This window comes from Pseudomonas sp. GW822-FHT06D10 (assembly GCF_058799535.1).
The window spans coordinates 55895-111145 of record NZ_JBXALN010000006.1; the positions used below are offsets into that span (position 1 = coordinate 55895).

The following is a 55251-nucleotide window of genomic DNA, read 5'->3' on the forward strand; positions in this document are numbered from 1 at the left end:
CACAGTGTAGAGCATGAGTCGTGCCAGACCCATTGATCATCGTCAAACCCTTGATTTTCAAGCCTATAGAATATTTATGACCTGGGGATTTCAGCGGCTGTATCCGGTTATCCGAACCCCTGTGGCTTTGCCATTCGGAAAACCGAACGTGCCCCTGCCATTGTAGGAGCCGGCTTGCCGGCGAAACGTTCAATCCTGCGGGCCCACAAAAAAGCCCCTGGACCTTCCGGCGCAGGGGCTTTGCTTGCCTATGTGGCTCAGGCAGCCTTGATCTTGCCGCGATTGTGCTCGACTTTCTGCAGATAATCCTGCAGTTGCTGCTGCTGCGCCTCGGTGGTGAACAGCCCGAGCTTGCTCCGGCGCCAGAGAATGTCCTGGGCTTTCACTGCCCATTCCTCGCTGCACAGGTAATCCACTTCGCGGGTATAGAGGCCGCCGCCCAGGTGTTCGCCCAGGTCGCTGAGGCTGTGCACGCCTTCCAGCAGGCGCCAGGTACGGCTGCCGTAGCTGGTGGCCCAGCGCTGGGCGATCTGGCTGGGTACCCAGTCGAACTTCTTGCGGATGGCTTCTGCCAGCGCCTGTGGCGTGCTCATGTTCTCGCCACCGGGCAGGGTGGCCTGGGCTGTCCAGCTCGGCTTGGCCTGCTTGAAGTACGGCGCCAGCTGCGCCATCGCCGATTCCGCCAGTTTGCGGTAGGTGGTCAGCTTGCCGCCGAACACCGACAGCAGGGGGGGCTCCTCGCCATGGCCGGAAAGGGCCAGGGTGTAGTCGCGGGTGACGGCCGAAGGGTTGTCGGATTCGTCATTGCACAGCGGGCGAACGCCGGAATAGCTGTGCAGGATATCGCTGCGGCTCAGCTGTTTCTTGAAGTGCGCATTGACCACTTGCAGCAGGTAATCGGTTTCACCTTCAGTGATCGCCACCTTGGCCGGGTCACCGGTGTATTCGCGGTCGGTGGTACCGATCAGGGTGAACTGGTTGAGGTAGGGAATGGTGAAGACGATGCGCTGGTCCTCGTTCTGCAGGATGTGCGCGTGCTCGCCCTCGTACAGCTTGGGTACGATCAGGTGGCTGCCCTGGATCAGGCGGATACCGTACGGCGACTCCAGCTTGAGGTCGTCCTTGATGAACTTGGCGACCCAGGGGCCCGCGGCGTTCACCAGGGCCTTGGCGCTGATGGAGAACAGGCTGCCATCGGCGCGCTCCAGCTCCAGTTGCCACAGGCCCTTGCTGCGGCGGGCGCTGATGCAGCGGGTCTGGGTATGAACGTGGGCGCCGTGTTCGCGGGCGGCCATGGCATTGAGCACCACCAGGCGCGCATCGTCGACCCAGCAATCGGAGTATTCGAAGCCCTTGGTGATCTCGGCTTTCAGGGCGCTGTCGGCACCGAACTTCAGGCTGCGCGAGCCGGCGAGTTTTTCCCGCTTGCCCAGGTGGTCATACAGGAACAGGCCGGCGCGAATCATCCAGGCCGGGCGCAGGTGTGGCCGGTGCGGCAGGACGAAACGCATGGGCTTGACGATATGCGGGGCCTTGGCCAGCAGCACTTCACGTTCGGCCAGGGCTTCGCGCACCAGGCGGAACTCGTAATGTTCGAGGTAGCGCAGGCCGCCGTGGATCAGCTTGCTGCTGGCCGAGGAGGTATGGCTGGCCAGGTCGTCCTTTTCGCAAAGGAACACGGACAGGCCGCGACCTGCCGCATCGGCGGCAATTCCAACACCATTGATCCCACCGCCAATGACGGCGATATCGTAAACCTCGGAAAGAGGGCGCGCGGGCAAGGTAGAAGTGGGCATCGACAGGCCTCGTGTTACTTTGATATTTGAATTCGAACATTAATGTTCATTTTCGAAAATACTAGCGCATAAAGATGCACGCATCCAGCGTGCTTCGATTGAAAAAACTGATCGAAGCAGCGCTAAAGGAAAGTTTTCGAACATTGTCGACGGGTAACTGTAGCCGCTGCTGTTGCCTTGGGCTGGATGGCGGGATCGGCCGCGGCGATTTCGAAAGCGATGAAGCGTCGAGGCTCGTCGTTCGAGCGCGGCCGGATCCGCAGAAGGGAGAGCAGTCAGACCACTTCGAGGCGGATCTTGTGCTGGTTGAGCAGTTGGGTCAGGGCCGGTACCGGTTGCTGGTCGGTGACCAGGCAATCGATCAGGCTGATGGGCCCCAGGCGGATCATGGCGTTGCGCCCGAACTTGCTGGAGTCGGCAGCCAGGATCACCTGCCGGGCATTGGCGATGATCGCCTGGGATACCCGCACTTCCTGGTAGTCGAAGTCCAGCAGGCTGCCGTCCTCGTCGATGCCACTGATGCCCACCAGGGCGAAGTCGACCTTGAACTGGTTGATGAAGTCGACACTGGCCTGGCCCACCACGCCGCCGTCACGGCGCACATTGCCGCCGGTGAGCAGCACGTCGAAATCATCCTTGGCACTGAGCATCGAGGCCACGTGCAGGTTGTTGGTGATGATCTTCAGGTGGCTGTGATTGAGCAGGGCCCGGGCGATGGATTCGGTGGTGGTGCCGATATTGATGAACAGCGAGGCGTGATCGGGGATCTGCGCGGCAACGGCTTCGCCGATACGCTGCTTTTCGTCGCGCATCTGGTCGGCGCGCATGGCGTAGGCGGTGTTTTCTACGCTGGAGTCATAGGCTGCGCCACCGTGGTAGCGGCGCAGCAGATTGGCTTCCGCCAGCTGGTTGATATCGCGGCGGATGGTTTGCGGGGTTACGACGAACAGCTGGGCCAATTCCTCGATGCTGACGTAGCCGCGTTCGCGAACCAGATCGAGGATTTGCTGCTGACGGGGAGGCAGATTCATGGGGCTTCCTTTGGGCTGCCGTGCAAAATTTGCCCATGATGCCGCAGGAATCCCCTCCCTACCAGTTACAAGCGGTTACCAATCCACGGCTTGGCTTATTTGGCCTCGTCGTGGGGTTCCCAGTCGCGGGTGCGGCTGACGGCCTTCTTCCAGCCTGCGTACAGGCCTTCTTTTTCCGCTTCCGCCAGTTGTGGTTCGAACTCGCGCTCGATCACCGCCTTGCCTCGCAGTTCTTCCAGGCTGCCCCAGAAACCGCAGGCCAGGCCCGCCAGGTAGGCAGCGCCCAGGGCGGTGGTTTCACGCATTTGCGGGCGTTCCACCTGGGTGCCGAGGATGTCGGCCTGGAACTGCATGAGGAAGTTGTTGGCCACGGCGCCGCCGTCCACCCGCAGGGCTTTGAGGCGTTCGCCGGAGTCCTGCTGCATGGCGTCGAGCACGTCGCGGGTCTGGTAGGCGATGGACTCCAGGGCGGCACGGATGATGTGGTCCACGCGCACGCCGCGGGTCAGGCCGAACAGCGCGCCACGGGCATAGGGGTCCCAGTAGGGAGCACCCAGGCCGGTGAAGGCCGGCACCAGATACACGCCGTTGCTGTCCTTGACCTTGCCGGCGAAGTATTCGGTGTCGTGGGCGTCGTTGATGATCTTCAGTTCATCACGCAGCCACTGCACGGTGGAACCGCCGTTGAATACTGCACCTTCCAGGGCGTAGGCCACTTCGCCACGGGGGCCGCAGGCGATAGTGGTGAGCATGCCGTGCTGGGATTTAACCGCCTTGTCGCCGGTGTTCATCAGCAGGAAGCAGCCGGTGCCGTAGGTGTTCTTGGCCTGGCCCGGCTCGACGCACATCTGGCCGAACAGCGCGGCCTGCTGGTCGCCGGCGATACCGCCGATGGCGATGCCGCTCTTGGTGCGGCCGTAGATTTCCGACGAGGACTTCACCTGCGGAAGCATTTCCCGCGGGATGTCCAGCACCTCCAGCATCTTCGCGTCCCACTCCAGGGTGTGGATGTTGAAGAGCATGGTGCGCGAGGCGTTGGTGTAGTCGGTGACGTGGGTCTTGCCGCCGGTGAATTTCCAGATCAGCCAGCTGTCGATGGTGCCGAACAGCAGCTCGCCGTTGCGCGCACGCTCGCGGCTGCCTTCGACGTTGTCGAGGATCCACTTGAGCTTGGTGCCGGAGAAGTAGGGGTCGGTCACCAGGCCGGTGGTTTCGCGGATGTAGTCTTCCAGGCCGTCGCGCTTGAGCTGCTGGCAGATCTCGGTGCTACGGCGGCACTGCCAGACGATGGCGTTGTAGATCGGCCGGCCGGTGTTCTTGTCCCAGACCACAGTGGTTTCACGCTGGTTGGTGATACCGATGGCGGCCACCTGGTCGTGATGCAGGCCGGCTTGTGCCAGGGCCTCGACCATCACCGCGCTCTGGGTGGCGAAGATTTCCATCGGGTCATGTTCGACCCAGCCGGCCTGAGGGTAATGCTGGGCGAATTCGCGCTGGGCGGTGCAGACCACGTTGGCGTCGCGATCGAAAATGATCGCCCGGGAACTGGTCGTACCCTGATCGAGGGCAATGATGTAGTTCTTATTCTGAATGTCGGTCATGTCGATTGCCTTGGACGAAATAAGGGAGTGAGAACAGGCGCGCGATCGATTTGGGCAGGATCACGCGCCACTGGATTCAGGAAGCTTTGACTTTGCCTTCGGTGACCTGTTCGGCCTCCAGGGCGACAGCAGCGCTGGGCAAATGGCGGGCAATCAAGCCGCGATAGGCCGCAGCACCCAGGCAGGCGCCGAGGATCGGAGCGAAGATTGGCACCAGGAAATACGGAATATCACGGCCGCCGGTGAAGGAAATTTCACCCCAGCCGGTCACGAACGTCATCAGTTTAGGCCCGAAGTCCCGCGCTGGGTTCATCGCAAACCCGGTCAGCGGGCCCATGGCACTGCCGATCACGGCAATCAGCAGGCCGATCAGCAGCGGAGCCATCGGGCCGCGCGGCAGGCCATTGTTGTCATCGGTCAGGGACATGATCACTCCCATCAGGATGGCGGTGATCACCAGCTCCACAAGGAACGCCTGGGCAGTGGACAGCGCCGGGTTGGGGAAGGTGGAGAACACCGAGGCCAGTTCCAGGCTGGCCTGGGAACCACGGACCATCTGGTGGGTTTGTTCGAAATCGAAGAACAGGTTGCTGTACAGCGTGTAAACCAACAACGCCGCGCAGAAGGCGCCAGCGATCTGGGCGAGGATGTAGAACGGCAGTTTGCGCTTTTCAAAATCGGCGAACAGGCACAGGGCGATGCTCACGGCCGGGTTCAGGTGCGCGCCGGAAACTCCGGCGGTCAGGTAGATCGCCATGCTCACGCCGATCCCCCAGATGATGCTGATTTCCCATAGGCCGAAGCTGGCCCCCGCGACCTTGAGCGCGGCGACACAACCGGTGCCGAAGAAGATCAACAGCGCAGTACCCAGAAACTCGGCGATGCATTGGCCCGATAGCGACGGTTGTTGCAGAGCAGTTGTCATGTGAACCTCGATTTTTGTTGTTGTCTGGCGCTGCTGCAAAAGGCATGGAGCGCGACTTTAAACGAAGGCGGAATCCCCATTCCGACCTCGCCTTGCTACTGGGTACAACCTTGGATCTACCGCATGATATTCAGAAACGAAAAAATATAGACAAGAAACACCGCTGTCAAAGGTCGAAAGTGAACGGATGGTCATTTTATAGATATCAATCAAATGAATGATTCCGGGGCATAGTCGCGGGAACGACAGGCATGGTTGCTTTCGTAGGCACACGGGCCGGTTATCAAGGCTTGGAATAGAGCCTTTTACTGGTGAATGACCTAAAATTCCCGCGCTTGGTTTTGCCTTTTCATTCCTCGCCTGGAGCTGCCATGACCCCTGCACTGGACCTGCTGAAAAAAGTTCGCGCCGAACATCGCATCCACAGTTACGAACATGACCCTAAGGCCGCCTCCTATGGCCTGGAGGCCGCGGAGAAGCTTGATCTTGATCCTGCGCAGGTGTTCAAGACCTTGCTTGCCAGCAGTGAAAAGGGTGAGCTGCTGGTGGCGGTGGTGCCGGTCGTCGGAAGTCTTGACCTGAAGGCCCTGGCTCACGCAGCGGGCGTGAAGAAGGCTGAAATGGCCGACCCGGCTGCCGCCCAGCGCGCCACGGGGTACCTGCTGGGAGGCATCAGCCCGCTGGGGCAGAAGAAGCGCCTGCGGACCTTCATTGATAACAGTGCGCAGCCGTTCGCCAGCATCTTTGTCAGCGCCGGGCGCCGTGGCCTGGAAGTCGAGCTGGCGCCGACGGTGCTGGCCGAGCATACCCAGGCCAGGTTCGCTGATATCGGTCGTCCTTGAGTCGCAGCGGCTGCGGCCAGGGTCGCTGCTGTATGCAGGAAAATCCCGTCTTCTGTGTCTGTCGCCCGTTGGGGGCCAGGGCCCATGCTGGGGGCCAGTTATTCACGGAGAAGGGATATGCAGCTTGAGTTTCATCAGGTCGATGCGTTCAGCGAGCGCCCGTTCGCGGGTAATCCGGCCATGGTTTACCGGCTTGAGTCCTGGCTCGATGACAGGCTGATGCAGCAGATTGCTGCCGAGCACAATCTGGCAGAAACCGCTTTCGTGGTGCGTGAGGCCCAGGGCTGGCGGATTCGCTGGTTCACCCCGGTGACTGAAGTGCCGTTGTGCGGGCATGCAACCTTGGCCACTGCCTATGTGTTGTTCGAGGTTTATGGCCAGGCCGCGCAGCGTATCGACTTTCTCAGCCAGTCCGGGCCCCTGAGTGTCACCCGTGAAGAGGGCCTGTTGTGGCTGGATTTCCCGCTGCGCAGCCCGAGCAGCCAGGCAGGGCAGGAGGCGGTGGCGCAAGCGCTGGGGGTTGAGGTCGTCGAATTGCTGGGGGCCAACGAGCTATTGGCCGTGCTGGAGTCGGAGCAGGCGGTGCGTGAGTGCCGGCCGGATATGACGGCGCTGGCGAAACTGCCCTGGCCCGGGGTGATCGTGACTGCGCGTGGGGAGCAGCACGACTTTGTCTCGCGCTATTTTGCCCCCGCCATCGGTATCGATGAGGACCCGGTGACCGGATCCACCCATTGCTGCCTGGCGCCTTACTGGGCGCAGCGGTTGGATAAGCCGCAGTTGAGCGCCTACCAGTGCTCTGCCCGAGGTGGCGCGTTGTTTTGTCGTCTGGAAGGTGAGCGGGTGAAGATCGGTGGGCATGCCCGGCTGATTGCCAGTGGGCAGTTGCATCTGCAATGACTGTGCTGGGTGTTTCGCCGGCAAGCCGGCTCCTACAGTGCGCTGTCGTAGGAGCTGGCTTGCCAGCGAAAACGGCTCAATGCGCGCTGCTGTAGCGGCGCACCCCTGAGTCGCTTTGCGGGATCTGCGCTGCGGTACTGCCCGAAGCCTGGAACAGCACCAGGTGTTCCGCCGCGACCCGGATACCCACGTCGGCGCCGACCTGATGATCGGCGTGGCTCGGAAAGATCGATTCCAGCTGGCTGCCGGTGGGCAGTTGCAGGCGATACAGGGTCGAGGCGCCGAGGAACGTCTTGCCCACGACGCGGGCTTTCAAGGCGCTGTCGGGGGCGTGGACGATGTCGTCCGGACGCAACAGCACATCCACCGCACCGCCGGTTGGCCAGGTGTAGGCACGGTTGCCCTGCAGCAAGCCGAGTTCGGTCTGTACCGATTCCGGGCTGCTCAACTGGCCGCGAATGAAGTAGCCCTGACCGATGAAGCTGGCGACGAAGGGCGTCTGGGGTTCGTGGTAGAGGTTGTACGGTGTGTCCCACTGTTCCAGGCGGCCTTCCTTGAATACCCCTACCTGATCGCTCACGGCAAAGGCTTCCTCCTGGTCGTGGGTGACCAGGATCGCACTGGTGCCACGGGCCTTGAGGATGTCACGCACCTCGTGGCTGAGCTTGCGCCGCAGTTCGCCGTCGAGGTTGGAGAAGGGCTCGTCGAGCAGCAGCAGTTGTGGTTCGGGAGCCAGGGCACGAGCCAGGGCCACACGTTGTTGCTGGCCGCCGGACAGTTCGTGGGGGAAGCGCTGGCCGAGGTTCTTCAGGTTCACCAGCTCCAGCAGTTCGGCCACCACCCGCTCTTTCTGCGGGTGTTTGCGAATGCCGAAGGCAATGTTGTCGGCCACGCTCAGGTGCGGGAACAGGGCGTAGTCCTGGAACACCATGCCGATCCGGCGTTTCTCCGGCGCCAGGGTGAAACCGGCGCTGGAGATGGTCTCGCCCGCCAGCTGGATTTCCCCCTCATGCACCGGCTCGAACCCGGCGATGGCGCGCAGGGTGGTGGTCTTGCCGCAGCCGGATGAGCCCAGCAGGCAGCCGATATCCCCGGCATTGAGGTGCAGGTTGAGGTTCTGCACCACGCGTTGGTCCTGGTAGCCGCAAGCGAGGTTGCGCAGGTTCAGTAGCAAGGGCTGGCTCATGCGTGGTGGTACGCCGGCTCGACGAGGAATTCGAGCAGGGCCTTTTGTGCGTGGAGGCGGTTTTCCGCCTGGTCCCAGGCCACCGAACGCGGGTCGTCCAGCAGGTCGAGGCTGATTTCTTCACCGCGGTGGGCGGGCAGGCAATGCATGAACAGAACGTCCTCGGCGGCCAGGTCCAGCAGTGCACGGTTGACCTGGAAGGGGGCGAACAGTTGCAGGCGCTTGGCAGTCTCCTCTTCCTGGCCCATGGAGGTCCAGACATCGGTGCTCACCAGGTGGGCACCACGCACGGCTTCGCGAGGATCACGGACGATGGTCACGCGGTCGCCGGCCTGGGCTACGAAATCCGCGTTGGGCTCGTACCCTTCGGGGCAGGCGATGCGCAGTTGGAAGTCGAACTGGATGGCCGCTTCTATATAGCTATTGCACATGTTGTTGCCGTCGCCGATCCAGGCCACGGTCTTGCCCTGGATCGAGCCGCGATGCTCGAGGAACGTCTGCATGTCAGCCAGCAGTTGGCAGGGGTGCAGGTCATCGGACAGGCCGTTGATCACCGGTACGCGGGAGTTGGCCGCAAACTCGGTCAGGGTGCTGTGGGCAAAGGTGCGGATCATCACCGCATCGAGCATGCGCGACATGACGATGGCGCAGTCGCCGATGGGCTCGCCGCGCCCCAGTTGAGTGTCCCGTGGCGAAAGGAAGATGGCCTGGCCGCCCAGTTGGATCATGCCGGCTTCGAAGGACAGTCGGGTTCGGGTCGACGACTTCTCGAAAATCATGCCAAGCACACGATTTTTCAAGGGCTCGAAGAGTACGCCGCGGTTACGCAGGTCCTTCAGCTCGATGCCTCGACGAATCACACTGACCAGCTCTTCGGGCGTGCAATCCATCAGGGAGAGAAAGTGCCTTGCGCTCATCATTAACTACCTTTTTGCAACGGACCGCAGATTCTCAAAGCCTTGTTTAGTCGAACAACGGGCTGGACCTGCGGCGAAAGCCGCACGGGGCGACGAAATAGGGGAAGGCGCGATCTTATAATTAAATGTCGCGTCTTACCAATAGTAGTGCTACGGCGATTATGGGCATGAGAGGCCAGGACGCGAATGCGCTGGCACTTTTGAGACCAGTTTCCAGACAGCAGCCGGGCATTTGTACACTGCCCTGGCGCGCCTTGGCAATCGAGCGCGGCGCGGGTGATGCCCATGCAGTCGTTTTCTGACCTGGAGGGCGGGGGCTGCGTCCCGGATAATCCGCGGGCTGGCAGCCTGAAACATTTCCTAATGCAAAGTGCTGAGGTTATAAAGGCGAATCAGTGGCAGGGACGGGTGAACGATGGAATCCAGGGAGCAACAACTGATGACGCTCTTGGGGCTCACGGCCCGGGCACTCACCGACATGACAGCTTCGGTGACGGCGTTTTCCTTCGAGCTGCTGCGCAGTGAAGATCCGGTGACCCGAGCGGCCGCGCGCAAGATGATCGACCGGATGATGAGCCTCAGTGCAGGCCTGGACGAGCATTGGCGATTGCTCGCACAACTCTCGGGTGGCTATGGAGAGCGGGAGGCCGTGGATGCAACCACCCACGTCTCAGCGGATGGGCCGCCACGGTTGCCCTCCAACTGAAGGCGCCGATCATGGCCGGGGCTGATGGTCGTGAATTCATGGGACGAACGTCACTGGTGTCCTGTCAGGGGAGCGCCCATAGTTTTTGCTTCCGGCAAGCGAATACGCTGCGCTCTCAAACAATAGAGACTGGCCATGACCAAGACTCTCCATCACCGTGCCTGCCACCTGTGTGAGGCCATCTGTGGCCTGACCCTGGAAATCACCGAAGAAGACGGCAGTGCTCCGCGCATCAGCTCGATCAAGGGCGATCCTCAGGACAGTTTCAGCCGCGGTCATATCTGCCCCAAGGCCGTGGCCTTGCAGGATATCCAGAATGACCCGGACCGCCTGCGCCAGCCGGTGCGCCGGGTTGGCAATGAGTGGCAACCGATCGAATGGGACGAGGCCTTTGCCCTGGTGGCCGAGCGGCTGGCGAGTATTCAGCAGCGTCATGGCAACAACGCGGTGGCGACCTACCAGGGCAATCCCAGCGTGCACAACTATGGGCTGATGACCCACAGCAACTACTTTCTCGGCCAGCTCAAGACGCGCAATCGCTTCTCGGCTACCTCGGTCGACCAATTGCCTCAGCACCTGACCAGCTACCTGATGTATGGCCACGGCTTGCTGTTGCCGATTCCGGATATCGATCACACCGATTTCATGTTGATTCTTGGCGGCAATCCCCTGGCGTCCAACGGCAGCATCATGACCGTTCCGGATGTGGAAAAGCGCTTGAAAGCGATCCAGGCCCGTGGCGGCAAGGTAGTGGTGGTCGATCCGCGGCGCAGCGAAACCGCGGCCATGGCCGACCAGCATCTGTTTGTTCGCCCGGGGGGCGATGTCGCGCTGCTGTTTGGCCTGCTCAACAGCATCTTCGAAGAGGGGCCGACCCGCGACAGCCACTTGCAGGTGGATGGGCTGGCCGAGGTGCGCCAGGCCATATCCCGGTTCACGGCGGAGGCCATGAGCCCCCTGTGCGCCATTGCGGCGCCACAGATCCGCCAACTGGCCAGGGATTTCGCCTCGGCCGACAGAGCGGTCTGCTACGGGCGCATGGGCGTCTCGACCCAGGCCTTCGGCACGCTGTGCCATTGGTTGCTGCAATTGCTCAACCTGGTCACCGGTAACCTCGACCGCGTGGGTGGCGCCTTGTGTACCAGCCCCGCGGTGGATCTGGTAGCGGCGACTTCGGGCGGCCACTTCAATGCCTGGCAGAGCCGGGTTTCCGGGCTTCCGGAATACGGCGGCGAGTTGCCGGTGTCGGCCCTGGCAGAAGAGATACTCACCGAAGGGGAGGGGCAGGTACGGGCGCTGATCACGGTGGCGGGCAACCCGGTGCTGTCCACGCCCAATGGCCGGCAGCTGGAGCAGGCGCTGGATGGCTTGGAGTTCATGCTCAGCATCGACCTGTACATCAACGAAACCACCCGCTATGCCGACTTGATCCTGCCGTCCACCTCCGCCCTGGAAAATGATCACTACGACACCACGTTCAATCTGTTCGCGGTGCGCAACGTCAGCCGTTTCAACCGGGCGATCCTGCCTAAGCCCGAAGGTGCACTGCACGACTGGGAGATCTTCGTCGGCCTGGCCAAGGTCTTTGCCGAGCGCACCGAAAGCTCGCTCAAGCCGACCATCGCGCCGGCGCAAATGATTGATATGGGGCTGCGTGCCGGGCCTTATGGCGACGCCTCGCCGTTCAAGCTGTCATTGGCGACGCTGGCCGAGTATCCCCATGGCATCGATCTGGGGCCGCTGCAGCCGAATCTGGCCGGGCGCCTGAAAACCGAAAACCGGCGGATCCAGGCTGCGCCGCCGGCGATCATGGCCGACCTGGAGCGCTTTGCTGCCCTGAAGGCGCCGCAGGAGGGGGAACTGTTGTTGATCGGCCGCAGGCATGTGCGCAGTAACAACTCCTGGATGCACAACTATCACCGCCTGGTGAAGGGCAAGCCTCGTCACCAACTGCTGATGCATCCGCAGGATCTGGCTCACCGGGGTTTGCAGGACGGTCAACGGGTACGCATCAGTTCACGGGTCGGCGCGGTGGAAGTAGAAGTGCTGGCCAGCGCCGAGATGATGCCGGGGGTGGTGAGCCTGCCCCATGGCTGGGGGCATGGGCGTCCGGGCGTGCAGATGAACATAGCCACGGAGCAGCCGGGTTGCAGCGCCAATGACCTGACCGACGAGCGCCAGCTCGATGTGCTGTCGGGAAATGCGGCGTTGAACGGGGTGCCGGTCAGGGTGCAGGCGGCCTGAGATGTCTGTCGGAGAGGCCGAGCAGGGTGCTCAGGATTCCGTTACAATGCGCCACCGTGCCGACAACAGAGTCGGAAAGTTCAGCCGAGGTGTTCCATGGATATCATCGAAACTATTAAAGAGCAGATTGCCAACAACACCATTCTGCTTTACATGAAAGGCTCGCCGAATGCCCCGCAGTGCGGCTTCTCTGCCAAAGCCGCTCAGGCCGTAATGGGCTGTGGTGAGAAGTTCGCTTACGTGGACATCCTGCAGAACCCGGAAATTCGCGCCAACCTGCCCAAGTACGCCAATTGGCCAACCTTCCCACAACTGTGGGTGGCCGGTGAGCTGGTCGGCGGCAGCGACATCATGGCTGAAATGTTCGCCAACGGTGAATTGCAGAGCCTGATCAAGGCCGCTGCCGAAAAAGCCGCTGCCAAGACCGAAGCGTAAAGCGCGCCTGCTCGCGAGGGTTTCCGGGAATCGACATGCTACTCGTGTGATTCTCGGAAACTTGCGGCAAGCACTCTGCTTCGGTTTGTTACGCGAACATATCCGCGTAATAAAAAAAGCCCCGCTCTCATAAGAGAAGCGGGGCTTTTTTATTCTTCGGGTATTACGAGTTGAGTTACTCGTCACCCATTTGCGATTGCAGATAGTTCTCGATACCCACTTTATCGATCAGGCCCAATTGGGTTTCCAGCCAGTCGATATGCTCTTCTTCGGATTCCAGAATATCTTCCAGCAGTTCACGGCTGCCGAAGTCACCAACCGATTCGCAATGGGCGATCGCGGCCTTGAGGTCAGCATGGCCGGTGCGCTCGATACGCAGGTCGCATTCGAGCATTTCCTTGGTGTGCTCACCGATATGCAGCTTGCCCAGGTCCTGGACGTTGGGCAGGCCTTCGAGGAAGAGGATGCGCTTGATCAGCTTGTCCGCATGCTTCATCTCGTCGATGGACTCGTGGTACTCGTGCTTGCCCAGCTTGTTCAGGCCCCAATCTTCATACATGCGCGCATGCAGGAAGTACTGATTGATCGCGACCAGTTCATTGGCAAGGATTTTATTGAGATGCTGGATGACTGTAATGTCGCCTTTCATGATGGGGTCCTGCCCTGTATTTAGTGGAACATGGGCAGAGTCTGAGCTGCATGAACATTACTGTCAAACCTAAGTTATTGAATAATATATGAAAATTAATCGGAATAAGAATGTTTGTGTTCCGCGTTTTGTCTCTAAGCGATTGAATTACAGGCATAAAAAAACCGGACGCCAGGTCCGGTTGTTTGTAACGCCGCTAATTATTGATTAAATCAGGCGACATTAAATTCCACAGGGTAGGGGATTGCCGCTTGGCTGCTCTGCAATTCGGTCAGGGTTTCGCGAACCACTTGCTTGGCCAGGCAGGCACATTTGCCGCACTGGCTGGCGACGCCGGTGGCCTGGCGTACTTCGCGGTAGCTGCAGCAACCTTCGTAGATCGCTTCGCGAATTTGTCCGTCGGTGACACCGGTGCAGAGGCAGACATACATAAGATGAGAACCGTCGCTGGTTAGGGCTCAATTGCGATGGATCTTAATGTTAACGAGAATGATTGTCAAAGTGGTTTCGGCGCCCTTTGTTGCTGATTCTTGCTTGAGTGACGAACGGCTTTTCTTGGCATTAATGACAGATCATTCGCATTTTTCGCGTTGGAGGCCGGCCAGAGGAAAAACCACTAAGGACAGCTTAAAAACGCCGTGTATGATGGTCGGTCCTTGCGAAGAGGGCGCACGTCACGGGGCTGTCGTATCAGCATGGCAGGCTCGGGGCCAACCCTTCTTCTTCATTACTACGTCCACACCAGGAGATATCCAATGAGCGTACTCGTAGGCAAACAAGCCCCTGACTTCACCGTTCCGGCCGTTCTCGGCAATGGCGAAATCGTCGACAGCTTCACCCTGTCCTCGGCCATCAAAGGCAAATACGGCCTGGTGTTCTTCTACCCACTGGACTTCACCTTCGTGTGCCCGTCCGAGCTGATCGCTCTGGACCACCGCATGGCCGACTTCAAGGCACGCAACGTTGAAGTGATCGCTGTGTCCATCGACTCGCACTTCACTCACAACGCCTGGCGTAACACCCCGATCAATGCCGGCGGCATCGGTCAGGTTCAATACATCATGGCTGCTGACATGAAGCACGAAATCGCCAAGGCCTACGACGTTGAGTCCGAAGGCGGCGTGGCTTTCCGTGGCGCGTTCCTGATCGACGACAAAGGCGTTGTCCGCTCGCAGATCGTCAACGACCTGCCACTGGGCCGCAACATGGAAGAGCTGATCCGTCTGGTCGACGCTCTGCAGTTCCACGAAGAGCACGGCGAAGTCTGCCCTGCCAACTGGAAGAAAGGCGACAAGGGCATGACCGCTTCGCCAGAAGGCGTTGCTGCTTACCTGAGCGAGAACGCCGGCAAGCTGTAAGGCTTGGCGTCACGCATAAAAAAACCGGCCTTAGGGCCGGTTTTTTTATGGGGCAAAGAAAAGCGACTATTCAGTCGTCGAAATCCTGCCAGCCGCCCATCTGTTTCCAGCGGTTGACGATGCCGCAGAACAGCTCGGCGGTCTTCTCGGTGTCGTAGCGAGCCGAGTGGGCCTCGCGACCGTCGAAGTCGATGTCTGCGCTCTGACAGGCCTTGGCCAGCACGGTCTGGCCGTATGCCAGGCCAGCCAGAGTGGCGGTATCGAAGCTGGAGAACGGGTGGAACGGATTGCGCTTCATGTCCAGGCGCGCCACGGCGGCATTCAGGAAGCCCAGGTCGAAGCTGCTGTTGTGGCCTACCAGGATGGCGCGCTTGCAGCCATTGGCCTTCAGCGCCTTACGCACCCCGCGGAAAATATCGGTGAGGGCGGTTTCTTCGCTCACAGCCATGCGCAGGGGATGGTCAAGCTTGATCCCGGTGAATTCCAGGGCTGCAGCTTCGATGTTCGCGCCTTCGAAAGGCTCGACCCGGAAGAAGTAGGTGTGTTCGGGGAACACGAAGCCTTTTTCGTCCATGCCGATGGTGGTTGCGGCAATTTCCAGCAGGGCGTCGGTGGCCGAGTTGAAGCCACCGGTTTCAACATCGACGACTACCGGCAGGTAACCGCGAAAGCGTGCCGCCATCGGATGGCGAGGACCGCCGCTGCTACCTTCTTGTTCGTCGTCGAAATGGTCGTCACTCACGAGTGATCCTCCAGCAGGCGCCAGCGCAGTTTTTCACCGGCGCGCAGCGGAATGACAGTCAGCTCGCCAAACGGCAGGCTGGCAGGAGCGGTCCATTCTTCACGGACCAGGGTGATGCTGTCGGTGTTGGCCGGCAGGCCGTAGAAGCGCGGGCCGTTGAGGCTGGCGAAAGCTTCCAGCTGATCCAGGGCATTGCGTTGTTCGAACGCTTCGGCGTACAGCTCGATGGCGGCGTAGGCGCTGTAGCAGCCGGCGCAACCGCAAGCGGCTTCCTTGGCGTGCTGGGCGTGAGGTGCCGAGTCGGTGCCGAGGAAGAACTTCGCGTTGCCGCTGGTGGCCGCATCCAGCAGGGCTTCCTGGTGGGTGTTGCGCTTGAGGATCGGCAGGCAATAGAAGTGCGGACGTATACCGCCCACCAGCATGTGGTTGCGGTTGTACAGCAGGTGGTGCGCGGTGATGGTTGCGCCAACGTTGGCCGAAGCCTCCTTGACGAACTGCACGGCTTCAGCGGTGGTGATGTGTTCGAACACCACTTTCAGGCTGGGGAAGCGTTCAACCACACGCCGCATGTGCTCGTCGATGAAGATTTTCTCGCGGTCGAAGACGTCGACGTCGCCGCGGGTTACCTCGCCGTGGATCAACAGCGGCAGGCCGACTTCGGCCATGGCTTCAAGCACCGGGAAAATCTTGTCGATGCTGGTCACGCCCGAATCCGAGTTGGTGGTCGCGCCGGCCGGGTACAGCTTGGCGGCGTGGACGAAACCGCAGGCCTTGGCCGCGCGGATTTCCTCCGGCTGGGTACGGTCGGTCAGGTAGAGCACCATCAGTGGCTCGAAGCGGCTGCCGGCCGGGCGCGCAGCTAGAATGCGCTGGCGATAGGCGTCGGCTTCCGCGGCGTTGCGCACCGGAGGTACCAGGTTGGGCATGATGATGGCGCGGCCAAAGGTGCGCGCGACATCTGCGACTGTATTGGGCAACACGGCCCCATCGCGAAGATGAATATGCCAGTCGTCGGGACGCAGCAGGGTCAGGCGGTCGGACATTGGAGGTTCCAGGCGGGTAAAACTCGGGGGAATGCTACCGGAAAAGACTCTTCCAGGCACTCGCTATCAAGTTTTGCGACGAGCAACCGATATCCCGAAGGTATGGCGTATTAACGCCTGTCGATTTTTCTGTTGTACACGTCAGTGGAGCCTCCCGTGCGCCAGCGTTATCTAGCCTTGCTCAGTGTGTTTGCCAGCCTGCCTGCGATGGCTCTCACTTTCCAGACTCGCCTGGAGAGCATTGAGTGGACGGTCGAAGGTGACAAGTTCGAGTGCCGCCTGATCCAACCGGTTACCGATTTCGGTTCCGGCGAATTCGTTCGTCGCGCCGGCGAGCAGGCGATTTTCCGCCTCAAGAGTTTCAACCCCATGCAGGCCGGTGGTTCCGCGACCCTGCTTGCGGCCGCCGCCCCCTGGCAGCCGGGGCGTGGCGACATCAACCTCGGGGCGGTCAAGGCCGGTACCGATGGGGTGCTGTTCAACAGCAACCAGATGCAGGCCGGACGTCTGATCGTCGGTTTGCTGGAGGGGCGCAGCCCGGTGGTCCGGCACTTCTCCCGCGAAGGCGGAGTGTCCGAGGTACGCCTGTTGCCGGTGAAGTTCAGCAAGGCCTATGGCGACTATCAAAGCTGCATGGCCAAGCTGTTGCCGATGAACTATGAACAGGTCAAGCAGGCCGAGATCGGTTTCCCCGGGGGGGGCATCGACCTGGACGCCCGGGCCAAGGCCAAGCTGCAAGTGATGGTGGACTTCATCAAGGCCGACCCCACGGTCAATCATGTCGAATTGGACGGGCACTCTGATAACAGTGGCAACCGCCTGACCAACCGTGACCTGTCGCGCCGTCGTGCGCTGGCGGTCATGGAGTTCTTCAAGGCCAATGGCCTGGCGGAAAACCAGATCGTGGTGCGCTTCCATGGCGAGCGCTATCCCCTGGCCCCCAACACCAATGCGGCCAACCGGGCGAAGAACCGGCGGGTCAATGTGCATCTGGAGCGGGTCGCTCCTGTCGAAAAGCCGGCCCCAGCGCCTCAGGCGGCTTCCGGATCCAGCGCAGCGGCGACTTCCTGATACGGCTGTCGTCGTCGCTCGCTCGACATAATCTGTCGCTTGGTCGTCATAAGCTGTCGCGCCTCTGTAAATTATCCGCGTGGATCGGTAGACTTGGCGGCTTTCCGTACAACCCCGTGGAGTGATGGCATGGCGGACGTTAACAAGGTCGTTCTGGCGTATTCGGGCGGCCTGGACACTTCGGTGATCCTCAAGTGGCTGCAGGATACTTACAACTGTGAAGTAGTGACTTTCACTGCTGACCTGGGCCAAGGCGAAGAGGTCGAGCCGGCCCGCGCCAAGGCGCAAGCCATGGGCGTCAAAGAGATCTACATCGACGATCTGCGCGAAGAGTTCGTGCGTGATTTCGTCTTCCCGATGTTCCGCGCCAATACCGTCTACGAAGGCGAGTACCTGCTGGGTACTTCCATCGCTCGTCCGTTGATCGCCAAGCGCCTGATCGAAATCGCCAACGAAACCGGCGCCGACGCCATTTCCCATGGCGCCACCGGCAAGGGCAACGATCAGGTGCGTTTCGAACTGGGCGCCTACGCCCTCAAGCCGGGTGTGAAGGTGATTGCCCCTTGGCGCGAGTGGGACCTGCTGTCCCGCGAGAAGCTGATGGACTACGCCGAGAAGCACGGGATCCCGATCGAGCGTCACGGCAAGAAGAAATCCCCGTACTCGATGGATGCCAACCTGCTGCACATCTCCTATGAAGGTGGCGTGCTGGAAGACACCTGGACCGAGCACGAAGAAGACATGTGGCGCTGGACTGTCTCCCCGGAGAAGGCCCCAGATACCCCGCAATACCTGGAACTGACCTACCGCAACGGCGATATCGTGGCACTGGACGGCGTCGAGATGACCCCGGCCACCGTGCTGGCGACCCTGAACCGCATCGGTGGCGAACACGGTATCGGTCGTCTGGACATCGTCGAGAACCGTTACGTGGGCATGAAGTCCCGCGGCTGCTACGAGACACCTGGCGGCACCATCATGCTGCGTGCTCACCGCGCCATCGAGTCCATCACCCTGGACCGCGAAGTGGCTCACCTCAAAGACGAGCTGATGCCCAAGTACGCCAGCCTGATCTACACCGGCTACTGGTGGAGCCCTGAGCGTCTGATGCTGCAACAGATGATCGACGCCTCCCAGGCCCACGTGAATGGCGTGGTACGCCTGAAGCTGTACAAGGGCAATGTGATCGTGACCGGTCGCAAGTCTGACGAGTCGCTGTTCGACGCCAACATCGCTACCTTCGAAGAGGACGGCGGTGCCTACAACCAGGCGGACGCAGCTGGCTTCATCAAGCTCAACGCCCTGCGCATGCGCATTGCCGCGAACAAGGGTCGGACCCTGGTCTGATGCTTTGAGTGGTTGAAGAAAGCCCCGCTATAAGCGGGGCTTTTTTTTGCCCGGGCTAATTGCAGTGAGCGTCGGGGCCTAATTCAGATCAGCAAATGTCTGTTGGGCAAGGTGAGCCACTTCTTGATGGGCGAAGTACCAAGTACCGCTACTGAGAGTGCTTGTAGGTTGGAGTTTTATTAGTACGAAAAGTAGCTGATTTGACGATTGATCCTAGGCGGTTTGGATATTGAACCACTTTTATCTAGGTCGTTTTGTAAGGCAATTCGGTATTGTTTGTAAGGATCGTCCTCGTAAGGTCGTAGCCCTCTGTAGCACGGTGTCAGAGTCAATTCTCTGGGGTATTGTGCGGGCTCTAAAAAAACTCTCAGGACTGAGATGGACCTATGAAAAGAGTATTGATCGTGGATGATCACCCTGTTGTCCGTTTGGCTGTGCGCATGTTGATGGAGCGCCATGGCCTTGAAGTAGTAGCGGAAGCAGATAACGGCACGGATGCATTGAAGTTGGCTCTTGAATATGTTCCAGACATCTTGATTCTGGATATTGGAATTCCGCAACTTGATGGGCTCGAAGTTATAAACCGGCTGATGTCCAGAGGTATGTCGATCAAGATTCTGGTATTGACCCTGCAAGTTCCGGGGCCTTTCTCCATGCGCTGCATGCAGGCCGGTGCTGCCGGTTATGTGTGCAAGCAGCAGGACATCACCGAGTTGTTGAGTGCCGTGCGTGCGGTGCTGGCGGGATACAGCTACTTCCCCAACGAGGCCTTGCATACTTTTCGCTCAAGCCAGGGCATCAGCAGTGAGCAGCAGATGATCGAGCTGCTTTCAGGGCGCGAATTGATCGTATTGAAACAACTCACCAACGGCATGAGTAACAAGGAAATTGCCGAGGGGTTGTGCTTGAGCAACAAGACCATCAGTACCTACAAGCGCCGGCTACTGGCCAAGCTCAATGCTCGTTCACTGGTTGATCTGATCGAGTTCGCTCAACGGCATCGGTTGATATGAGCCTTTAGAGCACATGCGCATTGAGACGGTGTTGCTGGATGGGTTCGCTTGAGTGCCGACGCAGCCGGTCAGTCGGGGAGGCTGACCGGCCAGATTAGCGGCTGGGCACAGGTACAAAAAAACCTCCATGGGGAGGTTCTTTTGTGACTAGAGGTCAAAGTCGTAATCGGCCAACTGTTTTTGCAGGCGTCGTTCTTCAAGGAGGTTGTCGATGGTCCGGCGCTTGCTCAGATTGGTTTTCGCCACTTCGACCACCGGTTCTGCGTCATCTGTTTCAGCTGCGACGAAATCGTCTTCTACGTCCAGTTGTTCTTTGCCAGTACTCATAAGGTCGACTCCAGGCTAGGACTGCCATTGGCGCTCCTTATATCGATATTCTCCTGGCGGGTAAAAAAGATTTTTTCAATCGATCTATCGGCAAAATCAATGCTTGCTCAATCGTCGGAAGTCTTTTGCTTGTATTCGCACAGGTCTTCGATTCGACAGCTGCCACAGCGTGGCTTGCGTGCCAGGCAAACGTAGCGGCCGTGGAGGATCAGCCAGTGATGGGAGTCCAGCAGAAACTCCTTGGGCACGAACTTCATGAGTTTCTTTTCGACCTCGACCACGTTCTTTCCCGGGGCCAGCCCGGTTCGGTTGCTGACCCGGAAGATATGGGTGTCCACCGCCATGGTCAGTTGCCGGAAAGCGGTGTTGAGGACCACGTTGGCGGTCTTGCGGCCCACCCCGGGCAGAGCCTCCAGCTCTTCCCGGGTCTGTGGCACTTCGCTGTTATGGCGTTCCACCAGCAGGCGGCAGGTCTCGATGACGTTCTTGGCCTTGCTGTTGTACAGGCCGATGGTCTTGATGTATTCGGACAGGCCTTCGACACCCAGGGCGTAGATTGCCGCTGGGGTATTGGCTACGGGGAAGAGCCTGGCAGTCGCCTTGTTGACCCCGACGTCGGTCGATTGCGCCGAGAGAATCACCGCGATCAGCAGCTCGAACGGCGAGGAATAGGCCAGCTCGGTTTTCGGTTCGGGGTTGTCTTCGTGTAGCCGGCGAAAGATTTCCAGGCGTTTGGCGGCATTCATGGGTGATTCATTTCCTCGAAGGCGGTCGGTTTAAGGTCCAGGAGCCGGCCCAGGCTCGTTTTGCGGCCAGCAGCGCACCCAGCAGGATAAAACCGCCGGGGGCGAGGGTCAGCAGGCGTAGCCCCCCATGTGGCAGCACGACCCAGCCGTTGCCTGCATCCGACTGGCCGACAAGCCAGCCCAGATGGCTGCCCAGCGTACCAGCGCCCAGCAGCTCGCGCAGGGCACCCAGGCCGATCAGGGCCACACAGAAAGCGCCGGCCAGGCGCAGTCGGTTGCGGTGCTGGAAGAAGCCCGCCTGTTCCAGTACCACGCATTGCAGGGGCAGCAGGCCCAGGTACAGGCTCAATTGCTGGTGCAGCTCATAACTCCAGGCCTGCAGCGCCAGCCACAGGCAACTGCCGAGGCTGGCGCTGAGCAGCAGGCTGGCCAGCCAGTGGTGGCGGGCCTCGATGGGCGGACGCAGCAAGCGCATGCCGGCGCCGTAGAGGCCGATCAGCAATACCCAGGCCAGGGCCAGGCCGATTGCCTTGACCCAGGAGTCCGTAGCCCCGATCAGGGGTGGCAGCATCAGCAGCCCCGGCAATGACAACGGCTTATTCATGAGGCGTTCCAGGGAGCAGTTGTCCGCGGTGTTCGTCGAAGTAGCGCAAGGCATCATGCAAGGCACTGATCACCGCACGGGAAGTGATGGTGGCGCCGGCAATCTGATCGAACTGCCCGTTGTCCTTTTTCAAGGCCCAGGCGCTGTCGCCCGGATCATTGCGGGATTTTCCTGAAAACCCCTGGAGCCAGGCATTGGGCCAGCTGGCGATACGTGCTCCCAGCCCCGGAGTCTCATCCTGCCGGAGGGTCTTGCTGCCCAGCAGGCGCCCCTGGCTGTCGATAGCGATCAGCAACTCGATGGGGCCGGCGTAGCCTGTGACCTGGCTGCGCAGCAGTACGGCGCTGGGCCGGCCATTGCGGGTGGCCAGGTAGCCATCGAGCAGGCGACTGTTGCTCAGTTGCCCATCGGCCAAGGGCAATGGCTGGTCCAGAGGCTGGTTGTCATAGCTGCCGGCGGGCAGCACATCCAACAGCTTGCGTGCCTGGAAGGCCCGTTGTTCGGCTTCTATGCGTGGAGTGGCGGCATATTGCAGCCACAGGGTGGCACCGATGCCCAGGGAGCCGAGCAGCATCAGCAGCAACAGGCTGCGAGCCCCTTTCATGATGGGCGCTCCAGCGGTTTTTCGGAGCTCAGGCGCTCCAGGGCCGGTACCGCCAGGTTCATCAGCAGCACGGCGAATGCGAGCCCGTCGGGGTAGCCACCCCAGGTGCGGATCAGGTAGGTGAGCAGGCCAACGCCAACGCCAAACAGCAGGCGCGCCTTGGCGGCCTTGGGGCCGGACACCGGCTCGGTGACGATAAAGAACGCACCGAGCATGCTGGCGCCGCTGAACAAATGGAACAGCGGCGAACCGTGGGAGTCGGAGCCGCTGCCGTTCCAGCACAGCAGGCTGATCAGCAGCAGGCTGCCAAGCATGCCCACGGGCGCCTGCCAGCCGATGACCCGCTGTTGCAGCAGAAACAGGCCGCCAGCAAGAAATCCGAGGTTGACCCATTCGGTACCACGGCCGCCGAAGTGACCGAAGGCGGGGTTGCCGGCAAAGAGTTCATCGACGGTCAGGCTCTTGTTGATCCGCAGGCTGTCCAGCGCCGTGGCCTGGGCCCAGGCGTCCGGGGGCGAGTTGCCTCCCAGGCCGAATACCTGTTGCAGCCCGCCGAGCAGGTCCAGGGCATGGGGCGCGGGCCAGTGAGTCATGGATGGCGGGAAGCACAGTAGGGCCAGCGCATAGCCCAGCATGGCCGGGTTGAAGGGGTTCTGGCCGACACCGCCGTACACCTGCTTGCCCAAGAGCACGGCGCTGGCGGCAGCGCTCAGCGGCAGCCACCAGGGGCAATAGGGTGGCAGGGCCAGGGCCAGCAAGGTGGCACTGACCAGCGCACTGCCATCGCTGAGGGCAGGTTGCAGCGGACGCCGCCGCAGGAACAGCACCAAGGCTTCCATGGCCAGGGCCCCACTGGCTGCCAGCAGTAGATTCAGCAGCGGCCCCCAGGCATACAACCACAGCAGTACCAGCAGCCCTGGCAGCGTGGCCAGCAGCACGCGCTGCATGGCCTGGCGCAGGCGCGGGTCGACTGTTTCAGGGCACGTCATGGGCGTTTACCTGGCGCTCGGCTTCGCTCAGGCGGGATTGGGCCTGGGCCAGTTGTTCGCTGCTGGTATCGGTCTGGCGTTGCAGTTTGCTCAGTTCGGCTCGGGCGTAGGCCAGTTCGGTCTTCAGTTGTCGCAGTTGTGGGGCGATCGGGCGTTTCTCGATCCGCTCCAGTACTGGAGCCGGTTTGCCACTGGCGTCTTCCGCGGCGTGCAGCGCCTGTTCGGCCGCCGCCAGGGCCGCGGCCAGGGTTTGCAGTTCGGCTTCGGGGGCTGCTGCGGCCTGGGCCTTTTTCAGTTCGGCGCGGCGCATCGCCAACTGGATCTTGGCTCGCTTTAGGTCGGCATCCCGGGCCACCGGCGCGGTCGGTGTAGGCGCCTGGGCTTCCAGTTGGGCCAGTGCCTGCTCGGCCACTTCGAACTGGCGCTGCAGGACGATCAACTGCGATTGCTGCTCGAAGGTCGGCGGATGACCGAAGGCCTTGAGGGATTTGTGCAATTGGGCGCGACTCATGGCCAGCTCGATCTTGGCCTTTTTCAAGGCGGCATCGGCCGCCGCGGCTTTCTGTGCGCGGACCCGCTCGATAGCCGACTGAACCGGATCCTGGCTGGCGTCGCTGGCCTGGGTGGCGCGCTGGGCCCTGGCCTGACGTTCGGCCAGGCGCCGGGCCTCTTCGCGCTGCAAGCGATCATTGCGCTGCTCGAAGCGGCGCCGGGCGTGATCGCGTTTGGCGGTGCGAGCCTGCAACTGCTCGGGGCTGCTGGCCAGGCCGCCGACAATGGGCAGCACTCGGGCCATGGGCAACGGCAGCATGTCGATGCAATCCACCGGGCAGGGCGCCACACAGAGGTCGCAGCCGGTGCATTCGTCGATCAATACGCTGTGCATGAGCTTCGCCGCGCCGACGATGGCGTCCACCGGGCAGGCCTGGATGCACTTGGTGCAGCCGATGCATTCGGCCTCGCGGATATGGGCGATCTGCGCCGGGGCTTCGCCACGGCTGTGGTCCAGTTCTACCACCGGCAGCTGGAGCAGTTGTGCCAGGCCGGCGATGGTTTCCTGGCCCCCTGGCGGACACTTGTTGATGGCCTCGCCACTGGCGATGCCCTGGGCGTAGGGTTTGCATCCGGCGTGGCCGCACTTGCCGCATTGGGTCTGGGGCAAAAGGGCGTCGATGCGTTGAATCAGACTCATGTCTTGAGCAGTCCGTTGAAGCCGAAAAACGCCACTGCCAGTAGGCCGGCGCTGATCAGGTCGATCGGCAGGCCTTGCCAGGGCAGGGGAATATCGTTGGTGGAAATACGCTGGCGCAGGTCATTGAACAGGCACAGTACCAACCAGAAGCCCAGCCCGGCACCCAGGCTCATGGCGCCGAGGGTCGCCAGCCCGAGGTTTTCCCCGCTGGCGATCAACAGCAGGCCGAGCATCCCGGCATTGGCCAGCAACAAGGGCCAGAGGCCATCGAATGGCAAGCCGGGCAGGGCCCGGGGCAGCCAGTGTAGCGTCGGCCTGATCAGCAGCACACTCAGGGACAGCCAGGTAAACAGCTGCAAGGACTGCAGCCCCCAGGGCACCAGCACGCCACGATAGAGGACATGGCCGAGTACGCAACTGACCAGCATCAAGACCGTCGTTGCCAGGCCCAGCGCATGGATCCGAAGCCGAGCTCCATCGGCTGGGGCCTGCAGCAGCGGGTCGACGCCCAGCGGCCACTGCAACACGAAGTTGTTGATCAGGGCAGTGCTGACAAGGGCGAGGAGGAAGTCGGTCATGGTCGGGGCCGGTACGGGCAGGCTGTCCTTCAAGAGTAGGCAAACTCCAGCGTCGGCGCAGGGCCCGCCAGATATGCAAATCCCCCCGTTGCGCCGGGCGCAACGGGGGGATGGGGTCCAGCCTGCAGCCTTACTTGATCCGCTGGCCGGGCTTGGCGCCGCTGTCCGGGCTCAGCAGGTAGATTTCTTCACCGCCAGGGCCGGCAGCCATCACCATGCCTTCGGAGATGCCGAACTTCATTTTCCGTGGCTTGAGGTTGGCGATCATCATGGTCAGGCGGCCATCGAGCTTGGACGGATCAGGGTAGGCGCTCTTGATGCCGGAGAACACGTTGCGCTGTTCGTCGCCGATATCCAGGGTCAGGCGCAGCAGCTTGTCGGCACCTTCCACGGCTTCGGCCTTGACGATCAGGGCGACACGCAGGTCGATGGCAGCAAAGGCATCGAAGTCGATTTCCGCGGACAGCGGGTCCTTCACCAGTTCACCGTTGCCTTTAGGGCCACCGGTGTCGGTCTGGCTGGCGGCCAGGTCTTCCTTGGAGGCATCGGTCATGGCTTGCACTTTTACCGGGTCGATCCGCGTCATCAGCGGCTTGAATTCGTTGAGCTGATGGTTGGCCAGCAGTTGCTGGTGGTCGTTCCAGGTCAGCGGGGCCACGTTGAGGAAGGCCTCGGCATCGGCAGCCAGCAGTGGCAGCACCGGTTTGAGGAAGATCACCAACTGGCGGAACAGGTTGATGCCAGTGGCGCAGATGGCCTGGACTTCATCCTGCTTGCCTTCCTGCTTGTTCAGCGACCATGGAGCCTTGTCGGCGATCCAGGCGTTGGCGCGGTCGGCCAGGCCCATGATCTCGCGCATGGCACGGGCGAAGTCACGGGCTTCATAGGCGTCGGCGATGCTTGGCGCCGCGGCCAGGAAAGCCTCGGTCAGCTCGGGGGCGGCATTGCTGTCCACCATCATCCCGGCATTGCCCTTGTGGATGAAGCCGGCGCAACGGCTGGCGATGTTCACCACCTTGCCCACCAGGTCGGAGTTGACCTTCTGCACGAAGTCTTCGAGGTTCAGGTCCAGGTCGTCGACACCACGGCCCAGCTTGGACGCGTAGTAGTAGCGCAGGTATTCCGGCGACAGGTGCTCCAGGTAGGTACGGGCCTTGATGAAGGTGCCACGGGACTTGGACATCTTCTGGCCATTGACCGTCAGGTAGCCGTGGACGTTGATGCCGGTCGGCTTGCGATAGCCGGCGCCTTCGAGCATGGCGGGCCAGAACAGGGCGTGGAAGTTGACGATGTCCTTGCCGATGAAGTGATACAGCTCGGCGGTGGAGTCCTTGCCCCAGAAGGCGTCGAAATCCAGTTCCGGACGACGGCTGCAGAGGTTCTTGAAGCTGGCCATGTAGCCGATCGGCGCGTCCAGCCACACATAGAAGTACTTGCCCGGCTCATCCGGGATCTCGAAGCCGAAGTACGGTGCATCGCGGGAGATGTCCCACTGCTGCAGGCCGGCGTCCAGCCACTCGGCGATCTTGTTGGCCACGGCGTCCTGCAGGGTGCCGCTGCGGGTCCAGCTCTGCAGCATCTGCTGGAAGTCCGGCAGCTTGAAGAAGAAGTGCTGGGAGTCCTTGAGCACCGGAGTGGCGCCGGAGATCGCCGACTTAGGATCCTTCAGGTCGGTCGGGGCATAGGTGGCACCGCATTTTTCGCAGTTGTCGCCGTACTGGTCCTCGGTGCCGCATTTCGGGCAGGTGCCCTTGATGAAGCGGTCGGCCAGGAACATTTTCTTTTCCGGGTCGAAATACTGGGTGATGGAGCGCGTGGCGATGTGCCCGGCGTCCCGCAGCTTGAGGTAGATCTGGCTCGACAGCTCACGGTTTTCTTCAGCGTGAGTGGAGTGGAAGTTGTCGAAATCCACCAGGAACTCGGCAAAGTCGGCGCAGTGTTCAGCCTGCACGTTGGCGATCAACTGCTCCGGGGTGATGCCTTCCTTCTCCGCGCGCAACATGATGGCCGAGCCGTGTGCGTCGTCCGCGCAGACATAGATGCATTGGTTGCCGCGTAGCTTCTGGAAGCGCACCCACATGTCGGTCTGGATGTACTCAAGCATGTGGCCAAGGTGGATGGAACCATTGGCATAGGGCAGGGCGCTGGTGACGAGGATCTTGCGTGGCTCGGACATGGGGCTCGGCTACTTGATGAAACGGAGGTCGGCCACTATAAAGCGCCGGAGCGGAATTTTCACCCTTCCAGGCACATTGTGCGCAGCAAGCTTTCTCGCCACGAAGGAGTCGGCGGCGTAGGATAGCCGGCTGATTTTCCTGTCTTGTTATCGGAGTTGCCCATGAGCGCCGTCAATCGCGCAGCGGTGGAAGCCGTCCTTCGTCAATACACCGACCCTTACCTGAACCAGGACCCGGTCAGCGCCGGCTGCGTACGGGACATCGAGGTCCAGGGCGACCGGGTCACGGTCCGCATGGAACTGGGTTATGCCGCCGGCCTGTTCAAGAGTGGCTGGGCGCAGATGCTGCAACTGGCCATCGAGGGCCTGGACGGCGTGAGCTCGGCCAAGGTCGAGATCAGCAGCGTCATTGCCGCGCACAAGGCCCAGGCGCAGATCCCGGGCCTGGCCAACGTCAAGAACGTGGTGGCGGTGGCTTCCGGCAAGGGCGGTGTGGGCAAGTCCACCACCGCGGCCAACCTGGCCCTGGCCCTGGCCCGCGAAGGCGCCAAGGTGGGGATTCTCGACGCCGACATCTATGGCCCGAGCCAGGGCATCATGTTCGGCATCGCCGAAGGCACCCGGCCGAAGATCAAGGACCAGAAGTGGTTCGTGCCGATCGAGTCCCACGGCGTGGAGGTCATGTCCATGGCCTTCCTCACCGATGACAACACGCCGATGGTCTGGCGCGGCCCTATGGTCTCCGGGGCCTTGCTGCAACTGGTGACCCAGACCGACTGGGGCAACCTGGACTACCTGGTGATCGACATGCCGCCAGGCACCGGCGACATCCAGCTGACCCTGGCGCAGAAAGTCCCGGTGGCCGGTGCGGTGATCGTCACCACGCCCCAGGACCTGGCTCTGCTGGATGCTCGCAAGGGCGTGGAGATGTTCCGCAAGGTCAATATCCCGGTGCTGGGCGTGGTGGAGAACATGGCGGTGCACATCTGCTCCAACTGTGGCCATGCCGAGCACCTGTTTGGCGAAGGCGGCGGCGAGAAGCTGGCCAGCCAGTACGACGTCGAGCTGCTGGCCTCGCTACCGCTGTCGATGCTGATCCGCGAGCAGGCCGACGGCGGCAAGCCGACGGTGATCGCCGAGCCGGAAAGCCAGATCGCCATGGTCTACCAGGAGTTGGCGCGGCATGTGGGCGCGCGCATTGTCTTGCAAGAAGCGGCCGCCCCGGCGATGCCCAACATCACCATCAGCGACGACTGAAGCCCCAGGCGGGTGAGTCATGTAGGAGCCGGCTTGCCGGCGAAGGCGTCCTCAAGATCGCTTTCGCCAGCAAGCCGGCTCCTACCGTTGCGACGGCAGGGTCAGACCCGCAGGCCGCCGTCCATTTCCAGGATGCGCCCGGTGTAGTAGTCGTTCTCGAAGATATAGGCCGCCGAGTGGGCGATCTCTTCCGGCTTGCCCATGCGCTTGAGGGGAATACCGGCGGTCATTTTTTCCAGGGCCTCGGGTTTCATGCCCAGGGTCATCTCGGTTTCGATAAAGCCCGGGGCAATGCCCGCCACGCGGATACCGTAACGCGCGAGCTCCTTGGCCCAGGTGACCGTGGCTGCCGCGACCCCGGCCTTGGCCGCGGAATAGTTGGTCTGGCCGATATTGCCGGCGCGGGAGATCGAAGAAATGTTGATGATCGCGCCGTTGTTTCCGAGCTCGATCATCTTCGCCGCCACTTCCCGGGTACAGAGGAAGACCCCGGTCAGGTTGACGTCGATCACCGCCTGCCACTGGGCCAGGCTCATCTTGGTCATCTGGCCGTCCTTGACCTTGACCAGCAGGCCGTCGCGCAGGATCCCGGCGTTGTTGATCAGGCCGTGGATGGCGCCAAAGTCCTCGGCGACCTGGGCCACCATGTGGTTCACCTGCTCTTCATCGGCGACGTTGCACAGATAGGCACGGGCTTCGACGCCGTGGGTCTTGCACGCCGCGACAGCCTGGTCGAGCTTTTCCTGGTTCAGATCGACCAATGCCAGCCGCGCGCCCCTGGCTGCGAAATACTCGGCCATGGAGCGGCCCAGACCTTGGCAACCGCCGGTGATAATGATTACTTTGTCAGTGAGTTGCATTCGCATGTCCCGCTAGCTGGTCTTGAGGGGAGTCCTTTTCGGGAACCCTCGTTCGGCGGCCGGACCTGGCCTGGCTGCAGATGAGAATTGCCCTGTTGGCGTAGCTGGAACAATGCTCCAGGCGCCCGTCCGTTTTCGACGGATTCTACATAAGGAGTCATAAAGTGAGCGTTGAAGCTGCCAAGAATGCACGAGAACTGCTGCTCAAGGAATATCGCGGGGTGCTGTCCACTCACTCCAAGGCCATGCCGGGATTTCCCTTCGGGTCCGTGGTGCCCTATTGCCTGGACGCCGAGGGCCGGCCGCTGATCCTGATCAGCCGTATCGCCCAGCACACCCACAACCTGCAGAAGGATCCCAAGTGCTCGCTGCTGGTGGGTGAGCGCGATGCCGATGACGTGCAGGCAGTCGGTCGCCTGACCTACCTGGCCGAGGCTGAGAAGCTCGAGGATGAGGCCGCCATCGAAGCCGCAGCCGAGCGTTACTACCGTTACTTTCCCGAGTCACAGAACTACCACAAGGCCCATGACTTCGATTTCTGGGTGCTCAAGCCGGTACGCCACCGCTACATCGGCGGCTTCGGGGCGATCCACTGGGTCGACCAACTGACCCTGGCCAACCCCTTCGCCGGAAAGGCCGAACTGAGCATGGTGGAACACATGAACAGCGACCATGCCAAGGCCATTGCCCACTATGTCCAGTTGACCGGGTTGCCGGACAACGCGCCTGCGCAGATGGCCGGGATCGATACCGAAGGCATGCACCTGCGCATCGGCCAGGCGTTGTATTGGCTGCCCTTCCAGGCGCCTTGCAATACGCCGACACAAGTACGCGAGGCCCTGGTTTTCCTGGCCCGAGCTGATCAATGGCCGAAAAATCCGCCCCTAGGTGCTTGAATTCACGAATTGGCGACGTCATTTACGGTCTACTGGAAGGCATTCTTCCGCAGAGGAAACCATTTGATGCGCCCTTTTCTGTTGCTCTTTTTACTTTTCCCGGTGCTCGAGCTGTTCGTCTTCGTCAAGGTCAGCGCGGCCATCGGGTTTTTCCCGGCGCTGCTGCTGATCATTCTCGGTTCGATGCTCGGTGTGCTGGTGTTGCGCGTGGCCGGTCTGGCCACGGCACTGCGTGCCCGTGAAAGCCTTAATCGTGGTGAGCTGCCGGCCCAGCAAATGCTCGAGGGCCTGATGCTGGCCCTGGGTGGTGGTTTGCTGATCCTGCCGGGTTTCATCAGCGATGTGTTCGGCCTGCTGATGCTGTTGCCGATCAGCCGTCGCCTGCTGGCCAATAAAATGCGCCAGCGTGCCGAGGAGCAGGCCCTGCGCCAGCGCGCCTTTGCCGACGACATGCGTGCCGCCCGTGGCGGCCCTGCGCCCCAGCAGCCGCTGGGCCGCGAGCCCAACGTGATCGAAGGCGAATTCGAGCACCGCGACTCCTGAGTCAGAAGCTCACGTCTCACGGCACCTTCGGGTGCCGTGTTCGTTTTGGCGCCAGCGATGTAAAAAATTTCATCGGCCAGCCCTTGTAATAACCTTATGCGCCCTTATGTAACGGTCACCGCAAGGTTTCTGGTGCTGACACCAGACAGACTTCCGCGGCTCGCTTGTCGAGCCGCACCCGGCAAAGCCGGATTTGCTAACCCGCCGGTATCGACACCGGCCGTTGAAAACCACAATTAGGAGAGATCGACAATGAAGCTTCGTCCTCTGCATGACCGCGTCGTCATCCGTCGCAGCGAAGAAGAATCGAAAACTGCCGGCGGTATCGTTCTGCCTGGTTCGGCTGCTGAAAAACCTAACCGTGGCGAAATCGTCGCTGTAGGTACCGGCCGTGTGCTGGACAACGGTGAAGTACGTGCGCTGGCCGTGAAAGTGGGTGACAAAGTGGTGTTTGGCCCGTACTCCGGCAGCAACACCGTGAAAGTCGATGGCGAAGATCTGCTGGTAATGGCCGAGAACGAGATTCTCGCTGTTATCGAAGGCTGATTTCCCGCGTATTTTCCCGCTACTACACAGTATTTAAGGAATATCGATCATGGCTGCTAAAGAAGTTAAATTCGGCGATTCCGCCCGCAAGAAAATGCTCACTGGTGTCAACGTTCTGGCTGACGCAGTAAAAGCGACCCTGGGCCCGAAAGGCCGTAACGTGATCATCGAGAAGAGCTTCGGCGCTCCGACCATCACCAAGGACGGCGTTTCCGTTGCCAAAGAAATCGAGCTGAAAGATCGCTTCGAAAACATGGGCGCGCAGCTGGTCAAAGACGTTGCCTCCCGTGCCAACGATGACGCTGGCGACGGCACCACCACCGCTACCGTTCTGGCTCAGTCGATCGTCAACGAAGGCCTGAAAGCCGTCGCTGCCGGCATGAACCCGATGGACCTGAAACGCGGTATCGACAAGGCGACCATCGCCATCGTCAAAGAACTGAAGGGTCTGTCCAAGCCATGCGCTGACTCCAAAGCCATCGCTCAGGTCGGCACCATCTCCGCCAACTCCGACAACTCCATCGGCGACATCATTGCCGAAGCCATGGAAAAAGTCGGTAAAGAAGGCGTGATCACCGTTGAAGAAGGCTCGGGCCTGGAAAACGAACTGTCTGTCGTAGAAGGCATGCAATTCGACCGCGGCTACCTGTCCCCTTACTTCATCAACAAGCCGGACACCATGGTCGCCGAACTCGACGGCCCGCTGATCCTGCTGGTGGACAAGAAGATCTCCAACATCCGCGAAATGCTGCCAGTGCTGGAAGCCGTTGCCAAAGCCGGCCGCCCACTGCTGATCGTGGCTGAAGACGTTGAAGGCGAAGCCCTGGCGACTCTGGTTGTGAACAACATGCGCGGCATCGTCAAAGTCGCTGCCGTCAAGGCACCTGGCTTCGGCGACCGTCGCAAGGCCATGCTGCAGGACATCGCCGTTCTGACCGGCGGTACCGTCATCTCCGAAGAGATCGGCCTGAGCCTGGAAAGCACCACCCTGGAGCACCTGGGTAACGCCAAGCGCGTGATCCTGTCCAAAGAAAACACCACCATCATCGACGGTGCTGGCGTTGAAGCGGACATCCAGGCTCGTGTGACTCAGATCCGTCAACAAGTCGCCGACACTTCGTCCGACTACGACCGTGAAAAACTGCAAGAGCGTCTGGCCAAGCTGTCCGGCGGCGTTGCAGTGATCAAGGTTGGCGCTGGTTCCGAAGTTGAAATGAAAGAGAAGAAGGCCCGCGTTGAAGACGCCCTGCACGCTACCCGTGCAGCCGTTGAAGAAGGCGTGGTACCTGGCGGCGGCGTAGCCCTGATCCGTGCTCTGCAAGGCATCAACGACCTGAAAGGCGACAACGCCGACCAGGACGTGGGTATCGCTGTACTGCGTCGCGCTATCGAAGCTCCACTGCGCCAGATCGTTGCCAACTCCGGTGACGAGCCAAGCGTTGTCGTGGACAAGGTCAAGCAGGGTGCCGGCAACTTCGGCTACAACGCTGCTACCAGCGAATACGGCGACATGATCGAAATGGGCATCCTGGATCCAACCAAGGTAACCCGTTCCGCGCTGCAAGCAGCTTCGTCCATCGGCGGTCTGATCCTGACCACCGAAGCCGCTGTTGCTGAAATCGTGGAAGACAAGCCTGCAGCTGGCGGCATGCCAGACATGGGCGGCATGGGTGGCATGGGCGGCATGATGTAAGCCAGCCTTACCCCTGTACTGAAAAAGCCCCGCCGGTGAAAGCCGGCGGGGCTTTTTTATGCCCCGGATATGGGGGGCGCCTGGATCTTCGCGGGCAAGCCTGCCCCACTTCTGTAGGAGCGGGCTTGCCCGCGAACGACTTCAGCGCTGGCTCAGTTCATCCGCCGCTGCCTTGGGCGCCTTCCAGCCCAGCAATTGCTGCTTGAAGCCATAACTGGCGCTCTGGTAGTAGCTGATGCCGCGCTGGATCAACGGATCGCTGTCCGCTACCCGGGATTCCTGGCTGGCGCCCAGGGCCTGGTCATGCCGGCGCAACCCCTGGCGCGGGCTGAGAATCGCCAGGTCCTGGCCGTCGAACAGGCCCAGGTGCTGATAGTTGCCCACCAGCACCCGGGGAGGCAGGGGGTTGTCCTGCAGCAGGTTGCGTCCGAAGAAGGTCGACTCGTAGTCCAGGTTCAACAGGCCCAGCAGGGTTGGCGCCAGGTCGATCTGGCTGGCCAGCTGTGCATTTTCCTGCGCCGGAATCAGCTTGGGCGCATAGATGAACAACGGAATCTGATAGTTGCTGATGGGCAGGTCTTCCTTGCCCGCGCTGCCTGCGGTGTGGTCGGCGACAAACACGAAAATGGTGTTGTCGAACCAGGGCTTCTGGCGGGCGGCCTTGAGGAACTCGCCAATGGCGTAGTCGGTGTATTTCACCGCGCCGTCCCGGCCCTTGCCGGACTTGATGTCGATCCGGCCATCGGGATAGGTGTAAGGGCGATGGTTGGAGGTGGTCATCAGTTGCAACAGGAAGGGCCGCTGCTGTGCGTAGTCGGCGTCCGCCAGCTTCAGGGTCTGGGTGTAAAGGTCTTCGTCGGCCATGCCCCAGGCGTTCTTGAAGTGGATCTCGGACTCCTCGACGCTGCTCTGGTCCACCACGCGGTAGCCGTTGCCGCTGAAGAAGGCGTTCATGTTGTCGAAGTAACCCCGGCCGCCATAGACAAACACACTGTCGTAACCCACCGACCGCAGTTGCTGGCCAAGGCTGGCGAAACCACTTTCACGACCGATGCGCTTGACGATGGAGCGCCCCGGGGTGGGGGGAATCGCCAGGGTGATGGCTTCCAGGCCGCGGTCGGTGCGGGTGCCGGTGGCGTAGAAGTTGTTGAAGTACAGGCTCTGTGCGCGCAACGCATCCAGGTTCGGGGTCAGGTTGCGGTCGTCGCCGTTGCTGCCCATGTATTTCGCGCTGAAGCTTTCTATGGTCACCAGGACGATGTTGGGGGTGCGTGGAGCCCCCGGGTTGTCGATGGCGCGCCGGATATCCAGCGGGTCCTTGCCGATGAAGCGAGCATTGGGTTCATTCAGTTCGGCGCGCATCTGGCGGGCCACCACATCGGCGGGCAGGCTGCGATAGAACTGCTGGTAGTCCAGCTCGTTGTTACGAAAGGCGGCAAAGAACTGATAGGGGCCGTTGCTCGCCAGTTCGTTCTGATAGGCGTTGCCGCCCTGGCTGCGCGGGCTGTCCTGGCTGAGCAGTTGCAGGCTGGCGCCGGCCACCAGCAGCAGGCCGAGGGCACTGAGCAGGCGGCCACGCAGAGGCGGCAAGGGCGCATCCAGCGCAGCTGTCAGGGGCTTGCGTAGGGCCAGGCTCAGGGCGATTGCCGCCAGGGCCAGCAGGCTCATGTACAGGCCGATCGGGTAGGACTCGAGAATGTTGTTGAGAACCTCGTCGGAGTACACCAGGTAATCGACGGCGATGAAGTTGAAGCGCACGCCGAATTCATCCCAGAACAGCCACTCCGCCACGGCCGTGAACAGCATGGCGAACAGGCTCAGACTGAATAGGCCTTGCAACAGCCAGCGGTGGCCGCGCCGACGCCACAGGGCGGGTGGGCAGAGCACCAGGTACAGGCCCAGGGGCAGGGCGGCATAGGCCAGGAAACCCAGGTCGTAGAGCAGGCCGACGCCAAACAGCGGCAGCCAGCCGCTACCGGCTTCGTCGAGGTGGGTGAGCAGCAAAATGCCGCGGGTCAGCAGGAAAATCGCCAGCCAGGTGCTGGTCAGCAGCAGCACGAAACGCGCCGGAGCTGTCTTGAGAAGATCCATCAGAGGGTGTTCCTTGGGGGCAAATGGCCCGCAGTCTGAGGTTGTCCCTGTAGTCAGCTTGTGAACCGCTGGTGAAAATATTGTTAAGCCCCCAGGCCCGGGAAAACTCTGCCAGGCACCGGCCGACAAGGCTGGCGGCGAGCCGGACTTGGCCTTAAGCTGCGCGAGCCAAGATGGCCGTAACCCTGCACGGAGAGAGTGCCGATGCGAATTCTACTGGTTGAAGATAACCGCGATATTCTCGCCAACCTGGCTGACTACCTGGGGCTCAAGGGCTATACCGTGGATTGCGCCCAGGATGGCCTGTCCGGGTTGCACCTGGCGGCCACCGAGCATTACGACCTGATCGTGCTCGATATCATGCTGCCGGGAATCGATGGCTATACCCTGTGCAAGCGCCTGCGCGAAGACGCCCGGCGTGATACTCCGGTGATCATGCTCACCGCCCGCGATCAGCTCGACGACCGCCTTCAGGGCTTCAAGTCCGGGGCGGATGACTACCTGCTCAAACCCTTCGCTCTCTCGGAACTGGCGGCGCGTATCGAGGCGGTGATGCGCCGTTCCCAGGGTGGTGGCCGTCGGTCGCTGCAGGTTGGCGACCTGAGCTACGACCTCGATACCCTGGAGGTCACCCGCGAAGGCCGCTTGCTCAAGCTCAACCCCGTGGGCCTCAAGCTGCTGGCGGTGCTGATGCAGAAAAGCCCCCATGTGCTGCGTCGGGAGATCCTCGAAGAAGCCCTGTGGGGCGACGATTGCCCGGACAGCGACAGCCTGCGCAGCCACGTTCACCAATTGCGCCAGGTGATCGACAAGCCGTTCGCCAAGCCGCTGCTGCACACCGTGCACGGTGTCGGGTATCGCCTGGCCGAGGGCCGAGATGGAGTTTAAGCAGAGCCTTGCCCAGCGCATCATCATCGCCTTTGCGTTGATGAGCGCACTGGTGGCGGGGGCGTTCGCCATGGGCATCGTGGCGACGGTGCACCTGGTGGAGGAGAAGCTCATCTCCGCAGGCCTGGGCGGTGACCTGCAACGCCTGTTGCTGATGGATAACGTCGGCGACTGGAGCCACCGTCCCGAGCCCGACCAGTTGTTCTACTACAGTGGCGGGCGCGGTGACTTCGAGCTGCCCAAGGATTTGCGCCATCTGGATCCGGGGTTCCACGAGGTGTTCCGCGAGGAGTTGTCCTATCACGCCATGGTCGAGGTGGTGGACGGTCGGCGCTATGTGCTGCTGCAGGACCAGAGCGATTTCGAAGAGCGTGAGCGGGTGCTGTTCGCCGTGGTGCTGGTAGGTTTTGTCCTGAGCCTGGCGCTGGCGGTGTTTCTCGGCTGGGTCCTGGCTCGCCGGGTGATGGCGCCGGTGGTGCGTCTTGCCCGGCAGGTGCGCCACCGGGATCAACTGCTGGGCCTGGCTCCGCCTCTGGCGCCGGACTACGCGGCGGACGAGGTGGGAGAGCTGGCCATTGCCTTCGATGCAACCCTGGGCCGCTTGCGCCAGGCCTTGAGCCGCGAGCGGCTGTTCACCAGCGACGTCAGTCACGAACTGCGCACGCCATTGATGGTTCTGGCCACCTCCTGCGAGCTGCTGCTGGAGAATCCACGGCTGGACCCTCGTGGGCGAGCCCAGGTCGAACGCATCGCTCGCGCTTGCGACGAGATGCGCGAGCTGGTGCAGACCTTCCTAATGCTGGCCCGAGCCCAGCGTGAAGATGCCAGCATGTCGCCGCAGCTGAGCCTGAGCCAGGCGGCCAGTGACTTGACCGGTATCTGGCGAGAAGCCATCGAGGCCAAGGGGCTCGAGCTGATCTTCGAGCCCGGAACCCCAGGTGACAATCGCTACAACGCCACCTTCCTGCATGCGGTGATGGGCAATCTGCTGCGCAATGCCTTGCACTACACCGAACAGGGTTTCATCCGCCTGAGCCTGGTGCCCGATGGATTCGTGGTGGAGGACAGCGGCGTGGGCATTCCCGAGGAGAAGCGCGAGGCGATGTTCCAGCCGTTTGTGCGGGGCGATGAAAAGCGTGGGGAAGGGCTGGGGCTGGGACTGTCCCTGGTACAGCGGATCTGCGAGAACCAGGGCTGGACCGTCAGCCTCACTACCATGACGCCCAGTGGCTGTCGTTTTTTCGTTCAACTGAACTCGGCCAAGACCTGATTGTTCTTTCCCGGCCCTGTTTTACGGGGCCGGTCACTTGTCGTTTTCTCCTCTTAAGTGGCCCCAGGCCACTGTCCTCAGCCTGTAAAACCCTGAAATATTTCCTCGTTGGACGGTACGAAGTTTTCACAAAGGGATGACCTGTCGCTGACACGTCGCTGCTTAAGGTGGCGCCATCAGTTGCAGGAGACTTTGATGATGGCTACGCCGATCAAGCTGGAATTTTCCGAAAAATACGATGCCCAACACGCCCAGGAATACCTGCTCAAGCACCAGGATGGTCTGGCGCGGCAGTTGTCCCACAGGCGTGACGAACAATTGGCCCGTACTGCGCTGGCCCTGGCGGGAGAACCCGGGCTGGTACTGGACCTGCCCTGCGGTGCCGGTCGTTTCTGGCCGCTGCTGGCAGAAAAAACCAATCGAGTGATCATTGGCGCTGACAATTCAGCGGCTATGCTGAGTACCGCCACGGTGGCCCAGCCGGCCGACGTGGTAAAACGGGTACGGCCCTTGCAGACCTCTGCGTTTGCCATTGATTTGCCGGACAACGCTGTGGACTGCATTTTCTCCATGCGTTTATTGCACCACATAGGCCAGGCGGAGCACCGCATGGCGCTGCTACGGGAGTTTCAGCGGGTCAGCCGTGACAGCGTGATCATCTCGTTGTGGGTCGATGGCAACTTCAAGGCCTGGAAACGCAAGCGCATGGAGCGCAAGCGTCAGGCTGAAGTTGGGCAGGAGGGTTACCAGAATCGTTTTGTGTTACCGGTGGCCACGGTCGAAGAAGAATTCAGGCAAGCCGGCTTTCGTGTCCAGGAACACCTGGACTTCTTTCCGCTCTACGCCATGTGGCGGGTCTACGTATTACGCAAGAGGTAAGAGGATGGCTGTTGAATGTGCTTCGGAACTGGATGCCGCGCCCACAGATTGCTTCGAATACTTCTGGAACAAACAGGGTGAATGGGTCGAGGAACCCAATCAGCGTCGAGGCGGCGAGAGCGGCGTCCAACGCATTCAAAGCAGTAATGGCGGCCTGCTCTATGCCAAGCGGCAGATCGGGCACATTCATCGCAGTTGGTTGCACCCTTTCGGGCGACCGACGGTCCTGCGTGAGCGCGAGGCTCTGCAAGGCCTGCGCCTGCTGGACGTAGAGGTCCCGGAACTGGTGTTCTGCGGGGCCCGGCGTGGCCCGGAGCGACAATGGCAGGCGTTGCTGGTCACCGCAGCGCTAGAGGGCTTCATGGAGGTCGACAACTGGTATGCCGCCGGTGGGCGTGAGCGCCATGGTGAAGCCTTTCATGATCGTTTGTTGCAGGCGGTGGCTGCGACCCTGGCGCGCATGCACAAGGGGCGTTGGCAACATGGTTGCCTGTACGCCAAGCACGTTTTCGTACGGGTGGACGGCGAGGGCGAGCAGGCTCAGGTGCGAGTCGCACTGCTGGACTTCGAGAAATGTCGCCAGCGCTTGAGCAGCCGCCGGGCTGCGGCCCATGACCTCAAGCAACTACGTCGCCATTCGTCGTGGAATGACACGGACTGGCAAAAGCTCTACTACTTTTACAAGACGGTGTTTGGCAGCCCCATCAAAGGTTTATAGCGATGAAGCTAGAAATTGCACGAGGTTTGTTCCTGGCAGGAGCCTTGGCAGTCGCTTCTTTGGCCGTAGCTGCCTGGGAGCAGCCGCGCACGCAGGTCCTGAGCGCCCAGGGAGACGCCCATTGCCCGTTGCCGCGGGTGGCCAAAGCCTCTGTGGCGGTCAAGCCCGATCATGACCTGTTGTTGTTCATGTTCGGCATGGCTCAAGGATTGAAACCCCAGAGTTGAAGCTTGTTCAGCCCCTAGAAAAAGGCCTCGCAATGCGAGGCCTTTTGTTTGCCCGGAAATGATCAGATCAGATGCAGGTGGTTGTCCCACAGGCCCGCTGGAAGGTCCAGGGGCTTGGCCACGATCTGCGTCTGGCGGCAGTCGTAGAAGCGGCAGCGACCTTGTCCCGAGGTCACCACGAAGCCATCGGCTACCGCTCCGACACCGGCGCAATCGGGCAGTGGGGCGTCGACCCGCACGGCACCGCTGTCCAGGTCCCAGATAAAGAAGCGGTTGCCGCGGGGAGCGGTCAGGGCCACCAGCCGCAGGTCGCTGTGCACTGCCACGCTGGCGGTGTAGTGCCCCATGGCCTGCAATTGTTCCTGGGCTACCGGGAAGGGGGCGAAAGGCTGGCCGGGACGCTTGATCGCCAACAGTTCCGAGGATTCGTGGGCGGCGCCCATGAACTGCTGGCCGGTGACTATGGTGCCGTCGCCGGCAATGCCCATGTGGCGCACGCTGTTCATCTGCTGGGCCAGGGTTTCCTTGCTCAGCAGGGTGCCATCGCGCTGCATCAGGACCAGGCTCGGTTCCATGGCGTCGAGGTTCATTTCCACCCGGCTTTCGGCTTCGGTACGGATACCGCCGTTGGCCACCACCAGGGTTTCCCCGTCGGGCATCCATGACACCTGGTGAGGGCCGATGCCATGGGTGGACAGCTCGCCGCTGTGCACCAGGCGCTCACCCTCGAAGCGGTAGACACCCAGCAGGCCCCGGCCCGGGTCCCGGGTATCGTTCTCGGTGGCGTACAGCCATTCGCCGCTCTTGTGGATCACCGCATGTCCGTAGAAATGCCGGTCCGGTTGCGCGGTCAGGGTCTGCAGGAGCGCGCCGTTGCGCAGGTCGATCAGGTAGCTTTCGGTGCCCGGGCGCCGCGCCACGAACAGGGCGATGGGCAGTTGTGGGTGGTTGATGATGTCATGGCAACGTTGGCCGACCTGGGTGGCAAACACCTGTTTACCGTCCAGTTGATAACCGACGGCGTAATGCTTGCCGTCACCATCGTCCCTGGCCGAAAGCAGCAGGGGCTGCTTGCCCTTTTGCTTGAACAGCGTCCAGCCGCCCAAGGTCACCGCACTGAGCAGCAGGCTGCCCAGCGCCAAAGCCTGACGTCGCAGCATCATCAGTCACCGTCGTTGGCGTTGAAGCCCAGTTGGATCCCCAGCGCCTTGGCCAATTCGCCTTCATGCAGGCGGTGGACCACGTTGAGGCTGTCATACAGGTCGTTGAGTTGCTGGCGGCCAGCGTCGTCACTGAGCATTTCGGTCAGCGAGCGCTGGGTGCTGGCGAAGAGTTTCAGCGAGGCGGCGTAGGCGGCGTCGATCTTGTCGGCCAGAGGCTTCTGATCGGCAGGCAACAGGCCGCGCAAGCCCTTGTTGTCGACCCCGGCCCAGACCGTCTGGGCAGCGCTGAGGCTGGCTTCCAGGCCCTGCAGGGACGACTGGCTGCGCCAGGCATCGGCCTGGAACGGCTGCGGGATGCCCTTGGTCTGACGGCCCATCGGCGTGCCGAGCTTCTTCTTCAGAGTATCCAGAGCCGTGACCTGGACCCGCAGCAGGTCGGCGATGGCCTCGTGGGAATCGGCGTACCGCTGGTTGGGGAACTTGCTCATCTGCGCGAGCATGCCGTCGTTGGTGTTCCAGCTCGACAGGATTTCTTCGGCCAGTTGTTTCTGGCGCTCACCGATGGCAGTCAGCAGCGGGCAGTAGCGGGCTTTCTGCGCGCTGTCGGCCATGTCGATCTTGCTGTCGAAGAGGATGTATTCGTAGGCCGACAGCCCCTGCACCACGACGCTGGACTTGGCCAGGGCGGCGGCATCGATCTGCGGGTTGGCGGTGACCAGTTGCTCCACCTGACGGCCCACCAGGTTCTTCTTGTCCGGCCAGAACTGGACCTGCCAGGAGCGGTTGCCCTCGGCCAGTGGGCCGATCAGCAACGGCTGGAGCTCGGCCCAGGCTTTTTGCGCATGGAGGAAGTCGGCCCGGGCGGTGTCCAGGCTTTCCTTGCCTTCACAGAAGGCCAGGGCACTAATGGCCAGCTGGCGGTCGGCGTCGACCCAGCGACTGTAGGTCGGCAGGATGACCTGCTTGGCGATGGCCGCCGAGGTCACGGCTTGTGGGTCCTGGGGCGAGCAGGCGCCCAGGGCGAGTGCGGCAAGGCTGGTGAACAGCAGTTTGGGGCGGAACATGTTCGGGCTCCCTTTATTGTGGAGAAAACGTGTGAGTCGAGCGTTACAGAGAATTCAGGAATGCCAGCAACGCGGCGCGCTGCTGGGCATTGAAGGTCAAGACCTGTTGTTTCGCGCCTTCGGCTTCGCCGCCGTGCCAGAGCACCGCCTCCATCAGGTTGCGGGCGCGGCCGTCATGCAGAAACTGGGTGTGGCCGCTGACGGTTTCGGTAAGGCCGATGCCCCACAGCGGCGCGGTGCGCCAGTCGCGGCCACTGGCCTTGAACTCCGTGCGGTGGTCCGCCAGGCCTTCGCCCATGTCATGCAGCAGCAGGTCGCTGTAGGGGCGTATCACCTGGTTGGCCAGCTCGGGTTCGGCGGCGTTGGTCGCGGTGGTGAAACTTGGGGTATGGCAGGACTGGCAGCCGGCCTGGAAGAACAGGTTCTTGCCGGCCAGGACTTGGGGCGAGTCGACATCGCGACGTGCCGGCACCGCCAGGTTGCGGGTATAGAACAGCACCAGGCGCAGGATGTTGTCGCTGACCTCCGGCTCGCCATCCGGGCCGTTGCCATTGGGGGCCTGCTTGCAGGCGGTTTGCGCGTCGGTGCAGTCATCGAAGGGTCTCAGGCGGGTGGTCAGGCCCATATCACCAGAAAACGCGTGAACATTTTGTTGATTGAGGTTGGGTTGCCCGGCTTTCCAGCCAAAACGCCCGAGTACGGTCTTTTGCAGGGCGTCATCCCAGACCCAGTTGGGCCGGCCGGCGATGGCATTTTTATTCGCCGGCCTGGCATTGGCCAGGATCGCCTCTTCGGGAATGGCTTCCAGCAGCCCCAGGCCGATCATCGGTGGCGCCACCCGGGCGGAAAAACGCGTGTCCGGGTGCATAGGTCCGTAGCCCAGGTCGGTGATCTGCAGCTTGGGTTTGCGCAGCTCCACTTGAGTGCCGTCCTGGAAACGTACCGGCAGGGGATCGTAGTCCACCCGTACCCGGCCTTCGGGAGCGACCCCGGGAATGGCCATGTCCTGCAACTGGCCGCCGTACACCGGTTCCGGAACGATGCCTGCCTGTTCGATGAGCCTGGCAAAGGCCGGATCGTCGGGGATCGACAAGCGCACCAGCATCGACACCGCGTTCAGCGCATTCGGCGCCGGGGGATGGCCGCGCCCGTCCTTGACGTGGCAGTTCTGGCAGGCGTTGGTGTTGAACAACGGGCCGAGGCCGTCGCGGGCGGTGGTGGTGGAGGGGGCGATGACCCAGGGGCTGCGGAAGAAACTGTTGCCGACGCTGAAGTCCAGGCGCCGGGTGGGTGGCAGGTTGGCCGACGGCAGGGAGAAGGCATTGCGATCGCTCTTGTTGACCGTGGTCGCGCCGCCCGCCCGGGCTTCTCCAGGTTCGGCCTGGGTAAAGCGCGGCGCGTCATCGCAGGCACTCAGGCTCAGGGCCATGAACAGAGCGGACCAGCGAAGCGGCAACGAGGGCATCGGACATCCTGCAAGACGAGCAAAACAAGGGCGCAAAGTCTAACAGGGCGGCCTGGATTGAATAAGAGGAATTATCGTTTGGTTTGACCCAGGACAAGCTGGCCGGGGCGCAGGCAACGATGTTGCAGGTTGTGCAAACGGCTGCGGCGGGCACAAAAAAGGCGACCCGAGGGTCGCCTTTCTGCCTGGCGCAATGCGGATCAGAATTCGTGATCGGCGTTGTCCGGGTTCAGGTCGCTGATGCCCAGCTTGCCGGCGGCCTGCTCGATCGAGCCGGTCTGCTTGACCAGGGCGGCGATGGCGTCACGCACGATCTGGTTGCCGGACTCGTTGCCCGCCGCAATCAGCTGGTCGTAGTGCTCGCCCTTGTTGGCGTGGTCGACCATGACCTGGATCTTGGCTTCGGTGGCCGCCAGGTCGGCTTTCAGGGCCGCGTCGGCGGCCGGGTCGGCCTTGGCCACCAGGGACGACAGGCTGGCGCCGCTCATCTTGGTGCCGTCGGTACGGGTGTACTCGCCCAGGTAGACGTTGCGGATGCCCTTGGCGTCGTAGAAGTGCGAGTTGTGGGTGTTGTCGCTGAAGCAGTCCTGCTCGTCTTCAGGGGAGTTGGCTTCCAGGGAAACCTTCATCCGCTCGCCAGCCAGTTCACCCAGGGACAGGCTGCCCATGCCGAACAGCATCTTGCGCAGGCCGGTCTCGGCCGGCTCGGCTTCCAGGGTGGCGCGGTAGTTGTCGGCCACGTCCGGCTTCCAGTTGCCGACCATTTCCTCCAGGTCGTTGACCAGCAGTTGGGTCACGGCCTTCAGGTAGGCACGACGACGGTCGTTATGGCCGCCGGTGGCACCGGCACCTTCCAGGTAGTCCGAAGCAGGGCGGGCGCCGGCGCCAGGGCCGGTGCCGTTGAGGTCCTGGCCCCAGAGCAGGAATTCGATGGCGTGGTAGCCGGTGGCGACGTTGGCCTCGGCACCGCCCAGCTCGTTCAGGCTGGCGAGTTTTTCCGGGGTGATGTCTTTCACGTCGACCTTGTCTTCGCCGACCTGGATCTCGGTGTTGGCGATGATGTTGGCGGTGGCACCCGGGTTGCCCAGTGCGTGCTCGTAGCTCTTGTCGACGTAGTCGATCAGGCCTTCGTCCAGGGGCCAGGCGTTTACCTGACCTTCCCAGTCATCGATGATGGTGTTGCCGAAGCGGAACACTTCGCTCTGCAGGTAAGGCACGCGAGCGGCGACCCAGGCAGCCTTGGCGGCTTTCAGAGTGTCGTCGTTGGGCTTGGCGAGGAAGGCATCGATGGCGGTCTGCAGGGTTTTCGCGGTGGATTCGGAGTCGCTGTACACGGCGAAGACCATGTCGGCGTAATGCGCGACCACGGCCTTGGCAGCCGCTTCGTCGACCTTGCCGGCTGCATCGGCCGCTGGGGTTGCAGTGCTGGTGGCCGGGGTCGGCGCTTGGGCGGCAGCCTTGTCGTCTTTGCCTTCGCCGCAGCCGGCGAGGGAAATTGCGATGGCCAACAGACTGGCGGTAGCCAGAGGCATACGAATCATGGCGAACATCCTGCTTCGAGAGGGGAGTGGACGGCGCGGGGGCGCGCAAAAGCTGCGACATAATGCGAAAGATTTGCATTATGTGTAAAGGGTTGTGCCTGGAAATATTTCTTATTCAACAGGGGATTGCGCTGGGTCAGGTTCGCCAGCGCCGTGCCTGGCTCAGAGGATTGCCGCATTGCTGCGCTGGGCCTGTTTCAGGTAGGCCCCCAGCTCCCGGGCGGGCAGGGGTTTGCTGTAGTGGTAGCCCTGACCTTCGTGGCAGCCTTCGGAGATGATGTAGGCCTCCTGCTCGGCAGTTTCCACGCCCTCGGCGATCACCTGCATGCCCAGGCTCTTACCCAGCTGGATGATCGCGCGCACGATGGTGGCATCGTCATCGTCATCCAGCAGGTCCTGGACGAAGCTCTTGTCGATCTTGATCTTGTCCAGGGGCAGGCTCTTGAGGTAGCTCAGGGACGAGTAGCCAGTACCGAAGTCGTCGATGGCAATCAGGGCGCCGGAGCGGCGCAGGCTCAGCAGGTGCTGGGCGGCGGTGCTGATGTCTTCCATCAGGCCGGTTTCGGTGACTTCCAGCTCCAGGCTGCGGGGGGGCAGGCGGTAGATCTGCAACAGATTGTTGACCACCCGTGGCAACTCGGCGTGGTGCAGTTGCACGGTGGACAGGTTGACCGCCATGCGCAGGTCGCTGAAGCCCATGTCGTGCCATTCCCGCAGCTGGCGGCAGGCCTGGTCCAGCACCCATTCGCCGATGGCGATGATGGTGCCGTTCTGTTCCGCCAGGGGAATGAACAGGTCTGGCGGCACCAGGCCATGCTCGGGGTGCTGCCAGCGGATCAGCGCTTCGACGCCCACCACACGGTGGTCGCGATAGCTGATCTGCGGTTGGTAGACGAGGAAGAACTGATCCCGGGCCAGGGCCTCGCGCAGGTCTTTTTCCAGCTCGCGGCGGCGACGCATCTCGCTGTCGACGCTGGCGATATAGAACTGATACCGATTGCGTGACCGGGTCTTGGCCAGGGTCATGGTCTGTTCGGCTTTTTGCAGGAGCTTTTCCGTGCTGTCGCCGTCCTCCGGGAACAGGGTGATACCGATGGTGGCACGCAGGCGGATTTCCTGGTGATCCAGGGCGAAGGTGGCCTCCAGGTCATCGAGGATGCTCTGGGCCAGTTCCGCAGCTTCGTAAGGCTGTTCGATATCGGCCTGGACCAGGGCGAACTGATCGCCCCCCAGGCGCGCCAGGGCGCCAAGCCGGCCGCTGTGGCCGCGCAGGCGGTCGGCCAGGGCCAGCAATAGTTGGTCGCCGGTCTGGTAGCTGAACTGTTCGTTGATGCCCTTGAAATCATCCAGGCCGACACAGAGCACCGCCACCCGGCGTTGCAGGCGCCCGGCGTCCACCAGGATCTTGTCCAGTTGCTGTTGCAGCTGCTGGCGGTTTGGCAAGCCGGTGAGGAAGTCGTACTGGGCCATGCGCAACAGGCTGTTTTCCGCCTCGTGACGCAAGTGGGTGTTGCGCTCGATGGAGGCCAGCAACTGGTTGGCGGTATTGATCCAGATCCCCAGCTCGTTCTTCTCGTGGCCCTTGAGCAGGGGCAACTGGTGTTCGCTGGGGCGGTCGGGGTTGATGGTGGTCAGGTGCTCGATGATTCGCGACAGCGGCTTGGTCAGCAGCCAGTGATAGACCAGGTACAGCACCAGGCCCATGGCCAGGGCCCGCAGGACTCCGGAAATGAAGATGATCACCGAACTGACGATGAAACCCTGGCCATAAGTGGCGGTGTCGAGGGTGATGCTCAGGTCGCCGTAATATTCGCTGTAGGGGCCACGGCCCACCAATTGCGTAGTGAAGGTGCGTTCCTGACCGAGGATCAGGTCGGTCAGCCAGCGGCTGGAGGATTTCTGCAGGTCGCGGGATTTCTCCGCGAGCATGGTTTCGTTCGGGTGGCCAATGGAGGCCATGCGCACCGCGTCATCCTGGAACAGGCCTTCAATGACTTGCATGCCCATTTCCCGGTCCAGGCTGTAGACCGCCTGTGTCGATGGGTCGCGAAACATGTCGAGAATGCGCTGGGCATCGCTAGCTACCGCCTGCCGAGTCTTGTAGGCATCGAAGACGATCTGGGCGCAGCTCAGGACCACGCCCACTATGAGTGCCGACAGCAGCACAACCCGGAGCAACTTCACCGACAAGCTGTTTTTGAGTTCCAGCTTCAAAGGGCTATTCCTTGTTCCGTGCGTGTAGCGTCAAGTTGCCATGAGTATTGGCAATCCCGTGATGGCCGTCAAAGTGACATTAGTGCCGAGAACAGGATGTCTGCGGGCCAGGCCCGGGTGATCAGAATCAGGATTGCTCGTGCTGTGGATAGTGTGTCGGTAGCGACGCCTTGCAACTTGAGGGGCGGCGTTGTTTTTTACCTGCCATGAATCTTAGCGCTTCAGGTGGGCGGGACAAGATCCCGGCTTTGCCACAGGCAAAAAAAACCCGGCCAGGCCGGGTTTTTTACACTGCAAACGGACTTAAGCGACGAAGTTCTTGCCTTCGAACTGCTCAGCCACGAATTTCCAGTTGACCAGGTTCCAGAACGCTTCGACGTATTTTGGACGAACGTTGCGGTAGTCGATGTAGTAGGCGTGTTCCCAGACGTCGCAGGTCAGCAGCGGGGTGTCGCCGCTGGTCAGCGGGTTGCCGGCGCCGATGGTGCTGGCCAGGGCCAGGGAACCGTCAGCCTTTTTCACCAGCCAGCCCCAGCCGGAACCGAAGGTGCCAACCGAAGTCTTGGTGAATTCTTCTTTGAACTTGTCGAACGAACCGAACGCAGCGTTGATGGCTTCAGCCAGGGCGCCGGTAGGTTGGCCGCCGGCGTTTGGCGCCAGGCAGTTCCAGTAGAAAGTGTGGTTCCAGACCTGGGCCGCGTTGTTGAAGATGCCGCCCGAAGAGGTTTTGACGATCTCTTCCAGAGTCTTGCCTTCGAACTCGGTGCCTGGCACCAGGTTGTTCAGGTTCACGACGTAGGTGTTGTGGTGCTTGTCGTGGTGGTATTCCAGGGTTTCCTTGGAAATGTGCGGCTGCAGAGCGTCGTGTGCATAGGGCAGCGGCGGCAATTCGAAAGCCATGATGATTCTCCTAATCAGGTCAGTTGCGGTGAGCGCAAGGCCGATCACGGGCGGCCAGACAAGCGCCGGGGAGTTTGTACTCTTTGCGGCGCAGGGTTCGGATCATAGCACCGGGGGTGCGGCTTAACCACGCAACAACTGTGTGGGATAGAGGTTCCAGAGCCTTTTGGAATAAGTCACGCGGCGCTGATCAACTGCAGGGCGACGCTGAACATCATCACCGCCACCAGCAGGTCGAGTATCCTCCAGGTGCTCGGGCGCGCCAGCCACGGAGCCAGCCAGGCGGCGCCCAGCGCCAGGGTGAAGAACCACAGCAGCGAAGCGCTCGCGGCCCCCACCACATAGGCGCCCGGTTCGGTCTGCTGGGCCCCCAGCGAGCCGATCAGGAGCACCGTGTCCAGGTACACATGGGGGTTGAGCAGGGTCACCGCCAGGGCGCTGAGCATCACCGCCCGCAGCGAACGCACGGTCTGTCCTTCGCCCTGCTGCAGGCTCTGTTTCGAGCAGGCCCGGCGCAATGCCTGGGCGCCATACCAGATCAGGAATGCCGCGCCGCCCCAGCGTGCCACCGCCAGCAGCATCGGGCTCTGGGTGAGCACGGTGGCCAGGCCGAACACGCCGGCCGCCACAAGCAGCGCATCACAGGTGACGCACAGTGCCGCCACCGGCAGGTGGTGCTCGCGGCGCAGGCTCTGGGCCAGGACGAAAGCGTTCTGAGTACCGATGGCCATGATCAGGCCGAAGGCCACCAACAGGCCATTCACATAGCTTTGCCACATGGTTATTGCTCCTCGCCGGCGGCCAGTTGTTGCAATACCTGCATGGCCCGCCCGGCATCCGCCTGGCCGACAAACAGGTGGTCGTGGTAGTAGCCGGCGATCACGTTGCAACTGATCCCGGCCTTGCCCAGGGCCCCGGCGAAGGCAGCGGTCAGGCCCACGGCTTCGAGCGCCGAATGCACGTTGAGGGTGATCCAGGCGGCTACATAGTCGAAGCCCAAGCCCAGGCGCTCGGCCTGCTGGCGCCGGAGAATCACGGTCAGGCCTTCGCGCTCGCGAAAACTGCCCAGCACTTCGCAGTCCTGCAGCAGGCTGCGGTCGGAGAGGGAGCAGAACACGTACTCGCCGTCATTGAGCTGCGGGCTCATGCTGCGCAGCAGGGTTGCGAGGGAGGTTTCACCGGCCATGAACGGAATCCTTGAACGAAGAGGCATTGCTGAGGCTTTACGCTGGCTATTTTCCCGGCCCAGGTTGTATAAGAAAAACCAATATTACTGATCTCTCATTAGGAAAACTGATGTTCGACTACAAGTTGCTCTCGGCCTTGGCCGCAGTGATCGAGCAGGCAGGGTTCGAGCGGGCGGCCCAGGTGCTGGGTTTGTCACAGTCGGCGATTTCCCAGCGGATCAAACTGCTGGAGGCCCGGGTCGGCCAGCCAGTGTTGGTGCGGGTGACGCCGCCAGCGCCGACGGAAATCGGCCGGCGCCTGCTCAACCATGTGCAGCAGGTGCGCCTGCTGGAGCGCGACCTGCAAAGCCTGGTGCCGGCCCTGGACGAGGAGGGCCTGCCGGAGCGCTTGCGCATCGCCCTCAACGCCGACAGCCTGGCCACCTGGTGGGCTGGCGCAGTGGGCGATTTTTGCGCCGAGCACCATCTGCTCCTGGACCTGGTGGTGGAAGACCAGACCGTCGGCCTCAAGCGCATGCGCGCCGGGGAAGTGGCGGCCTGCGTCTGTGCCAGCGAGCGCCCGGTGGCCGGGGCCCGCAGCCTGCTGCTGGGGGCCATGCGCTACCGGGCCATGGCCAGCCCGGAATTCATCACCCGGCATTTTCCCCAGGGCGTGCGTGCCGAGCAGTTGCCGCGCACACCGGCGCTGGTGTTTGGCCCCGACGATTTCCTGCAGCATCGCTACCTGGCTTCCCTGGGCGTGGACGGTGCTTTCGAGCATCATCTGTGCCCGTCTTCCGAGGGCTTCATTCGCCTGACCGAGGCCGGCCTGGGCTGGGGGCTGGTGCCCGAGTTGCAGGTCCGCGAGCAGCTCGAGCGAGGCCTGCTGTTGGAGCTGTTGCCGGATAAACCCATCGATGTGCCGCTGTACTGGCATCATTGGCGCAACGGCGGCCAATTGCTGGGGCTGCTCACCGAGCACCTGGCACGTTTGTCGGCACAATGGCTGGTGCCCTGGGAGCAGCCGTAAGCGTCAAGCGACAAGCTGCAAGTAGACAGCTTGCGCACTGATTTTTAACTTGCAGCTTGTAGCTCGTAGCTCGTCACTGCTTTCTTAGGAATATTTCATGAAGATTCTGGTTACCGGCGCAAGCGGCTTCATCGGCGGGCGCTTCGCCCGCTTTGCCCTTGAGCAGGGCCTGGAGGTGCGGGTCAATGGCCGTCGCGCCGAAGCCGTGGAGCATCTGGTGCGCCGTGGCGCTGAGTTCGTCCAGGGTGACCTGAGCGATGCCGATCTGGTGCGCGAGCTGTGCCGCGACGTCGACAGCGTGGTGCATTGCGCCGGTGCCGTGGGCTTGTGGGGGCGCTACCAGGACTTCCACCAGGGCAATGTGCTGGTCACCGAAAACGTGGTCGAAGCCTGCCTCAAGCAGCGGGTGCAGCGGCTGGTGCACCTGTCTTCGCCCTCGATCTACTTCGACGGCCGGGATCACCTGGGGTTGACCGAGGAACAAGTGCCCAAGCGCTTCCGGCATCCTTATGCGGCCACCAAGTACCTGGCCGAGCAAAAGGTCTTCGGCGCCCAGGAGTTCGGCCTTGAAGTGCTTGCCCTGCGCCCGCGCTTCGTCACCGGCGCCGGCGACATGAGCATCTTCCCGCGGCTGTTGAAGATGCAGCGCAAGGGCCGCCTGGCCATTGTCGGCAACGGCCTGAACAAGGTCGATTTCACCAGTGTGCACAACCTCAACGAGGCGTTGTTCAGCAGCCTGCACGCCAGCGGCTCGGCCTTGGGCAAGGCCTACAACATCAGCAACGGCACACCGGTGCCTTTGTGGGATGTGGTCAATTATGTGATGCGCCAGATGCAGGTGCCGCAAGTCACCCGTTATCGCTCCTTCGGCCTGGCTTATGGCGTGGCGGCGCTCAACGAAGGTGTCTGCAAGCTCTGGCCGGGGCGGCCGGAGCCGACTCTGTCGCGCCTGGGAATGCAGGTCATGAACAAGAATTTCACCCTGGATATCAGCCGTGCTCGGCATTATCTCGGCTATGAGCCCAAGGTCAGCCTGTGGGCGGCCCTGGATGAGTTCTGCGCCTGGTGGAAAGCCCAGGACATAAGCTGAAACCAAAGACTGAACCGAGTTTGCCCGGCCCGGTCCATTGGCCGGGCGGATTAGCGGTTTATACTCGCCGCACTCAGCCACCACCGCGTTTCACAAAGGTTGCCCCATGCGTAACGATGCAAACGATGACTTCGACGACGTTCCCAGTCTGCGCGCCGATCCTCTCGACGACGATGTCTTCCCCACCACCAGCGCTGCCCGCGAGCGTACCTCCGTGCATTCGCGCGGCACGCCGGTAGTCAAGGTCAAGAGCCCCAGCACCGGCCCGCTCTGGGCATTGGTGGGCGCCTTGTTCTTTGCCTTCATCGGCCTTGCCTGGTGGAGCTTCCAGCAGATTTCGCTGATGGAACAGCAATTGGTGGCGACCCAGGAAAGCTTCGCCAGGATCAGTGAGGAAGCGGCCGGACGCCTGCAGGACATCTCCGGCAAGGTGGTGGCCAGCCAGACCAATGTCACCACCGACAGCGAAGCGCTGAAGCTGCAGATCAAGCAACTGGAGAGCCGCCTGCAGGACCAGAGCCGACAGCAGCAGGGCGTGGCGGGGCAGGCCACCGATCTGGACAAGCGCCTGGCGCAGATGAGCGCGCAGACCGCCGAGCAGCAAGCAGCCAACAGCCAGTTGCAGGCCCAGGTGAAAGCCTTGAGCGGTGAACTGGCGAGCCTGAAAAGCGCCCAGACCGACAACGGCAAGGTCGATGCCCAGCTCAAGAGCCTGGGCGCCGACCTGGCCACGCTGAAGAAACAGGGCAATCCGAGCGCCGCCATCGAGCGTCTGGAACAGGACCTGATCGTGCTCAAGAGCCAGCAGGACAACCGTCCCGCCGCTGCGCAAAACGGTGCCAGCACTGCCGAGTTCGACGCCTTTCGCGGCCAGGTGACCCGCAACATCAACACGCTGCAAAGCCAGATCCAGAACCTGCAGCAGCAGATCAACACCCGCCCTTGATGGGGGCCGCCTTCCCACGCCTGGCGTGGGAAGGCGTCGGTTCACCCCCCGTGTGCTGAATGTTTCCGCATATCCTGCAGCCGTCTACGCTCTTCGAACGCCAACACGAACGAGGAGCGGGCGATGAGACTGTGGCTTGGAAATACCTGGGTGGGCTGGCTGCTGCTGTTGTGCTTGGGCCCGCTGCAGGCGGCGCCGTCGGTGGATGATGGCGCGGCGGCCCGGGCGCTGCTGGAAAAGGCCCTGGGCTACTACCACGATCAGGGCGACAAGGCATTCGCTGCCTTCAGCCGCCAGGGCGAGTTCGTCGACCACGACCGCTATGTGTTCGTGGTGGATACCCAAGGCGTGATGCTGGCCAGTGGCGGTCCCTCGTCGGCGTTGATTGGCCGTGATGTGTCGCAAGTCCTGGGGCCGGACCTGCGCAAGGCGTTCAAGCAAGCGTTGAAGACGCCCGAGGGCAATGGCATCCAGCAGGCCGAGTACCGCTGGCAGAACTGGGCCGACGGCAAGATCGAGCGCAAGCATGTGTATTTCCAGCGGGTCGGCGAACGCATCCTGGCGGTGGGTTACTACCAGCCCCGGGCGTCGGCCGAGCAGGCCAGGGCATTGTTGGAGAGGGCTGCCACGGCCCTGAGCACGGACCGCAACGGCACGCTCAAGGCGATCAACCAGTTGCAGGGCGGTTTTCTTGAAGACGATCTGTACGTGTTCGTGGTGGACATGGACAGCCGGCGCTACCTGGCCCATGGCACCAACCTGCGTTTGCTCAACACCGACTTCGCCAAGATCAGGGATCCCGAAGGCAAGCCGGTGGGCGAGCCGATGCTGGCGCTCATGGCTCGCGAGGATCAGGGCGAATACCAATACCGCTGGAAGAACCCGGTAACCGGCAAGGTGGAGGACAAGCACGCCTACCTGCGCAAGGTAGGGAATCTGCTGGTTGCGGTGGGCTACTACAGCCCTTGATCATGCTGCCCTGCAGCCGCTGCCGCAGGCTGCTTCAGCAAAGGCTGGAGCGCTTCGACCAAAGCGGCTACAGGACCCGGGGCGGGTTAACGCGCCTTGTCTTCACGACCGCGCAGCAGGCGATTGGGCATGGCGATCGCCGCTGCCAGCCCCAGCAGGGATACCCCGGCACTGACCAGCAACAGATGCTTGAAGGTCGTCAGCAACTCGGCTCGCAAGGCGTCCCGCGCCGGGCCGGGGGCGGCGTTCAGGCCTTCCAGCAGGGCATTGCCGGAGTGCCCTTCAACCATCAGCCCGGCGCCACCGAGATGGGCCAGGCTGGAATCCTGGAGCAAGGCCAGCAGCAACGCCGACATCAGCGCCACGCCCACCGCCCCGCCGAGGGCGCGGAACAGGTTGGTGGTGCTGGTGGCCACGCCGATATCCCGTTGCTCCACCGAGTTCTGCGTGCCCACCAGGGAGGTGGGGAACTGCATGCCGCCGGCGATCCCGCAGAGCAGCATGAACAGGCCGCTGAGCAGCTCCGACTGCGGCGGCACCAGGGCCATGCCGAGGATCGACAGCGGCATCAGCAGCGCGCCACTGAGGATCATCGGCTTGTAGCGCCCGGTGACCGAGGTCAGGCGCCCGGCACAATAGGCGCCCATTGGCAGACCCATGGCCAGCGGCAGCAGGTGCAGGGCGGCACTGTCGGCCCCGGCGCCGGTGATGCTCTGGAAGCGCAGCGGCATCAGCACGATCAGGGAAATGGCCTGGAAGCTGGTGAAGAAGATCGTGCACCAGCACAGCAGCGCGTTGCGGTTGGTGAACAGGTGCATCGGCAGCAGGGGTTCCCGGGCCCGGCGCTCATGCCAGACGAACAGCGCCAGGACGATAACCGCGATGGCCAGCAGATCGAGCACTTCGGCGCTGCGCCAGGAATAGCCCTGGCCTACCTGGGTGATACCCAGCAGCAGGGCGGTCAGGCCGATGATCATCAGCACGGTACCGAGGTAGTCGATGATCGGCTTGCGCTGGGGCACCGGCAGCCCGATCAGAGTGCGATGCGCCACCCACCAGGCGCCCAGGCCCAGAGGCAGGTTGATCAGGAACACCCAGCGCCAGGAAAGGAATTCGGTCATGTAGCCGCCCAGCACCGGGCCGGCGACGCTGGCCACTGCGTACATGCTGCTGAAGTAGCCCTGGTAGCGACCGCGCTCCCGAGGCGGAACTATGTCGCCAATGATGGCCTGGCTCACTGAGATCATGCCGCCGGCGCCGATACCCTGAATAATCCGCGCCAGCACCAGTTGCTCCATGTTCTGTGCCAGGCCGCAGAACAGCGAGGCCAGGGTGAACAGCCCCATGCCGAACAGCATCAAGCGGCGGCGGCCGTAGAGGTCGCCGAGCTTGCCGTAGATGGGCACTGCCACGGTCATCGCCACCATGTAGCCGGAGATCACCCAGGCCAGCAGGCCGACGTCCTTGAACTGGGCGGAAATGGCCGGCATGGAGACGGCGACGATGGTCTGGTCCAGGGCACCGAGAAAGATCGCCAGCATCAGGGCGATCAGCACGCTGCGAATGGCCGGTTTGGGCGAGACGGGCTGTTGGAAGTGGGTCACGAAAGAACCTGCGGGCAGAGATTGACCCGGCGGAGCAAGGCCGGTGGAAGTGCGCTTCAGTGTACTAGATAGGAGCCTACTAGATAGCCATACAAGGAAGTCTCCGGGGATTTTTCATCTGGGCTTAACTGATGGGAACGATGCTCTGTGAAGACCTGGGCGGCCAGACGAAAACGCAGATTATTCGGCGGGAATTAGCTGGTAATGGGACGCATTCTGTATAGTGCCCGGCACTGGGCTGGTGCTCTGAACACCGGCCCGGTCAATGTCCATTGATGTTGCTGTTGCTTGTATTTCGCCTGGGCGTATTCGTTTATCGAAGAGCCCTGGCGGTTGTCTGATGGTTCGCCCGCTGGCGCCCCCGTCGCCCGTCACACTGAGGCCTGGACTGTAGTGATGAACAAGCCTGCCCTTGCGTCGATTCCGGTGTTCAAGCTCTATGGCGAGAGCCTGGACTGGCCCACCCCGGACCTGCTTCATTGCGAGCCCATCAGCCAGCGCAGCCGCGAGCACCATTGGGAAATCAAGCCCCATCGGCATGCCGACCTCTGCCAGTTGCTGTTTGTATACCGTGGGCAGGCGGAACTGGAGATCGAAGGCCAGCGTACCCTGCTGGACAAATCGATGGTCCAGGTCCTGCCGCCGCTGTCGGTCCATGGCTTCCGGTTTTCCGAAGACATAGAAGGTTATGTGGTAACGCTGGCAGCGCCGCTGGTAAGCCATCTGCAAACCCAACTGGGGCAGGGGCAAAATACCCTGGCCAGGCCCGAGGGATATCCGACGGGGGCAGACGAGGCGTACCTGAACGGTTTGTTCGCCGCCTTGCAGCAGGAGTACCAGGGGCAGCAGCCGGCTCGGGAAATGCTCATGCATGCGCTGGTCAGCATGATTGTGGTCTGGGTCGGGCGCCAGGCGTTGCAGCGCAGCAGTGCCAGCCGGCGTCCCCAGCGGGCCCGTGAGTATTTCAATGGCTTCATCCAGTTGGTGGAAGCCCATTACCGCGAGCATGTGAAGGTCGAGGACTTGGCCCACAAGCTGGGCATTTCAGTGTCGCACCTCAACGGCACCTGCCGTGAACTGGCAGGGCAGCCGGCGCTGCAGATCATGCACGAACGCCAGCTACTGGAAGCCAAGCGGCTGCTGACCTACACCGGGATGACCATCTACGAGATTTCCGCGGACCTGGGGTTTTCCGACCCCACCAACTTC

General features: G+C 61.9%; 53 protein-coding genes (1 of these 53 running past the window's edge). 24 read left to right on the forward strand and 29 right to left on the reverse strand.

All coding sequences use genetic code 11. The features are described from left to right. Positions 1-257: 257 nt before the first annotated feature. From glpD to AC1RL5_RS20860, 4 genes are all read right to left on the reverse strand, one after another. Positions 258-1796 (reverse strand): glycerol-3-phosphate dehydrogenase, encoded by a 1539-nt coding sequence (gene glpD, locus AC1RL5_RS20845; protein ID WP_072450841.1) that lies wholly within the window; start codon positions 1794-1796, stop codon positions 258-260. Between the two features lie 275 nt (positions 1797-2071). Next, a complete protein-coding gene (locus AC1RL5_RS20850) occupies positions 2072-2827 on the reverse strand; it encodes a DeoR/GlpR family transcriptional regulator (protein WP_011063123.1) in 756 nt (251 codons plus the stop codon). Between the two features lie 95 nt (positions 2828-2922). After that, a complete protein-coding gene (gene glpK, locus AC1RL5_RS20855; protein WP_015636823.1) occupies positions 2923-4428 on the reverse strand; it encodes a glycerol kinase GlpK in 1506 nt (501 codons plus the stop codon). Positions 4429-4504: 76 nt separating this feature from the next. After that, positions 4505-5353, reverse strand: coding sequence for an MIP/aquaporin family protein (locus AC1RL5_RS20860; RefSeq protein ID WP_072450840.1), 849 nt, complete (start codon positions 5351-5353; stop codon positions 4505-4507). Positions 5354-5724: 371 nt separating this feature from the next. On the opposite strand from AC1RL5_RS20860, the gene ybaK reads away from it, so the two are divergent. Next, complete coding sequence (gene ybaK / locus AC1RL5_RS20865; RefSeq protein ID WP_015636821.1) at positions 5725-6195, forward strand: Cys-tRNA(Pro) deacylase; 471 nt, start codon at positions 5725-5727, stop codon at positions 6193-6195. 117 nt (positions 6196-6312) lie between these two features. Next, positions 6313-7095: a PhzF family phenazine biosynthesis protein gene (locus tag AC1RL5_RS20870; protein WP_072450839.1), complete on the forward strand. Its 783-nt coding sequence runs from the start codon at positions 6313-6315 to the stop codon at positions 7093-7095. 76 nt (positions 7096-7171) lie between these two features. Here AC1RL5_RS20870 and AC1RL5_RS20875 read toward each other — a convergent pair whose 3' ends face one another. Together AC1RL5_RS20875 and argF are read right to left on the reverse strand one after the other, a co-directional pair. Further along, on the reverse strand, positions 7172-8281 hold the full coding sequence (locus tag AC1RL5_RS20875) for an ABC transporter ATP-binding protein (protein ID WP_053153523.1): 1110 nt from the start codon (positions 8279-8281) through the stop codon (positions 7172-7174). Beyond that, positions 8278-9198, reverse strand: coding sequence for an ornithine carbamoyltransferase (gene argF, locus AC1RL5_RS20880; RefSeq protein ID WP_019096003.1), 921 nt, complete (start codon positions 9196-9198; stop codon positions 8278-8280). Before argF ends, AC1RL5_RS20875 begins: the two co-directional genes overlap by 4 nt. A 415-nt stretch (positions 9199-9613) precedes the next feature. Between argF and plzR the strand changes: the two genes are divergently transcribed. The 3 genes from plzR (at position 9614) to grxD (ending at position 12583) form a co-directional block, all read left to right on the forward strand. Next, positions 9614-9904, forward strand: a complete 291-nt coding sequence (gene plzR / locus AC1RL5_RS20885) for a PlzR type 4 pili assembly inhibitor (RefSeq protein WP_015636818.1) — start codon at positions 9614-9616, stop codon at positions 9902-9904. Between the two features lie 135 nt (positions 9905-10039). Further along, on the forward strand, positions 10040-12148 hold the full coding sequence (locus tag AC1RL5_RS20890; RefSeq protein ID WP_072450836.1) for a molybdopterin oxidoreductase family protein: 2109 nt from the start codon (positions 10040-10042) through the stop codon (positions 12146-12148). A 96-nt stretch (positions 12149-12244) separates the two neighbouring features. After that, positions 12245-12583, forward strand: a complete 339-nt coding sequence (gene grxD, locus AC1RL5_RS20895) for a Grx4 family monothiol glutaredoxin (protein ID WP_011063114.1) — start codon at positions 12245-12247, stop codon at positions 12581-12583. A 175-nt stretch (positions 12584-12758) separates the two neighbouring features. Here grxD and bfr read toward each other — a convergent pair whose 3' ends face one another. Beyond that, the gene (gene bfr / locus AC1RL5_RS20900; protein ID WP_011063113.1) at positions 12759-13232 is read right to left on the reverse strand and encodes a bacterioferritin; all 474 of its coding nucleotides are present in this window, start codon (positions 13230-13232) and stop codon (positions 12759-12761) included. A gap of 212 nt (positions 13233-13444) precedes the next feature. Then, positions 13445-13663 carry a bacterioferritin-associated ferredoxin gene (locus tag AC1RL5_RS20905; RefSeq protein WP_011063112.1) on the reverse strand — a complete coding sequence of 73 codons (219 nt, stop codon included), beginning with the start codon at positions 13661-13663 and terminating at the stop codon, positions 13445-13447. A 324-nt stretch (positions 13664-13987) separates the two neighbouring features. Here AC1RL5_RS20905 and AC1RL5_RS20910 point away from each other — a divergent pair, with 324 nt between their 5' ends. Further along, positions 13988-14590, forward strand: a complete 603-nt coding sequence (locus AC1RL5_RS20910; protein WP_011063111.1) for a peroxiredoxin — start codon at positions 13988-13990, stop codon at positions 14588-14590. Between the two features lie 70 nt (positions 14591-14660). Here AC1RL5_RS20910 and rnt read toward each other — a convergent pair whose 3' ends face one another. Both rnt and pyrC read right to left on the reverse strand, forming a co-directional pair. After that, positions 14661-15332 carry a ribonuclease T gene (rnt, locus tag AC1RL5_RS20915; protein WP_011063110.1) on the reverse strand — a complete coding sequence of 224 codons (672 nt, stop codon included), beginning with the start codon at positions 15330-15332 and terminating at the stop codon, positions 14661-14663. Beyond that, the gene (pyrC, locus tag AC1RL5_RS20920) at positions 15329-16375 is read right to left on the reverse strand and encodes a dihydroorotase (protein ID WP_011063109.1); all 1047 of its coding nucleotides are present in this window, start codon (positions 16373-16375) and stop codon (positions 15329-15331) included. Before pyrC ends, rnt begins: the two co-directional genes overlap by 4 nt. A gap of 156 nt (positions 16376-16531) precedes the next feature. Here pyrC and AC1RL5_RS20925 point away from each other — a divergent pair, with 156 nt between their 5' ends. From AC1RL5_RS20925 to AC1RL5_RS20935, 3 genes are all read left to right on the forward strand, one after another. Further along, positions 16532-17446, forward strand: a complete 915-nt coding sequence (locus tag AC1RL5_RS20925) for a flagellar protein MotY (protein WP_072450835.1) — start codon at positions 16532-16534, stop codon at positions 17444-17446. Positions 17447-17575: 129 nt separating this feature from the next. Beyond that, positions 17576-18793 carry an argininosuccinate synthase gene (locus tag AC1RL5_RS20930; RefSeq protein WP_011063107.1) on the forward strand — a complete coding sequence of 406 codons (1218 nt, stop codon included), beginning with the start codon at positions 17576-17578 and terminating at the stop codon, positions 18791-18793. Between the two features lie 386 nt (positions 18794-19179). Then, positions 19180-19806: a response regulator transcription factor gene (locus AC1RL5_RS20935; RefSeq protein WP_011063106.1), complete on the forward strand. Its 627-nt coding sequence runs from the start codon at positions 19180-19182 to the stop codon at positions 19804-19806. Between the two features lie 147 nt (positions 19807-19953). Here the strand turns inward: AC1RL5_RS20935 and AC1RL5_RS20940 are convergent, their stop codons facing one another. The 8 genes from AC1RL5_RS20940 to metG form a co-directional block, all read right to left on the reverse strand. Continuing rightward, a complete protein-coding gene (locus tag AC1RL5_RS20940) occupies positions 19954-20133 on the reverse strand; it encodes a PA3496 family putative envelope integrity protein (protein ID WP_011063105.1) in 180 nt (59 codons plus the stop codon). A gap of 107 nt (positions 20134-20240) precedes the next feature. Then, entirely contained in the window at positions 20241-20879 is a 639-nt protein-coding gene (gene nth / locus AC1RL5_RS20945) for an endonuclease III (protein ID WP_015636814.1), read from the reverse strand. A 7-nt stretch (positions 20880-20886) separates the two neighbouring features. Beyond that, positions 20887-21483: an Rnf-Nqr domain containing protein gene (locus tag AC1RL5_RS20950; protein ID WP_123577027.1), complete on the reverse strand. Its 597-nt coding sequence runs from the start codon at positions 21481-21483 to the stop codon at positions 20887-20889. Continuing rightward, complete coding sequence (locus AC1RL5_RS20955; protein WP_492589455.1) at positions 21476-22087, reverse strand: RnfABCDGE type electron transport complex subunit G; 612 nt, start codon at positions 22085-22087, stop codon at positions 21476-21478. Before AC1RL5_RS20955 ends, AC1RL5_RS20950 begins: the two co-directional genes overlap by 8 nt. Beyond that, the gene (locus AC1RL5_RS20960; RefSeq protein ID WP_492589454.1) at positions 22084-23076 is read right to left on the reverse strand and encodes an RnfABCDGE type electron transport complex subunit D; all 993 of its coding nucleotides are present in this window, start codon (positions 23074-23076) and stop codon (positions 22084-22086) included. The genes AC1RL5_RS20955 and AC1RL5_RS20960 overlap by 4 nt, the downstream gene beginning before the upstream one ends. Further along, complete coding sequence (locus tag AC1RL5_RS20965) at positions 23063-24268, reverse strand: RnfABCDGE type electron transport complex subunit B (RefSeq protein ID WP_123577022.1); 1206 nt, start codon at positions 24266-24268, stop codon at positions 23063-23065. The genes AC1RL5_RS20960 and AC1RL5_RS20965 overlap by 14 nt, the downstream gene beginning before the upstream one ends. Next, positions 24265-24846 (reverse strand): Rnf-Nqr domain containing protein, encoded by a 582-nt coding sequence (locus AC1RL5_RS20970; RefSeq protein ID WP_207239787.1) that lies wholly within the window; start codon positions 24844-24846, stop codon positions 24265-24267. The genes AC1RL5_RS20965 and AC1RL5_RS20970 overlap by 4 nt, the downstream gene beginning before the upstream one ends. A 130-nt stretch (positions 24847-24976) precedes the next feature. Next, a complete protein-coding gene (metG, locus tag AC1RL5_RS20975) occupies positions 24977-27022 on the reverse strand; it encodes a methionine--tRNA ligase (RefSeq protein ID WP_123577018.1) in 2046 nt (681 codons plus the stop codon). Between the two features lie 162 nt (positions 27023-27184). Between metG and apbC the strand changes: the two genes are divergently transcribed. After that, positions 27185-28279, forward strand: a complete 1095-nt coding sequence (apbC, locus tag AC1RL5_RS20980; protein WP_011063097.1) for an iron-sulfur cluster carrier protein ApbC — start codon at positions 27185-27187, stop codon at positions 28277-28279. A gap of 101 nt (positions 28280-28380) precedes the next feature. On the opposite strand, the gene AC1RL5_RS20985 is transcribed toward apbC, so the two are convergent. Beyond that, complete coding sequence (locus AC1RL5_RS20985) at positions 28381-29139, reverse strand: SDR family oxidoreductase (protein WP_011063096.1); 759 nt, start codon at positions 29137-29139, stop codon at positions 28381-28383. A gap of 164 nt (positions 29140-29303) precedes the next feature. Here AC1RL5_RS20985 and AC1RL5_RS20990 point away from each other — a divergent pair, with 164 nt between their 5' ends. The 4 genes from AC1RL5_RS20990 (at position 29304) to groL (ending at position 32817) form a co-directional block, all read left to right on the forward strand. Beyond that, positions 29304-30035 carry a HugZ family pyridoxamine 5'-phosphate oxidase gene (locus tag AC1RL5_RS20990; RefSeq protein WP_015636806.1) on the forward strand — a complete coding sequence of 244 codons (732 nt, stop codon included), beginning with the start codon at positions 29304-29306 and terminating at the stop codon, positions 30033-30035. A gap of 66 nt (positions 30036-30101) precedes the next feature. Then, a complete protein-coding gene (locus AC1RL5_RS20995) occupies positions 30102-30578 on the forward strand; it encodes an FxsA family protein (RefSeq protein WP_011063094.1) in 477 nt (158 codons plus the stop codon). A 252-nt stretch (positions 30579-30830) separates the two neighbouring features. After that, complete coding sequence (locus tag AC1RL5_RS21000; RefSeq protein ID WP_011063093.1) at positions 30831-31124, forward strand: co-chaperone GroES; 294 nt, start codon at positions 30831-30833, stop codon at positions 31122-31124. Positions 31125-31173: 49 nt separating this feature from the next. Continuing rightward, the gene (gene groL, locus AC1RL5_RS21005) at positions 31174-32817 is read left to right on the forward strand and encodes a chaperonin GroEL (RefSeq protein WP_011063092.1); all 1644 of its coding nucleotides are present in this window, start codon (positions 31174-31176) and stop codon (positions 32815-32817) included. Between the two features lie 141 nt (positions 32818-32958). Here groL and AC1RL5_RS21010 read toward each other — a convergent pair whose 3' ends face one another. Further along, positions 32959-34908 (reverse strand): LTA synthase family protein, encoded by a 1950-nt coding sequence (locus AC1RL5_RS21010; protein WP_123577016.1) that lies wholly within the window; start codon positions 34906-34908, stop codon positions 32959-32961. A gap of 204 nt (positions 34909-35112) precedes the next feature. On the opposite strand from AC1RL5_RS21010, the gene colR reads away from it, so the two are divergent. The 5 genes from colR (at position 35113) to AC1RL5_RS21035 (ending at position 38890) form a co-directional block, all read left to right on the forward strand. Next, the gene (colR, locus tag AC1RL5_RS21015) at positions 35113-35796 is read left to right on the forward strand and encodes a two-component system response regulator ColR (protein ID WP_011063090.1); all 684 of its coding nucleotides are present in this window, start codon (positions 35113-35115) and stop codon (positions 35794-35796) included. Beyond that, positions 35786-37066 carry a sensor histidine kinase gene (locus AC1RL5_RS21020; protein WP_072450829.1) on the forward strand — a complete coding sequence of 427 codons (1281 nt, stop codon included), beginning with the start codon at positions 35786-35788 and terminating at the stop codon, positions 37064-37066. The genes colR and AC1RL5_RS21020 overlap by 11 nt, the downstream gene beginning before the upstream one ends. Before the next feature lie 198 nt (positions 37067-37264). Continuing rightward, complete coding sequence (locus AC1RL5_RS21025) at positions 37265-37945, forward strand: class I SAM-dependent methyltransferase (RefSeq protein ID WP_072450989.1); 681 nt, start codon at positions 37265-37267, stop codon at positions 37943-37945. A 4-nt stretch (positions 37946-37949) separates the two neighbouring features. Continuing rightward, entirely contained in the window at positions 37950-38663 is a 714-nt protein-coding gene (locus AC1RL5_RS21030; RefSeq protein ID WP_072450828.1) for a lipopolysaccharide kinase InaA family protein, read from the forward strand. 2 nt (positions 38664-38665) lie between these two features. Further along, entirely contained in the window at positions 38666-38890 is a 225-nt protein-coding gene (locus AC1RL5_RS21035; RefSeq protein WP_041119677.1) for a hypothetical protein, read from the forward strand. 62 nt (positions 38891-38952) lie between these two features. Here the strand turns inward: AC1RL5_RS21035 and AC1RL5_RS21040 are convergent, their stop codons facing one another. From AC1RL5_RS21040 to AC1RL5_RS21075, 8 genes are all read right to left on the reverse strand, one after another. Further along, the gene (locus tag AC1RL5_RS21040) at positions 38953-40050 is read right to left on the reverse strand and encodes a DUF1513 domain-containing protein (RefSeq protein ID WP_015636803.1); all 1098 of its coding nucleotides are present in this window, start codon (positions 40048-40050) and stop codon (positions 38953-38955) included. 2 nt (positions 40051-40052) lie between these two features. Further along, complete coding sequence (locus AC1RL5_RS21045; protein ID WP_011063084.1) at positions 40053-41117, reverse strand: imelysin family protein; 1065 nt, start codon at positions 41115-41117, stop codon at positions 40053-40055. Between the two features lie 43 nt (positions 41118-41160). Then, on the reverse strand, positions 41161-42582 hold the full coding sequence (locus AC1RL5_RS21050) for a di-heme oxidoreductase family protein (protein WP_123577012.1): 1422 nt from the start codon (positions 42580-42582) through the stop codon (positions 41161-41163). Between the two features lie 200 nt (positions 42583-42782). After that, positions 42783-44123 (reverse strand): imelysin family protein, encoded by a 1341-nt coding sequence (locus AC1RL5_RS21055; protein ID WP_011063082.1) that lies wholly within the window; start codon positions 44121-44123, stop codon positions 42783-42785. 162 nt (positions 44124-44285) lie between these two features. Next, the gene (locus tag AC1RL5_RS21060; protein WP_011063081.1) at positions 44286-46337 is read right to left on the reverse strand and encodes a putative bifunctional diguanylate cyclase/phosphodiesterase; all 2052 of its coding nucleotides are present in this window, start codon (positions 46335-46337) and stop codon (positions 44286-44288) included. A gap of 303 nt (positions 46338-46640) precedes the next feature. Then, positions 46641-47237 (reverse strand): superoxide dismutase, encoded by a 597-nt coding sequence (locus AC1RL5_RS21065; protein WP_011063080.1) that lies wholly within the window; start codon positions 47235-47237, stop codon positions 46641-46643. 176 nt (positions 47238-47413) lie between these two features. Beyond that, positions 47414-48016, reverse strand: a complete 603-nt coding sequence (locus AC1RL5_RS21070) for a LysE/ArgO family amino acid transporter (RefSeq protein ID WP_011063079.1) — start codon at positions 48014-48016, stop codon at positions 47414-47416. A 2-nt stretch (positions 48017-48018) separates the two neighbouring features. Next, positions 48019-48423, reverse strand: coding sequence for an ACT domain-containing protein (locus AC1RL5_RS21075; protein ID WP_492589453.1), 405 nt, complete (start codon positions 48421-48423; stop codon positions 48019-48021). A gap of 110 nt (positions 48424-48533) precedes the next feature. Here AC1RL5_RS21075 and AC1RL5_RS21080 point away from each other — a divergent pair, with 110 nt between their 5' ends. The 4 genes from AC1RL5_RS21080 to AC1RL5_RS21095 all read left to right on the forward strand — a co-directional run bounded on the left by AC1RL5_RS21080 (position 48534) and on the right by AC1RL5_RS21095 (position 52438). After that, complete coding sequence (locus AC1RL5_RS21080) at positions 48534-49433, forward strand: LysR family transcriptional regulator ArgP (protein ID WP_492589452.1); 900 nt, start codon at positions 48534-48536, stop codon at positions 49431-49433. A gap of 97 nt (positions 49434-49530) precedes the next feature. Continuing rightward, entirely contained in the window at positions 49531-50523 is a 993-nt protein-coding gene (locus AC1RL5_RS21085) for an NAD-dependent epimerase/dehydratase family protein (protein ID WP_072450825.1), read from the forward strand. A gap of 106 nt (positions 50524-50629) precedes the next feature. Continuing rightward, positions 50630-51469, forward strand: a complete 840-nt coding sequence (locus tag AC1RL5_RS21090) for a coiled-coil domain-containing protein (protein ID WP_011063075.1) — start codon at positions 50630-50632, stop codon at positions 51467-51469. A 123-nt stretch (positions 51470-51592) separates the two neighbouring features. After that, entirely contained in the window at positions 51593-52438 is an 846-nt protein-coding gene (locus AC1RL5_RS21095) for a cache domain-containing protein (protein WP_015636798.1), read from the forward strand. 86 nt (positions 52439-52524) lie between these two features. Here AC1RL5_RS21095 and AC1RL5_RS21100 read toward each other — a convergent pair whose 3' ends face one another. Beyond that, a complete protein-coding gene (locus AC1RL5_RS21100) occupies positions 52525-54042 on the reverse strand; it encodes an MDR family MFS transporter (RefSeq protein WP_072450823.1) in 1518 nt (505 codons plus the stop codon). Between the two features lie 396 nt (positions 54043-54438). Between AC1RL5_RS21100 and AC1RL5_RS21105 the strand changes: the two genes are divergently transcribed. Next, positions 54439-55251, forward strand: partial view of a helix-turn-helix domain-containing protein gene (locus AC1RL5_RS21105; protein WP_011063072.1) — the 5' portion only. 102 nt of this gene lie beyond the right edge of the window; 813 of the gene's 915 nt are visible here — the first part of the coding sequence; its start codon is at positions 54439-54441; the stop codon falls past the right edge of the window.

Excerpts from the sequence above, each read along its gene's own strand:
- glpD (WP_072450841.1), bottom strand. The coding sequence starts at position 1,796 with ATGCCCACTTCTACCTTGCCCGCGCGCCCTCTTTCCGAGGTTTACGAT.
- AC1RL5_RS20850 (WP_011063123.1), bottom strand. The coding sequence starts at position 2,827 with ATGAATCTGCCTCCCCGTCAGCAGCAAATCCTCGATCTGGTTCGCGAA.
- glpK (WP_015636823.1), bottom strand. The coding sequence starts at position 4,428 with ATGACCGACATTCAGAATAAGAACTACATCATTGCCCTCGATCAGGGT.
- AC1RL5_RS20860 (WP_072450840.1), bottom strand. The coding sequence starts at position 5,353 with ATGACAACTGCTCTGCAACAACCGTCGCTATCGGGCCAATGCATCGCC.
- ybaK (WP_015636821.1), top strand. The coding sequence starts at position 5,725 with ATGACCCCTGCACTGGACCTGCTGAAAAAAGTTCGCGCCGAACATCGC.
- AC1RL5_RS20870 (WP_072450839.1), top strand. The coding sequence starts at position 6,313 with ATGCAGCTTGAGTTTCATCAGGTCGATGCGTTCAGCGAGCGCCCGTTC.
- AC1RL5_RS20875 (WP_053153523.1), bottom strand. The coding sequence starts at position 8,281 with ATGAGCCAGCCCTTGCTACTGAACCTGCGCAACCTCGCTTGCGGCTAC.
- argF (WP_019096003.1), bottom strand. The coding sequence starts at position 9,198 with ATGAGCGCAAGGCACTTTCTCTCCCTGATGGATTGCACGCCCGAAGAG.
- plzR (WP_015636818.1), top strand. The coding sequence starts at position 9,614 with ATGGAATCCAGGGAGCAACAACTGATGACGCTCTTGGGGCTCACGGCC.
- AC1RL5_RS20890 (WP_072450836.1), top strand. The coding sequence starts at position 10,040 with ATGACCAAGACTCTCCATCACCGTGCCTGCCACCTGTGTGAGGCCATC.
- grxD (WP_011063114.1), top strand. The coding sequence starts at position 12,245 with ATGGATATCATCGAAACTATTAAAGAGCAGATTGCCAACAACACCATT.
- bfr (WP_011063113.1), bottom strand. The coding sequence starts at position 13,232 with ATGAAAGGCGACATTACAGTCATCCAGCATCTCAATAAAATCCTTGCC.
- AC1RL5_RS20905 (WP_011063112.1), bottom strand. The coding sequence starts at position 13,663 with ATGTATGTCTGCCTCTGCACCGGTGTCACCGACGGACAAATTCGCGAA.
- AC1RL5_RS20910 (WP_011063111.1), top strand. The coding sequence starts at position 13,988 with ATGAGCGTACTCGTAGGCAAACAAGCCCCTGACTTCACCGTTCCGGCC.
- pyrC (WP_011063109.1), bottom strand. The coding sequence starts at position 16,375 with ATGTCCGACCGCCTGACCCTGCTGCGTCCCGACGACTGGCATATTCAT.
- AC1RL5_RS20930 (WP_011063107.1), top strand. The coding sequence starts at position 17,576 with ATGGCGGACGTTAACAAGGTCGTTCTGGCGTATTCGGGCGGCCTGGAC.
- AC1RL5_RS20935 (WP_011063106.1), top strand. The coding sequence starts at position 19,180 with ATGAAAAGAGTATTGATCGTGGATGATCACCCTGTTGTCCGTTTGGCT.
- AC1RL5_RS20940 (WP_011063105.1), bottom strand. The coding sequence starts at position 20,133 with ATGAGTACTGGCAAAGAACAACTGGACGTAGAAGACGATTTCGTCGCA.
- nth (WP_015636814.1), bottom strand. The coding sequence starts at position 20,879 with ATGAATGCCGCCAAACGCCTGGAAATCTTTCGCCGGCTACACGAAGAC.
- AC1RL5_RS20950 (WP_123577027.1), bottom strand. The coding sequence starts at position 21,483 with ATGAATAAGCCGTTGTCATTGCCGGGGCTGCTGATGCTGCCACCCCTG.
- AC1RL5_RS20955 (WP_492589455.1), bottom strand. The coding sequence starts at position 22,087 with ATGAAAGGGGCTCGCAGCCTGTTGCTGCTGATGCTGCTCGGCTCCCTG.
- AC1RL5_RS20960 (WP_492589454.1), bottom strand. The coding sequence starts at position 23,076 with ATGACGTGCCCTGAAACAGTCGACCCGCGCCTGCGCCAGGCCATGCAG.
- AC1RL5_RS20965 (WP_123577022.1), bottom strand. The coding sequence starts at position 24,268 with ATGAGTCTGATTCAACGCATCGACGCCCTTTTGCCCCAGACCCAATGC.
- AC1RL5_RS20970 (WP_207239787.1), bottom strand. The coding sequence starts at position 24,846 with ATGACCGACTTCCTCCTCGCCCTTGTCAGCACTGCCCTGATCAACAAC.
- metG (WP_123577018.1), bottom strand. The coding sequence starts at position 27,022 with ATGTCCGAGCCACGCAAGATCCTCGTCACCAGCGCCCTGCCCTATGCC.
- apbC (WP_011063097.1), top strand. The coding sequence starts at position 27,185 with ATGAGCGCCGTCAATCGCGCAGCGGTGGAAGCCGTCCTTCGTCAATAC.
- AC1RL5_RS20985 (WP_011063096.1), bottom strand. The coding sequence starts at position 29,139 with ATGCAACTCACTGACAAAGTAATCATTATCACCGGCGGTTGCCAAGGT.
- AC1RL5_RS20995 (WP_011063094.1), top strand. The coding sequence starts at position 30,102 with ATGCGCCCTTTTCTGTTGCTCTTTTTACTTTTCCCGGTGCTCGAGCTG.
- AC1RL5_RS21000 (WP_011063093.1), top strand. The coding sequence starts at position 30,831 with ATGAAGCTTCGTCCTCTGCATGACCGCGTCGTCATCCGTCGCAGCGAA.
- groL (WP_011063092.1), top strand. The coding sequence starts at position 31,174 with ATGGCTGCTAAAGAAGTTAAATTCGGCGATTCCGCCCGCAAGAAAATG.
- AC1RL5_RS21010 (WP_123577016.1), bottom strand. The coding sequence starts at position 34,908 with ATGGATCTTCTCAAGACAGCTCCGGCGCGTTTCGTGCTGCTGCTGACC.
- colR (WP_011063090.1), top strand. The coding sequence starts at position 35,113 with ATGCGAATTCTACTGGTTGAAGATAACCGCGATATTCTCGCCAACCTG.
- AC1RL5_RS21020 (WP_072450829.1), top strand. The coding sequence starts at position 35,786 with ATGGAGTTTAAGCAGAGCCTTGCCCAGCGCATCATCATCGCCTTTGCG.
- AC1RL5_RS21025 (WP_072450989.1), top strand. The coding sequence starts at position 37,265 with ATGGCTACGCCGATCAAGCTGGAATTTTCCGAAAAATACGATGCCCAA.
- AC1RL5_RS21030 (WP_072450828.1), top strand. The coding sequence starts at position 37,950 with ATGGCTGTTGAATGTGCTTCGGAACTGGATGCCGCGCCCACAGATTGC.
- AC1RL5_RS21035 (WP_041119677.1), top strand. The coding sequence starts at position 38,666 with ATGAAGCTAGAAATTGCACGAGGTTTGTTCCTGGCAGGAGCCTTGGCA.
- AC1RL5_RS21040 (WP_015636803.1), bottom strand. The coding sequence starts at position 40,050 with ATGCTGCGACGTCAGGCTTTGGCGCTGGGCAGCCTGCTGCTCAGTGCG.
- AC1RL5_RS21045 (WP_011063084.1), bottom strand. The coding sequence starts at position 41,117 with ATGTTCCGCCCCAAACTGCTGTTCACCAGCCTTGCCGCACTCGCCCTG.
- AC1RL5_RS21050 (WP_123577012.1), bottom strand. The coding sequence starts at position 42,582 with ATGCCCTCGTTGCCGCTTCGCTGGTCCGCTCTGTTCATGGCCCTGAGC.
- AC1RL5_RS21055 (WP_011063082.1), bottom strand. The coding sequence starts at position 44,123 with ATGATTCGTATGCCTCTGGCTACCGCCAGTCTGTTGGCCATCGCAATT.
- AC1RL5_RS21065 (WP_011063080.1), bottom strand. The coding sequence starts at position 47,237 with ATGGCTTTCGAATTGCCGCCGCTGCCCTATGCACACGACGCTCTGCAG.
- AC1RL5_RS21070 (WP_011063079.1), bottom strand. The coding sequence starts at position 48,016 with ATGTGGCAAAGCTATGTGAATGGCCTGTTGGTGGCCTTCGGCCTGATC.
- AC1RL5_RS21075 (WP_492589453.1), bottom strand. The coding sequence starts at position 48,423 with ATGGCCGGTGAAACCTCCCTCGCAACCCTGCTGCGCAGCATGAGCCCG.
- AC1RL5_RS21080 (WP_492589452.1), top strand. The coding sequence starts at position 48,534 with ATGTTCGACTACAAGTTGCTCTCGGCCTTGGCCGCAGTGATCGAGCAG.
- AC1RL5_RS21085 (WP_072450825.1), top strand. The coding sequence starts at position 49,531 with ATGAAGATTCTGGTTACCGGCGCAAGCGGCTTCATCGGCGGGCGCTTC.
- AC1RL5_RS21090 (WP_011063075.1), top strand. The coding sequence starts at position 50,630 with ATGCGTAACGATGCAAACGATGACTTCGACGACGTTCCCAGTCTGCGC.
- AC1RL5_RS21095 (WP_015636798.1), top strand. The coding sequence starts at position 51,593 with ATGAGACTGTGGCTTGGAAATACCTGGGTGGGCTGGCTGCTGCTGTTG.